The 57671-nt window shown below is 68.1% G+C and carries 49 protein-coding genes and 1 tRNA gene (1 of these 50 running past the window's edge); 15 read left to right on the top strand and 35 right to left on the bottom strand.

Annotated elements, in window-relative coordinates; genetic code table 11:
* Both ACFYNU_RS24970 and ACFYNU_RS24965 read right to left on the bottom strand, forming a co-directional pair.
* Nucleotides 1-77: the beginning of a RidA family protein gene (locus tag ACFYNU_RS24970; protein ID WP_356588837.1), read on the bottom strand. 394 nt of this gene lie to the left of the window's left edge; 77 of the gene's 471 nt are visible here — the first part of the coding sequence; its start codon is at nt 75-77; its stop codon lies beyond the left edge, outside the window.
* Entirely contained in the window at nt 74-235 is a 162-nt protein-coding gene (locus ACFYNU_RS24965; protein WP_023539689.1) for a DUF4177 domain-containing protein, read from the bottom strand. The genes ACFYNU_RS24970 and ACFYNU_RS24965 overlap by 4 nt, the downstream gene beginning before the upstream one ends.
* A gap of 140 nt (nt 236-375) precedes the next feature.
* Between ACFYNU_RS24965 and ACFYNU_RS24960 the strand changes: the two genes are divergently transcribed.
* Both ACFYNU_RS24960 and ACFYNU_RS24955 read left to right on the top strand, forming a co-directional pair.
* Nucleotides 376-1335 carry an ArsA-related P-loop ATPase gene (locus ACFYNU_RS24960; protein WP_356588839.1) on the top strand — a complete coding sequence of 320 codons (960 nt, stop codon included), beginning with the start codon at nt 376-378 and terminating at the stop codon, nt 1333-1335.
* Nucleotides 1335-2663, top strand: coding sequence for an ArsA family ATPase (locus ACFYNU_RS24955; protein ID WP_356588841.1), 1329 nt, complete (start codon nt 1335-1337; stop codon nt 2661-2663). The genes ACFYNU_RS24960 and ACFYNU_RS24955 overlap by 1 nt, the downstream gene beginning before the upstream one ends.
* Before the next feature lie 190 nt (nt 2664-2853).
* Here the strand turns inward: ACFYNU_RS24955 and ACFYNU_RS24950 are convergent, their stop codons facing one another.
* A complete protein-coding gene (locus tag ACFYNU_RS24950; RefSeq protein ID WP_356588843.1) occupies nt 2854-3231 on the bottom strand; it encodes a WhiB family transcriptional regulator in 378 nt (125 codons plus the stop codon).
* 397 nt (nt 3232-3628) lie between these two features.
* On the opposite strand from ACFYNU_RS24950, the gene ACFYNU_RS24945 reads away from it, so the two are divergent.
* A complete protein-coding gene (locus tag ACFYNU_RS24945) occupies nt 3629-5947 on the top strand; it encodes a transglycosylase domain-containing protein (protein WP_356588845.1) in 2319 nt (772 codons plus the stop codon).
* 94 nt (nt 5948-6041) lie between these two features.
* Here the strand turns inward: ACFYNU_RS24945 and ACFYNU_RS24940 are convergent, their stop codons facing one another.
* Nucleotides 6042-6506: a GatB/YqeY domain-containing protein gene (locus ACFYNU_RS24940; RefSeq protein WP_356588847.1), complete on the bottom strand. Its 465-nt coding sequence runs from the start codon at nt 6504-6506 to the stop codon at nt 6042-6044.
* A gap of 111 nt (nt 6507-6617) precedes the next feature.
* Between ACFYNU_RS24940 and ACFYNU_RS24935 the strand changes: the two genes are divergently transcribed.
* Both ACFYNU_RS24935 and ACFYNU_RS24930 read left to right on the top strand, forming a co-directional pair.
* Complete coding sequence (locus ACFYNU_RS24935; protein WP_356588848.1) at nt 6618-7556, top strand: metallophosphoesterase; 939 nt, start codon at nt 6618-6620, stop codon at nt 7554-7556.
* A gap of 85 nt (nt 7557-7641) precedes the next feature.
* A tRNA-Pro gene (locus ACFYNU_RS24930) sits at nt 7642-7715 on the top strand.
* Between the two features lie 95 nt (nt 7716-7810).
* Here the strand turns inward: ACFYNU_RS24930 and xerC are convergent.
* The 12 genes from xerC to ACFYNU_RS24870 all read right to left on the bottom strand — a co-directional run bounded on the left by xerC (nt 7811) and on the right by ACFYNU_RS24870 (nt 16396).
* On the bottom strand, nt 7811-8980 hold the full coding sequence (gene xerC, locus ACFYNU_RS24925; RefSeq protein ID WP_356588850.1) for a site-specific integrase: 1170 nt from the start codon (nt 8978-8980) through the stop codon (nt 7811-7813).
* Nucleotides 8980-9168: a helix-turn-helix domain-containing protein gene (locus ACFYNU_RS24920; protein WP_356588852.1), complete on the bottom strand. Its 189-nt coding sequence runs from the start codon at nt 9166-9168 to the stop codon at nt 8980-8982. Before ACFYNU_RS24920 ends, xerC begins: the two co-directional genes overlap by 1 nt.
* Entirely contained in the window at nt 9149-10480 is a 1332-nt protein-coding gene (locus ACFYNU_RS24915; protein ID WP_356588942.1) for a replication initiator, read from the bottom strand. The genes ACFYNU_RS24920 and ACFYNU_RS24915 overlap by 20 nt, the downstream gene beginning before the upstream one ends.
* Before the next feature lie 460 nt (nt 10481-10940).
* A complete protein-coding gene (locus ACFYNU_RS24910; protein WP_329077707.1) occupies nt 10941-11135 on the bottom strand; it encodes a hypothetical protein in 195 nt (64 codons plus the stop codon).
* Between the two features lie 12 nt (nt 11136-11147).
* Nucleotides 11148-11339 carry a mobile element transfer protein gene (locus ACFYNU_RS24905; RefSeq protein ID WP_356588854.1) on the bottom strand — a complete coding sequence of 64 codons (192 nt, stop codon included), beginning with the start codon at nt 11337-11339 and terminating at the stop codon, nt 11148-11150.
* On the bottom strand, nt 11339-11524 hold the full coding sequence (locus ACFYNU_RS24900; RefSeq protein ID WP_356588856.1) for a hypothetical protein: 186 nt from the start codon (nt 11522-11524) through the stop codon (nt 11339-11341). The genes ACFYNU_RS24905 and ACFYNU_RS24900 overlap by 1 nt, the downstream gene beginning before the upstream one ends.
* 17 nt (nt 11525-11541) lie before the next feature.
* Nucleotides 11542-12159 carry a DUF2637 domain-containing protein gene (locus ACFYNU_RS24895; RefSeq protein WP_356588858.1) on the bottom strand — a complete coding sequence of 206 codons (618 nt, stop codon included), beginning with the start codon at nt 12157-12159 and terminating at the stop codon, nt 11542-11544.
* Nucleotides 12160-12240: 81 nt separating this feature from the next.
* Entirely contained in the window at nt 12241-13614 is a 1374-nt protein-coding gene (locus ACFYNU_RS24890; protein ID WP_356588860.1) for an FtsK/SpoIIIE domain-containing protein, read from the bottom strand.
* A 5-nt stretch (nt 13615-13619) separates the two neighbouring features.
* Nucleotides 13620-13970: a hypothetical protein gene (locus tag ACFYNU_RS24885; RefSeq protein ID WP_356588862.1), complete on the bottom strand. Its 351-nt coding sequence runs from the start codon at nt 13968-13970 to the stop codon at nt 13620-13622.
* A 130-nt stretch (nt 13971-14100) separates the two neighbouring features.
* Nucleotides 14101-14829 carry a GntR family transcriptional regulator gene (locus ACFYNU_RS24880; protein WP_356588864.1) on the bottom strand — a complete coding sequence of 243 codons (729 nt, stop codon included), beginning with the start codon at nt 14827-14829 and terminating at the stop codon, nt 14101-14103.
* A gap of 92 nt (nt 14830-14921) precedes the next feature.
* Nucleotides 14922-15305 carry an ATP-binding protein gene (locus ACFYNU_RS24875; protein ID WP_356588944.1) on the bottom strand — a complete coding sequence of 128 codons (384 nt, stop codon included), beginning with the start codon at nt 15303-15305 and terminating at the stop codon, nt 14922-14924.
* Nucleotides 15306-15655: 350 nt separating this feature from the next.
* On the bottom strand, nt 15656-16396 hold the full coding sequence (locus ACFYNU_RS24870) for a GntR family transcriptional regulator (protein ID WP_356588866.1): 741 nt from the start codon (nt 16394-16396) through the stop codon (nt 15656-15658).
* Nucleotides 16397-16483: 87 nt separating this feature from the next.
* Between ACFYNU_RS24870 and ACFYNU_RS24865 the strand changes: the two genes are divergently transcribed.
* Nucleotides 16484-17578, top strand: coding sequence for a DUF1152 domain-containing protein (locus ACFYNU_RS24865; RefSeq protein ID WP_356588868.1), 1095 nt, complete (start codon nt 16484-16486; stop codon nt 17576-17578).
* A gap of 347 nt (nt 17579-17925) precedes the next feature.
* On the opposite strand, the gene ACFYNU_RS24860 is transcribed toward ACFYNU_RS24865, so the two are convergent.
* Both ACFYNU_RS24860 and ACFYNU_RS24855 read right to left on the bottom strand, forming a co-directional pair.
* Nucleotides 17926-20169, bottom strand: a complete 2244-nt coding sequence (locus ACFYNU_RS24860) for a S8 family peptidase (RefSeq protein WP_356588870.1) — start codon at nt 20167-20169, stop codon at nt 17926-17928.
* Nucleotides 20170-20387: 218 nt separating this feature from the next.
* Nucleotides 20388-21188, bottom strand: coding sequence for an ATP-binding protein (locus tag ACFYNU_RS24855; RefSeq protein WP_356588872.1), 801 nt, complete (start codon nt 21186-21188; stop codon nt 20388-20390).
* Nucleotides 21189-21952: 764 nt separating this feature from the next.
* Here ACFYNU_RS24855 and ACFYNU_RS24850 point away from each other — a divergent pair.
* The 3 genes from ACFYNU_RS24850 to ACFYNU_RS24840 all read left to right on the top strand — a co-directional run bounded on the left by ACFYNU_RS24850 (nt 21953) and on the right by ACFYNU_RS24840 (nt 27530).
* A complete protein-coding gene (locus ACFYNU_RS24850; protein ID WP_356588874.1) occupies nt 21953-22534 on the top strand; it encodes a hypothetical protein in 582 nt (193 codons plus the stop codon).
* Between the two features lie 1937 nt (nt 22535-24471).
* Nucleotides 24472-26481 (top strand): ATP-binding protein, encoded by a 2010-nt coding sequence (locus ACFYNU_RS24845; RefSeq protein ID WP_356588876.1) that lies wholly within the window; start codon nt 24472-24474, stop codon nt 26479-26481.
* Nucleotides 26482-26945: 464 nt separating this feature from the next.
* Complete coding sequence (locus tag ACFYNU_RS24840) at nt 26946-27530, top strand: histone deacetylase (RefSeq protein WP_356588878.1); 585 nt, start codon at nt 26946-26948, stop codon at nt 27528-27530.
* Nucleotides 27531-27563: 33 nt separating this feature from the next.
* Here the strand turns inward: ACFYNU_RS24840 and ACFYNU_RS24835 are convergent, their stop codons facing one another.
* From ACFYNU_RS24835 to ACFYNU_RS24825, 3 genes are read right to left on the bottom strand one after another with little or no spacing between them, the layout of a single operon-like run.
* Nucleotides 27564-28148 (bottom strand): GerMN domain-containing protein, encoded by a 585-nt coding sequence (locus tag ACFYNU_RS24835; protein ID WP_356588880.1) that lies wholly within the window; start codon nt 28146-28148, stop codon nt 27564-27566.
* Entirely contained in the window at nt 28145-29713 is a 1569-nt protein-coding gene (locus tag ACFYNU_RS24830) for a HAMP domain-containing sensor histidine kinase (protein WP_356588882.1), read from the bottom strand. Before ACFYNU_RS24830 ends, ACFYNU_RS24835 begins: the two co-directional genes overlap by 4 nt.
* Complete coding sequence (locus ACFYNU_RS24825; RefSeq protein ID WP_356588884.1) at nt 29710-30396, bottom strand: response regulator transcription factor; 687 nt, start codon at nt 30394-30396, stop codon at nt 29710-29712. Before ACFYNU_RS24825 ends, ACFYNU_RS24830 begins: the two co-directional genes overlap by 4 nt.
* Before the next feature lie 331 nt (nt 30397-30727).
* Between ACFYNU_RS24825 and ACFYNU_RS24820 the strand changes: the two genes are divergently transcribed.
* Entirely contained in the window at nt 30728-31567 is an 840-nt protein-coding gene (locus ACFYNU_RS24820; RefSeq protein ID WP_356588886.1) for a DUF3152 domain-containing protein, read from the top strand.
* Between the two features lie 50 nt (nt 31568-31617).
* Here the strand turns inward: ACFYNU_RS24820 and ACFYNU_RS24815 are convergent, their stop codons facing one another.
* From ACFYNU_RS24815 to ACFYNU_RS24795, 5 genes are all read right to left on the bottom strand, one after another.
* Complete coding sequence (locus tag ACFYNU_RS24815; RefSeq protein ID WP_356588888.1) at nt 31618-34755, bottom strand: hypothetical protein; 3138 nt, start codon at nt 34753-34755, stop codon at nt 31618-31620.
* The gene (locus ACFYNU_RS24810) at nt 34756-36630 is read right to left on the bottom strand and encodes an HSP90 family protein (RefSeq protein ID WP_356588890.1); all 1875 of its coding nucleotides are present in this window, start codon (nt 36628-36630) and stop codon (nt 34756-34758) included. It abuts the gene before it with no gap.
* A gap of 125 nt (nt 36631-36755) precedes the next feature.
* On the bottom strand, nt 36756-37676 hold the full coding sequence (locus ACFYNU_RS24805) for a hypothetical protein (protein ID WP_356588892.1): 921 nt from the start codon (nt 37674-37676) through the stop codon (nt 36756-36758).
* Nucleotides 37677-37943: 267 nt separating this feature from the next.
* Entirely contained in the window at nt 37944-39689 is a 1746-nt protein-coding gene (locus tag ACFYNU_RS24800) for an HNH endonuclease (protein ID WP_356588894.1), read from the bottom strand.
* 46 nt (nt 39690-39735) lie between these two features.
* Nucleotides 39736-40305, bottom strand: a complete 570-nt coding sequence (locus tag ACFYNU_RS24795; protein ID WP_356588896.1) for a flavoprotein — start codon at nt 40303-40305, stop codon at nt 39736-39738.
* 109 nt (nt 40306-40414) lie between these two features.
* Between ACFYNU_RS24795 and ACFYNU_RS24790 the strand changes: the two genes are divergently transcribed.
* Nucleotides 40415-40594 (top strand): hypothetical protein, encoded by a 180-nt coding sequence (locus ACFYNU_RS24790; RefSeq protein WP_031230301.1) that lies wholly within the window; start codon nt 40415-40417, stop codon nt 40592-40594.
* Nucleotides 40595-40601: 7 nt separating this feature from the next.
* On the opposite strand, the gene ACFYNU_RS24785 is transcribed toward ACFYNU_RS24790, so the two are convergent.
* The gene (locus tag ACFYNU_RS24785; RefSeq protein WP_356588898.1) at nt 40602-41780 is read right to left on the bottom strand and encodes a serine hydrolase domain-containing protein; all 1179 of its coding nucleotides are present in this window, start codon (nt 41778-41780) and stop codon (nt 40602-40604) included.
* Nucleotides 41781-41911: 131 nt separating this feature from the next.
* Entirely contained in the window at nt 41912-42697 is a 786-nt protein-coding gene (locus ACFYNU_RS24780) for an SDR family oxidoreductase (protein ID WP_356588900.1), read from the bottom strand.
* A gap of 144 nt (nt 42698-42841) precedes the next feature.
* Between ACFYNU_RS24780 and ACFYNU_RS24775 the strand changes: the two genes are divergently transcribed.
* Nucleotides 42842-43495, top strand: coding sequence for a TetR/AcrR family transcriptional regulator (locus tag ACFYNU_RS24775; protein WP_356588902.1), 654 nt, complete (start codon nt 42842-42844; stop codon nt 43493-43495).
* Here the strand turns inward: ACFYNU_RS24775 and ACFYNU_RS24770 are convergent.
* Entirely contained in the window at nt 43431-44342 is a 912-nt protein-coding gene (locus tag ACFYNU_RS24770; RefSeq protein ID WP_356588904.1) for an alpha/beta hydrolase, read from the bottom strand. The two genes, ACFYNU_RS24775 and ACFYNU_RS24770, sit on opposite strands and share 65 nt — an antisense overlap.
* 137 nt (nt 44343-44479) lie before the next feature.
* On the opposite strand from ACFYNU_RS24770, the gene ACFYNU_RS24765 reads away from it, so the two are divergent.
* The 3 genes from ACFYNU_RS24765 to ACFYNU_RS24755 all read left to right on the top strand — a co-directional run bounded on the left by ACFYNU_RS24765 (nt 44480) and on the right by ACFYNU_RS24755 (nt 48276).
* The gene (locus ACFYNU_RS24765) at nt 44480-45157 is read left to right on the top strand and encodes a TIGR03086 family metal-binding protein (RefSeq protein ID WP_356588906.1); all 678 of its coding nucleotides are present in this window, start codon (nt 44480-44482) and stop codon (nt 45155-45157) included.
* A gap of 49 nt (nt 45158-45206) precedes the next feature.
* Entirely contained in the window at nt 45207-47012 is a 1806-nt protein-coding gene (locus ACFYNU_RS24760) for a prolyl oligopeptidase family serine peptidase (protein ID WP_356588908.1), read from the top strand.
* 511 nt (nt 47013-47523) lie between these two features.
* Nucleotides 47524-48276: an SURF1 family protein gene (locus tag ACFYNU_RS24755; protein WP_356588910.1), complete on the top strand. Its 753-nt coding sequence runs from the start codon at nt 47524-47526 to the stop codon at nt 48274-48276.
* A gap of 64 nt (nt 48277-48340) precedes the next feature.
* Here ACFYNU_RS24755 and ACFYNU_RS24750 read toward each other — a convergent pair whose 3' ends face one another.
* The 6 genes from ACFYNU_RS24750 to ACFYNU_RS24725 all read right to left on the bottom strand — a co-directional run.
* Nucleotides 48341-49456 (bottom strand): DUF4232 domain-containing protein, encoded by a 1116-nt coding sequence (locus ACFYNU_RS24750; RefSeq protein ID WP_356588912.1) that lies wholly within the window; start codon nt 49454-49456, stop codon nt 48341-48343.
* 218 nt (nt 49457-49674) lie between these two features.
* The gene (locus ACFYNU_RS24745; RefSeq protein WP_356588914.1) at nt 49675-50337 is read right to left on the bottom strand and encodes a SigE family RNA polymerase sigma factor; all 663 of its coding nucleotides are present in this window, start codon (nt 50335-50337) and stop codon (nt 49675-49677) included.
* A 298-nt stretch (nt 50338-50635) separates the two neighbouring features.
* The gene (locus ACFYNU_RS24740) at nt 50636-51730 is read right to left on the bottom strand and encodes an aspartate-semialdehyde dehydrogenase (RefSeq protein ID WP_356588916.1); all 1095 of its coding nucleotides are present in this window, start codon (nt 51728-51730) and stop codon (nt 50636-50638) included.
* 25 nt (nt 51731-51755) lie between these two features.
* Entirely contained in the window at nt 51756-53027 is a 1272-nt protein-coding gene (locus ACFYNU_RS24735) for an aspartate kinase (protein ID WP_356588946.1), read from the bottom strand.
* A 241-nt stretch (nt 53028-53268) separates the two neighbouring features.
* On the bottom strand, nt 53269-53802 hold the full coding sequence (locus ACFYNU_RS24730; protein ID WP_356588918.1) for a hypothetical protein: 534 nt from the start codon (nt 53800-53802) through the stop codon (nt 53269-53271).
* Between the two features lie 44 nt (nt 53803-53846).
* Nucleotides 53847-57671, bottom strand: a 3825-nt coding sequence (locus ACFYNU_RS24725; protein ID WP_356588920.1) for an RHS repeat-associated core domain-containing protein, incomplete at its 5' end; no start/stop codon positions are given.

Raw genomic sequence — 57671 nt, 5'->3', positions numbered from 1 at the left:
TACGCCGCCAGAGGCGGTACGACCTGCGGAACCGTCAGCCCCAGTTCGGCGAGAGCCGCCTCGACCACGCCGCTCACGCGGACTTCTCTCGCTTCAGATAGGCCACCAGCTGCTCGGGGTTGTTCGGCCCCGGAATGACCTGGACCAGTTCCCAGCCGTCCTCGCCCCAGGTGTCCAGGATCTGCTTCGTCGCGTGCACGAGAAGAGGCACCGTCGCGTATTCCCACTTCGTCATGGGGCGACTGTATCGGCACCGCGCGACGACCTCGTACGGTGCCCGCGGACGATCTCGAACAGAGCGGGTGCGGGATCTCGTACGGAGCCCGTGGACCACCTCGTGCGTAGCCTGCGGCCCGACTGGTTAGGCTCGAATGCGTGAGCAGGCTCCAGGTCGTCAGCGGCAAGGGCGGCACCGGTAAGACCACGGTCGCCGCGGCCCTCGCGCTCGCCCTCGCGACGGAGGGCAAGCGCACCCTCCTTGTGGAGGTCGAGGGCAGACAGGGCATCGCACAGCTCTTCGAAACGGAGGCGCTTCCTTATGAGGAACGGAAGATCGCCGTCGCCCCCGGCGGCGGCGAGGTGCACGCGCTGGCCATAGACGCCGAGCGTGCCCTTCTGGACTACCTCCAGATGTTCTACAAGCTCGGCAGCGCGGGCCGCGCCCTCAAGAAGCTCGGCGCCATCGACTTCGCCACCACCATCGCGCCCGGCGTCCGGGACGTGCTGCTGACCGGCAAGGCGTGCGAGGCCGTGCGCCGCCGGGACAAGCAGGGCCGGTTCGCGTACGACTACGTCGTGATGGACGCCCCGCCCACCGGCCGCATCACGCGCTTCCTGAACGTGAACGACGAGGTGGCCGGTCTCGCCAAGATAGGGCCGATATACAACCAGGCTCAGGCGGTCATGCGGGTGCTCAAGTCGCCCGGCACCGCCGTCCATCTGGTGACCCTCCTTGAGGAGATGCCCGTCCAGGAGACCGCCGACGGCATCGGCGAGCTGCGCGCCGCCGAACTGCCCGTCGGCAAGGTGATCGTGAACATGGTGCGCCCGCACGTCCTCGACGAGGAGGCGGTCAACGGTGTGGCCGGCGACCGTCGTAAGGAGGTCACCAAGGCGCTCGCGGCGGCCGGGGTGAGCGCGCCCACGAAGCTCGTGGGACCACTCCTGGAACAGGCCGCCGAGCACGCCCAGCGGGTGGAGCTGGAGCGCGAGCAGCGCGCCGTCCTGGCGAAGCTCGGGCTGCCTACGTACGAACTCCCCCTGATCGGCGAGGGCATGGACCTCGCCGGTCTGTACCGCCTGGCGGGGGAGCTACGGAATCTTGGGGAGAGCTGATGACTCTGGACCCGGCGGCGGCCCCGCTCGAAGTCGATCCGCTGCTCGACGACCCGGAGACGCGCATCATCGTGTGCTGCGGTTCCGGCGGCGTCGGCAAGACGACGACGGCGGCGGCCCTCGGCGTACGGGCGGCGGAGCGTGGCCGCAAGGTCGTTGTGCTGACCATCGACCCGGCCCGCAGGCTCGCCCAGTCCATGGGCATCGACTCGCTCGACAACACCCCCCGGCAGGTCAAGGGCATCGAGGGCCCCGGTGAACTGCACGCGATGATGCTCGACATGAAGCGCACCTTCGACGAGATCGTCGAGGCGCACGCGGACCAGGACCGGGCCCGCGCCATCCTGGAGAACCCCTTCTACCAGTCCCTGTCGGCCGGTTTCGCGGGCACGCAGGAGTACATGGCGATGGAGAAGCTGGGGCAGCTGCGGGCCCGCGAGGAGTGGGACCTGATCGTCGTCGACACCCCGCCGTCACGCTCCGCGCTGGACTTCCTGGACGCGCCGAAACGGCTGGGCTCGTTCCTGGACGGCAAGTTCATCCGGCTGCTGATGGCCCCGGCGAAGATGGGCGGCCGGGCCGGGATGAAGTTCCTGAACGTCGGGATGTCGATGATGACCGGCACGCTCGGGAAGCTGCTCGGCGGCCAATTCCTGCGCGATGTACAGACGTTCGTGGCGGCCATGGACACGATGTTCGGCGGTTTCCGTACGCGCGCGGACGCGACGTACCGGCTGCTCCAGGCGCCCGGCACGGCGTTCCTGGTGGTCGCGGCGCCGGAGCGGGACGCGCTGCGCGAGGCGGCGTACTTCGTGGAGCGGCTGGCCGCCGAGGGGATGCCGCTGGCCGGCCTGGTCCTCAACCGCGTGCACGGCAGCGGCGCCGCCCGGCTGTCGGCCGAGCGGGCGCGGGCCGCCGCGGAAAATCTTGAAGAGGGTCGCATTGTGGATCAGGGCCACGGGAAGAATGGTGTGCGTGAGGCCGCTTCCCCCGCGGGCTCCTCTCCCGACACCCAGGACCCAGGACCCGGCCAACTCCCGCACGAGGCCCCGGAATCACAGACAGAAGCGCAGACGGAGTCACAGACACCCGAACAGCCCGAACAGCCGTCGGTGAACCAGCTGACGGCCGGTCTGCTGCGCCTGCATGCCGAGCGTATGCAGGTACTCAAGCGCGAGCAGCGCACCCGCGACCGCTTCACGGCACTGCACCCCGAGGTGCCGGTGGCCGAGGTGGCGGCGCTGCCCGGCGATGTGCACGACCTCGCCGGACTCCGGGCCATCGGCGACCGCCTCGCGGGCGGGAGCCCGGCGACCGGAGCCGCGTAACCGGAGCCGCGCGATCGACGGAGCGCGCTCAGCAAGCACCGCTGAGCGCGTGCTGCGTGCTGCGTGCTGCGTGCTGCGTGCTGCGACCGGCCTACATGGCTGCGTACAAGCCGGCGTGCATGCCTACGCACAGGCCGGCGTGCGTGCCCGCGGGCTCGACAACCCCGCCTGCTCGCTGCCGTACGGAGCCCTACCCCACCGCCGCCCACGACTCGTCGATGACGTCGACGTAGTGGCGCGAGCCGTACGTCTCGTCGTCGTCCTCAAGGCCGGCGGGCAGAATGCCCGCGCTGCGCTCGTACTCGGTGCGTGCGGTTTCGAGCAGCCGTCGCCAAGAGGTGACAGTGGGGCGCCTGCGCAGCAATGCGCGTCGCTCCCGCTCGGTCATTCCGCCCCACACGCCGAATTCGACGCGGTTGTCCAGCGCGTCGGCCAGGCACTCCGTCCGCACCGGGCATCCGGTGCACACCGCCTTGGCCCTGTTCTGCGCTGCGCCTTGTACGAACAATTCATCCGGATCGGTAGTGCGGCATGCTGCCTGCGCACTCCAGTCGGTTACCCAGCCCATCCCGGCGCCGTCCTCTCCCGAATCGAGGCTCCCCCACGGCGGAAGCGGCATATTCACCGCTGCCAGTTGAGGACGTTACGGAAGGTGGGCACAGCGCAACACCCCCTTCGGGCCCAATCTTGAATGGCCCGAACGGACTATGCGTACGCGGCAGATCACCCAGGGGAGTGACCGAGGGACATGCGCGACGAACCCGACAAGTCGGGATGATTCTATTGAGCCACAACGGGATTCAAGCGACGTACAACTCGAAAACGGACAGGGCTTTCGTCGTTTCGCGGTGCGCCAGACGTTCACTTCGCGACCTTGATGCGAAACCGCACTGCTGTGACAGTTGAGTTCAGCTTAGGCCAGAGCCTTTATGTGTGTCCGGCGAATGACAACGTAGGCTGCTGCCATGCCAAAGAAGCGCTCCGGCGGCGGTCTGACCGGGACCCAGCAGGCCGCCAAGTTCCTCGGTGTCAGTGTGCTCGCGGGAGCGGTGCTGGCGGGAATCGCCTTGCCCGCCTTCGGAGTTCTGGGCCTGGCGGCCAAGGGGACGGTCGAGGGATTCGACGAGATCCCGGCCAATCTCAAGACCCCGCCGCTCAGTCAGCGCACCACGATCCTCGACAAGGACGGCGGCCCGATCGCCACCGTCTACTCGCGTGATCGCACCGTGGTCCCGCTCACCGACATCTCGCCGTACATGCAGAAGGCGATCGTCGCGATCGAGGACTCGCGCTTCTACGAGCACGGGGCGGTCGACCTCAAGGGCGTTCTGCGCGCGGCCAATCGCAACGCCCAGTCGGGCGGGGTCTCGCAGGGCGCGTCGACGCTCACGCAGCAGTACGTGAAGAACGTCTTCGTGGAGGAGGCCGGCGACGACCCCGACAAGGTCGCCCAGGCCACCCAGCAGACCATCGGCCGCAAGATCCGCGAGCTGAAGTTCGCGATCCAGGTCGAGGAGGAGCTGGGCAAGAAGAAGATCCTTGAGAACTACCTGAACATCACCTTCTTCGGACAGCAGGCGTACGGCATCGAGGCCGCCTCGCACCGGTACTTCTCCAAGTCGGCGAAGGACCTGAAGCTGGAGGAGGCGGCGCTGCTGGCGGGCATCGTCCAGTCGCCGAGCCGGTACGACCCGGTGAACGACACGGAGGAGGCGACCAAGCGTCGTAACACCGTGATCCAGCGCATGGCCGATGTGAAGGACATCTCGCAGGCCGAGGCGGACAAGGCGAAGAAGAGCGAGATCGACCTGAAGGTGAGCCGTCCCAAGAACGGCTGCATCACGGCGGTCAAGGGCGCGGGCTTCTTCTGCGACTACGTACGGAAGGTGTTCCTCACCGACCCCGCCTTCGGCAAGACGCAGGAGGACCGGGCCAAGGTCTGGAACCAAGGCGGACTGACCGTACGGACGACGCTCGACCCGCAGGCGCAGGAGTCGGCGCAGGAGTCGATCAAGAACCACGTCTACAAGACGGACGAGGTCGCCACCGCCCTGTCGATCGTCGAGCCCGGCTCCGGCAAGATCCTGGCGATGGGGCAGTCGCGGCCGTACGGCGGCGGCAAGAACGAGACGTACATGAACCTGTCCGTCGACGAGGACATGGGCGGCGGCGCCGGCTACCAGCCGGGCTCGACCTTCAAGCCGATCGTCGCGGCGGCGGCCCTGGAGCAGGGCATCCAGCCGACGCAGTCGTACCCCTCGCCGTACCAGATGGACTATCCGAGCCCGGTGCAGACCTGCAAGGGTCCGTGGACGGACAAGGGCGTCCCGGTCGAGAACGAGAACGAGTCCGAGGTCGGGCCGTACGGCATGGAGGAAGCGACCGCCAAGTCGGTCAACACCTACTACGTACAGCTGATCAGTCAGATCGGCGTCTGCCCGGTGACCGAGCTGGCCAGGAAGATGGGCGTCGAGCGGGCCAACGGCCAGCCGATCCAGCAGGTGCCGTCGATCACGCTGGGCACGCAGGAGATGTCGCCGCTGACCATGGCGTCCGGCTACGCGACGTTCGCCAACCGCGGCACGTACTGCACCCCGATCGCCATCGAGTCGATCACCGGCCCGAACGGCAAGGAGATGGACGTCCCGAAGACGGACTGCTCGCGGGCGATGTCGGAGAAGACGGCCGACACCATCAACACCCTGCTGGAGGGCGTGGTCGAGGACGGTACGGGCCAGGAGGCCGGCCTCGGCAGCAGGCCGAGCGCGGGCAAGACCGGTACGACCGACTTCCGGCTCGCCGCCTGGTTCGTGGGCTACACGCCGAACATGGCGGGCGCGGTGTGGGTCGGTGACCCGGCGCACAAGAAGAAGATGGTGGACATCACCATCGGCGGCCAGTACCACGACAAGGTCTTCGGTGGCGCCGTACCCGGACCGATCTGGCGCGACGCGATGGGCGGGGCGCTGGACGGCAAGGAAGCGCCCAGGTTCAACACCATCGACATCCCGAATCCGGACAAGGACAAGGGACGTGACCGTGATCGCGACCGCGACCGCCCGGGGAACAACGGCGGGAACGACAACGGCGGAAACAACAACGGTGGTGGCGACAACGGCGGGAATGGGAACAACGGCGGGAACAACGGCGGGAACGGCGGCGAAGGGGACGGGAACAACGGCGACGCCAACCCCGACCCGGATCCCGGGACCGGTCCCGGTGGATGGACGGGTGACCCGGGCGGCGAGGACAACGGGGGCGGCACGTTCCCGGACTTCCCGTAGCCGTTAGTACATAGACAGAGAAGGAGGGGCTCCCGGGCGCGACTGCGCCGGGAGCCCCTCCTCTTGTGCCGGCCTTTGTTATGTCCGCCCGTGCCTACTGGGCGAGGCTCCGCTTGACGGCGGCGGCGACGCGCCCGCCGTCGGCGCGGCCCGCGACCTTCGGACCGACGATCTTCATGACGGCGCCCATCGCACGCGGCCCCTCGGCACCGGCGGCCTTCGCCTCGCCGACGGCCTGAGCGACGATCGCGCCCAGCTCGTCGTCGCTCAGCTGCTGCGGCAGATACGCGTCGAGCAGCACACCCTCCGCCTTCTCCCGCTCGGCCTGCTCGGCCCGGCCGCCCTGCGCGAAGGCCTCGGCCGCCTCACGGCGCTTCTTGGCCTCCTTGGCGATCACCTTCTGCACCTCGTCGTCGGACAGCTCGCGCGCCGACTTGCCGGAGACCTCTTCCTTGGAGATCGCGGCGAGGGTCAGCCGGAGGGTGGCGGAGCGCAGCTCGTCGCGTGCCCTGATCGCGGCGATGAGGTCGTCGTGCAGCTTGGACTTGAGCGTGGTCATGCGGACAGTGTGTCAGGTACGCCCCAGGGACCGCCGTTCAGTTTCGCGCGGCCTCCCCGGCCCACTCGGGGTGCGACCGGGCGGACCGCTCAAGTCTGCGACGATAAGAACATGCGCGCACGCTACGGAATCCCCCTGAAAGTCACCGCAGGAATCGCGGCCGTCGGCGCGGCCGGCATCGCCTACGCCGCCGGATTCGAGGCCCGCTCCTTCCGGCTGCGACGGATCGCCGTACCCGTACTCCCGGAAGGTATGCGCCCGTTGCGCGTCCTCCACGTCTCGGACATCCACATGGTCCGCGGCCAGCGCAAGAAGCAGCGCTGGCTCCAGTCCCTGGCCGGCCTGCGCCCGGACTTCGTGGTGAACACCGGCGACAACCTCTCCGACCCGGAGGGCGTACCGGAGGTACTGGACGCGCTGGGCCCGCTGATGGAGCTCCCCGGGGTGTACGTCTTCGGCTCCAACGACTACTACGGCCCCGCGCTGCGCAACCCGGCCCGCTACATCTTCGAGAAGGCCCAGGGCAAGCACGGCCTGAACGGCAACGCACCGGCCGTGAACGTCGTCCACAACCCGTGGGAGCCGATGCGCGACGCCTTCGACGAGGCGGGCTGGGTGGACCTCACCAACACCCGCGGCCGGCTCAAGATCGACGGCCAGGAGATCGCCTTCACCGGCGTCGACGACCCGCACATCAAGCGCGACCGCTACGCCCAGGTCTCGGGCGGCCCCGACCAGGACGCGGACCTCTCGATCGCCGTGGTCCACGCCCCGTACCTGCGCGTACTGGAGGCGTTCACGTCGGACGGCTACCCCCTGATCCTGGGCGGCCACACCCACGGCGGCCAGCTCCGCATCCCGCTCTACGGCGCCCTGGTCACCAACTGCGACCTGGACACGGCCCGCGCGAGGGGCCTGTCCACATACGACGCCGGGGGCCACACCTCGTACCTCCACGTCTCGGCGGGCTGCGGCACGAACCGCTACACCCCGGTCCGCTTCGCCTGCCCCCCGGAGGCCACACTCCTGACCCTCACCCCCCGCCGCTGAGCCCTGCTACGCCGCCCTAAACCGGATTTCGCCTGCGGGCGCCGGTGGGCTAAAGTAATCGATGTCGCAGCGACACGGGCGACATCGGGGTGTAGCGCAGCTTGGCAGCGCGCTTCGTTCGGGACGAAGAGGTCGTGGGTTCAAATCCCGCCACCCCGACAGCCAAATAGCAGGTCAGAGGGCCCTTACCGAATCGGTAAGGGCCCTCTGCCGTTGGTGCGTGTATATCTGCGTGACTATCGATTCGTGAGTGCCTACGGCTTCCGTCGATCCGCCCCGAAGATGCCGTCCATGACCACGGCGCCGGTCTGGATCACGGGCCGGATCTGCTTCCGGTACACCTCCTCGGTGACGGCCGTCCCGGAGTGCCCGACGAGCCGGGAGATCTCCTCCAGGGGCACGCCCCGGTCGGAGAGCAGCGACACGAAGCTGTGCCGCAGTTCCCGAGGCGTCCACTGAGCGGCGTCGACCCCGTCGACGTCTTTGAGCGCCTGGCGGAAGGCGCGGCGGACGTTGGCCGCGTCGAGCGGCTTACCGACGGCTGAGGAGAAGACGAGTCCGTTCTCCTCCCACTGGTCATCGGCCGCGAGCCGGTCCCACCCCTGATCCTCGAACTGCTGCCAGAGCGCTTCGACGCAGCGCACCGGCAGGGCAAGCGTGCGCCGGGACTTCCGGGTCTTGGTGTCCCCGCTCCGCCGGACCGACCGCCAGACAGCGATGTGAGGAGGCTGGGGCGGGTCGTAGTCCGGCCGCCCCCTCAGGAAGACGTGATCCCAGGTGAGGGCCCGCAGTTCCTCCGTACGTGCGCCGGTCAGCAACGCGACAACGATGTACGCGTGCATGGAGGTCCCTGCGGCCCCTTTCAGCACCGCCTCAGCCTGAGCGAAGGTGAGCGCTTTGGACGGCCGCCCCGCTTGCCCTTGAGGCACCGAGCACAGCCCGACAACGTTCCGCTTCACCTTGTCTCGCGCCATGGCTCGCTTCACCGAGCGGTTCAGGCAGGAATGAAGACCCTGGAGCGTGCGTGTGCTGAGCGTCTTCGCCTTGGCTGCCAGCCAGCGATCAACGTCCTCCGCGCTGAGGTCACGGAGCTTGCGAGCGCCCAGCGACGGGATGACGTGCTTCTCGCTCAGGAGCGTGGTGGTCTCGACGGTGCGAGGGTCGAGGCCGGCCAGCCCGTAGGCGAGCCAGTCCGTGACCGCGTCCTTGACCGTGTAGTTGGTGGGCGCGATAGCGAGGCCGTCCTCATGGTCCCGCAGCACCTCTTTGAGTTTGTTCTTCGCCTCCGTCTTGGTCCTGCCACTCCCCCGCTTCACGATCCGCTTCCCGCTCGGATCAAAGCCGAGGTTCGCCGTGGCGATCCAGCGCTGTCGCTTCTCGTCCCAATGCAGACCGCCGTCACCACGGCTTCGGCGCTTGGTCATCAGGCAGCCCCCGCCAACTGGCCCTGGATGAAGTCGCGTACAGCCTCGGCCGGTATACGGCGAGCACCATCGATCTTGATGGAGACAAGCCGCCGCGTGCGGATCAGGTCGTAGACCTTCGAGCGGCCGACTTTGAGCTGTGCCATGACGTCAGGCACGGTCAGAAGCTCACTGGTGGCTCTGGTCATGCTGCGGCTCCTTCCGGGACGTGCTCATGCGGTCTGCGTGGAGTTCGTGGGTGAGCCAGGCTTCGCCTCTGGTGAGTCCGGTTCCGGCGTAGTCCCAGCGGGAGAGGACGAGGGTGGTGGGCGCGGGTGCGTGGGCGTCTTCGCCGCGTGTGAGTGCGGTTTGGAGGCGTTGCCATTGGGCGCGGGCCTGGCGGAGGGTGGAGAGGGTGGTGGAGTAGCGGCGGGTTTTGGTGGAGAAGTGGCCCCGGAAGCCGAGCATGTGGGCCCAGGCGCGGAGGCGGAGGTGTGCGAGGTCGGGGCGGGCGCCGAGGTCCCAGCAGGTGCGGACGAGGCGCCGGGCGTGGTCGGTGAGGTCGGTGTGGGCGAGTTCGGCCAGGAGCCGGATGCGGTGGTCAAGGGTGCCGGTCGCTGTCTCGGCGCCCTTGGTGGCGTACTTGGCGATGTAGCCGGCCACGGCGCGGTCCGTGAGTTCGGTGCCGTCCGCGAAGTCGACGGAGCGGATGACGCGTACGTCGAGCTGGCGGCCGAAGGTGAACCGGTGTGAGTGGCCGTCGAGGGTCGGGCCCGTGACGGCGGCGGCCCGGGTGGCGGATTCGATGGCGTCGGTGAGGAGTTCCGGGGTGGCCCATGCCGGGGGTGGGGTGTTGCCGCCGTCGTGGCCGTCGAGTCGGATGACGGCGTGGAAGTGGACGGCGCCGCGTCGTTGGTACTCGGCGACTTTGGCGAAGGAGACTCGGGCGTGCTGGCGGAAGGCGCGTTGGGTGAGTCCGGCGCGCTTGGCGATCTCCCGGCGGAGGTAGATGGAGAAGCGCCGCCACAGAGCCCCGGCGTGGGCGTTCCAGAGCACCGCGGCTTCGTAGTCGTAGGAGTCGGGGTTAAGCGGTGTCCCGAGGGCGGGATCGTCGGCGGGGTGGGCCGTGCCGCATCGGCAGGCGGGTCGGCCAGTGGGGCGGTTGTGGACCCGGCCGAAGCTCGGGGCTGTGAACGTCGCGAAGACGCGTGGGTGCGTGGCGACCTGTTCGTCCGTGCCCTTGCCGCCGCGCAGTCCGGCGGTGATCAGGTGGTAGGTGTCGCGGCGGTATGTCTCCGCGCAGGTGGCGCAGCGACTGACGCGGCGGTTGTTGCACCGTACGAGGAGCTGCCCGGCCGGGAGGGCGGTCGAGTCGAGGTGGTGAAGGACGGCGCCGATCTCGCCGGTCCGGGTGTCGACGTGGTGTTCCGTGCGGTGTCCGGTCAGGCGGATGGGACGGACGCAGCCGCCGAGGGTGGAGAGCTGCCGCAGGAGTCCGGGCAGTTGCCCGTACGTGGCCAGGCGGCGCAGTTCGGTGCGTACGGGTGCGGTATCGCGGGCGATGATGGTGCTTCTCCTTTGTCTGACATCTGTGTCCGGTCGAAGGGGAAGGGCCTGCCGGGGCGGTGGATGCTTGGCGGTATCGAGGCCGCCCCGGCAGGCCGGTCAGCGCGTGGGAGCGCCGTTGAGCAGGGAGCGCAGCACCAGGGCCGCGATGGAGACGGAGACGGCCGTGACCGCGACGGTGGCCAGGAGCGCCGTCAGCACCACGCCGACGACGAGCACGGCGGCGACGGCCCCGACTCCGAGCCCGACGTACGGGGCGACGGAACGGCCGGCGGAGGACGCCGGAGCGTGCGGGCACGAGCAGTTCGCAGGAACGTGATGAGGCCGAGAGGTAACGGCCGATGTGATCACGTGTGTTGTGGGAGTGGGCGCGACGTCGGGCAGTTTCGGGCGGAGCAGCATGGCGGTTGTCCTCTCAGTCGTTGGTGTCGTTGACGACGTCGACGCCGGTGCGTGTGCCGGACTCGATCGCCGGGGCGAGGAAGGTTTCCGAGAGCCAGAAGCCGAAGAGCGCGATGACGACGGCCACCCAGAGGCGGATGCCGAGGAACTTGATCGCGGCCCAGGCGACGACGCCCAGAACGAACACGAGGGGCAGGGAAACGTTCACGATCGGCTCCTGTCAGCGGACGGAACAGCGGTGCGTGCGGGCGGCCAGTTCGGCGGCACTGCGCGCGTCGTACTCCGTGGAGAAGCCGCAGCGCGGAGCAGTACAGGCGACGGTGTGCTTCTCGCGGCCCCGGTCGTCGTAGTACGTGGCGACCTGGACGAGCCCGATACGGGTCACACGGCGGAAGCGCGGTTGCGCGGGCATCAGGTGGTCTCCTTCTCTCCGGTGAAGTCGGCGGTGTGCTCGATGAGCCAGCGGCGGATCTCGGCGCCCTCCTGGTCGTCGGCGGTGAGAATCACCGGCTCGGCGACGAGCAGGGCCTCGGTGAAGTGGTTGTGGCGGGTCAGTTCGGCAGCGCGCTGGAGGGCGCGGAGGGTGGACGGTCGCAAGGGGCTTTCCTTGTCGGTCAGTTGAGGCGGGAGGCGATGGCGGCGGCGAGCGGTGCCGGGACGCCGAGGCGGGCGCGGAGGGTGTCGGTGTCGATGGGTGTTCCGGTGCGGGTGTGGTGTTCCGAGGCGACCTTTCGGGCGTGGTCGACCAGGGCGGCCGGGACGCGGTCGGCAGGCTGGGCAGGGAGCTCAGGGGCCTGATCGAGGGCGGGTGGCTGCTCAGGCGCCTTGTCCGCCGGGGTTTCGTCCGGAGCGGCTTCCGCGGGCGCCGTAGCCGGGCCGTGGGCGAGCAGCGTGCCGCCGAGGAAGGCGACTGCCGGCCAACCGGCCACGGTGATGCGGAGCCAGGCCGGGACGTTGTCGAGGTCGAGCAGTCCGGCGGTGGCGACGTTCGCGCCGAGACTGGCGGCGAGCGCGATGAGGAACCAGGACCACCCGGCGGCTTTGGACTGTCCGGAGCGCAATCGCTTCCAGGCCGCCACCAAGAGGAGGTCGACGCTGATCGGGTAGGCCCAGGCTTTCCAGCCGTCCTGTCCGGCGGCCACCGCCAGGTCATGAAGGTGAGCGAAAGACAGGGCGGCGGCGATGACCGCTTGGATCAGTACGGCGTCTACACGGATCGGCAGTGCGCGCACGGCTCGGCTCCTCCCGTTTTGGGCATGGGCGGGGTAGGGACGGGGCGCGATGCGGTCGCGCCAGCCGGTGGACGGGAGCTGTCAGCCGGTAGCCGGACGAGGCTGGCCCAGCGGAACTGGTGTCGCGACAGGCGAGGATGGTATGTGCGGCTGGAAGGGCTTCAACGCCGATACGTCGGGGGCCAGTTCGGCCGTGGCACGGCAGAGAGCCGCAGCGTCGGAGAGCGACAGGTACGGGGTCCGGATGCGGGTCCAGCCGCCGGAGGAGTCGCCGACGACGGCGAGACCGGGCAAGTCAGGAGCGATGGCAGCCGCAACGTAGACCGCTTCAGGAGCGATGTCGCCGAGGGCCATTTTGGCGGACGCCTCGTCGTTGACCCGGTGGCAGACGCGGCCGGTCAACTGGGCCCGGAGCATGGTCGCGCCCTTACCCAGTTCGGCGCCGAAGCGCTGCCCGCAGACCTCCAGATAGATGCCGGCCGCCCGGCCGAGCTGTGCGAGCCGGATCAACTGGGTCACCATCTCGTCGCGACGGTCTTCGTCCTTGCGCGTGGCAACGAGGAACAGCTCGGCGACCTCGTCCACGAACAGCACGATCGGAGCCGGGCGTACGGCTTCCGGCAGACCCCAGATGTCCGAGGTGATCTCTGCGTCCGGGGCACCAGGACTGCCCTCTTGATGGGACTTGATCAGGTCGTATCGGTCCTCCATCTCCTTGACGAGTACCGGCAGCAGAGCCGCCGCCTCGCTCGGCTCGGTGGCCAGGGCCGAAAGCCGCGGAGCGAACGGAGCCAGCTCCACACCGCGCTTGCAGTCGATGCCGACGATGGCGACAGGCTGGGCCGCCAGGCCCGTCAGCAGGTTGCGCAGGAACATGGACTTGCCCGACAGCGTTGCGCCGAGCACCAGTTGGTGAGGCACGGCCCGGTAGTCCCGAACGAACGCGGTCGCATCCTCGCGAAGCGCCACCGGAACGGCCAGGAGGTCACGCTCGACCCGGCGCGGCATTCTCACGCTCCGCAGCACGTCGAAGCCGACCAGCCTCAGCTCGACCACACCGGGCTTGACGCTCACGACGTGCACCGCGTGAACACCCCAGGCATGCCGCAGCCGTTCCGATGCGGCAGCAACGTCTGCCGGTTCCTGACCGGGAGCGAGCCGAAGCCGGACCCGCAGCCCCGTGGAGGTCGGTCGCAGCAGACCTCGACGGGGAGGCACCGGGCGCACTTCTCGCCGCGTCATGGTCCTCACGGCTACGGCACGGAGCCGAGACGGCTGAACGGTCAACCCACAGGCATCCATGGTCGAGCCGTACGAGGCCATCAGCCGGACCACCGACAGCGGCATCCCGATGACGACCCAGTACACCGCCGGGTACGCCTTCCTGGCGTAGAGCACCCCGGCTATGACAGCGAGCACCCCGCCCAGTTCGACCACGGTTATGACCTCGGACACGGAGATCAGCTCTCCCGCCCGGCCGGGAAGGCACCCGGTGTCACAGCAGCCGCGCGGTAGGCGATGCCATGACGCGCCTGACCGTTGAAGACGCTCTCCCACGGCCGCGCAACCAACCCAGGAAGAGCGACTGGTGCACCGATCATCAGGCCGTCAATCACGCCGCTCTCCGGGACAGTCACGGCGATGAGCGAGGACTCCCCCTCATCGATGTAGACGACGCCGACCTTCATCAGCGCCTCACCACTGACCGCGTCCTTGGCGATCTCCCCCGTCTGCCGGTCCTTGACCTTCGGCTCAGGAGCTTCGGTCATCAAGATGGTCGCGGACGAGGTCTCGACTCGGATCACACGCACAGAACTTCTCCTTCGTTGAGTACCCGCCAGACTTCCTGACAGGTTGACTTAGCAAGTTCGAAGTTAGAGATGACAGGTTGACTTGTCAAGTGGTTCACGCGGGGAGTGACCACGGCAGGCGAGGGTCGAACTAGCCGAGGCGGTAGGTATCTTCGAGTTCCTGACGGTCAGCAGGCAGCACCACATCCGTGACCTGCAAAGCTTGTCCTGACACGTCACAAGCGACGACGAGCACACTGAGTACCGGGTCCGCCGTGGACGCGCCTAGGTACTCCGCTTCCTCCGCACTGGGCAACCGCGCGGATACGCGCTCGGTCACGTGGTCGAACCGGACCTTCTTCCGGGCTTCCAGATGCGCCCGAAGGCTTCCGTCGAGCGGCGCCGAGTCGCCGAGATCCGTGCCGTCCACCAGGCCGGCGGGGAAGTACGACGAGGAGAGTTCGACAGCCTCTCCCCCGTCCTCGATCAGCAGCCGCCGCACAAGGACCTTGGCCCGCTTGGGCACCCCGAGAATCGAGGCGACGCGTGGTGGTACGGACACCTGCCCTACATGGACCAGCCGACCGGACGCACGCGATTCGTCGCGCTCCAGCGCCTCACGGCCGCGTTGGTCTTTCTGCTCGACCGCTTCCGGGCGCCCGCGGACGATCGTGCCGTACCCCTGCCGGGACTCCAGCCAGCCATCCCGCTTGAGGAGTTCCAGAGCGCGGACAACAGTCGGTCGGGACATACCGAAAGCTTGGACCAGCTGATTCTCACTGGGCAGGAGCGTGCCGGGCGGATACGTGCCGTCCTTGATCCGACCCTGGAGCGTCTGCGCTAGCCGCACGTACTTCGGTGCGGCCACTTCGTACGCCATAGCCCCGCCTAGTCGCCATCCGCTAAGTCAACCTGTCAACATCCATACTAGTAGGAGCTTGAAACGCACAACAGTTGTGGCGAGCAGCCCCATTACAGCTTCCAGGCTCCCTCGATCACGAACGACACCGTCGTGCCGCCGAACCGGCTCGGGCCAGCGCTCCACGAGTCCGACAGCGCGTCGACCAGGAGGAGACCTCGCCCGTGCGCGTCATTGGCCTCGGGTCGTCTTATCCTGACCTGGGCCGGAAACCCTGGGTTGTGCACGTCCACGCGAAGAGACTCCCCCACCCGCCACCACTCGACGCGCACTCGCCAGGATTCCTCAGCCTCCCCGTACAAAACCGCGTTCGTGACGAGTTCAGAGATCATCAGCACGCAGTCATCGACCGAGCAGGCCGGCGCGTAGGGGCTGATGAACTTCCGGAACCAACGGCGAGCGCGTGCCACCGACTCAGGCACCGGGTACAGCGTCATACTCCCGACCAGCGCCCACTCCTCGGCACTCCCCTCAGGGCCACCTACCGCCTCGTTCACTCGCACCCCTCCTCTCTGCCGGTGCCACCGCAATCCAGGCAGCGCCGTTTGGATGTGGCACGGGCGCGAGCGTCAGCGGCAGAAAGCGCCAACGAGGCACGCGAGCCGACGCGCTTCCAGCCCCGACCTCTGCACGCACAGCACGCTGCCTCTTCCGTTACGTGCCGTGGCTCCGCATGTCCCTGACTCACGAGCCGCGCCCCCTTCAGTAAGTGGCCTTAGCCACTTACTGGATAGTGGCATTAGCCACTTGGGGTCGCAAGCGTTTCACACGAAGAGACACCACCCAACTACACGATCGGGTAACCCTGTTCGAAGGCCCAACGCTCCGGCGGGTACGTAGCTTCGGCGAACTCCAGCGGCCGATCTTGCAGGTCATAGACGACGTGATGGACGATCAGCACGGCTGCACCGGGCGCGAGTTCAAGATCAGCAGCTTCGTCTTCCGTAGAAGAACGCGCGCACATCCGATCCTCGGCGTAGCTGCCTTGCCGACCGGTCACGCTCTCCACGTACATGAGCGTGCCCTCCCGAATCCGGTCAGGGTCCCGGAGCTTCGGCGCCCGCTCGCCAACTTCGGGCCCGAACCACGAGGTGGAGAGAGTGATTGGCCCCGTGTCGTTGTTGGTCACACGCCGGCGGTGAACAGCACGGGCACCCACCGCCAGCCCCAGGGCCTCAGCCACGTAATCGGGCGCCTCCAGCCAGCCGGCCGACGTGATCACCGCGTACTCACCGGGCGTGTAGATCTTGCCCGTCTGCTTGGCTCGGCCGTACAACTCACGGGCGCGACGGTTCACTTCCAGGCTGCGGACGTACGTGCCCGACCCCTGCCGCTTCTCGACCAACCCTTGATGACTCAGGGCCTCCAGCGAACGCGCGGCCGTCGGCCGGGACACCTTCCAGGAGGCCGCGAGTTGGCGCTCCGACGGAACCTCATCACCAGGCCGCAAGTCACCCCGCAGGATCTGATCACGGATGTGGTGCGCGATCTGCAAGTACTTGGGCTGGGCTTCCTCAATCTTCGGCATGCGACCCCCTCCCCGCTCTCCAGGTGGCTATTACCAGTGGCCACTATAGAGTGAGTGGCTAGCCCTGTTCCCCGTACGCTGGCGCGCGTGACCCGCTTGATCGTGGCAGCAGGAGGAGGGGGCGACGCAGTCGCCGCCTCAATGATCGACGCCGCTCGCTACGGCGATGCAGACCCGGCAGTGATCCTCACGTACGCGTGGGACCGCCTCCTGATCGATCCGGTACCAGGACCACGAGAGTCGGCCGATTTCACCGGGCTCCGCCCCCTCACCAGAAGCGTCCAGGCTGTGCCCGCAGGCGCGAGGCCAGTAGCCCCCGCAGGCTCGACACTCCCCCGGCTGGCGGCCGAACTTCCCCAGACACTCGCCCTGATCGCCCCACACCGCGGCGTCGAGGGCATCACGCGCCAGCTCGAAGAACTCATCGAGCACCTTGCCCCTGAGTCGATCGATCTCTTGGACGTCGGCGGAGACATCCTTGCCCACGGCGACGAGCCCACACTCCGCAGCCCTTTGGCCGACGCGCTCACCCTCGCGGCCTGCTGCCGAGTCAACGCACCTGTAAGGCTTCTGGTCGCCGGCCCCGGCCTGGATGGCGAACTCCCCGCCGACCTCCTGCACGACCGCATGGGCCCAACCGTCCTCACCCTCACCGCCGAACACGTCGAGCCCATCAGCTCCGTACTGGAATGGCACCCCTCCGAAGCAACGGGGATGCTCGCAGCCACAGCACGAGGGCTCCGCGGCCTGTGCGAAGTCCGAGATGCGGGCCTGCCGATCGCTCTGACGGACGAGGGCCCCACGGTCCACGAGGCCGACCTGGACGACACCCTCAACCGCAACCAGCTCGCCCGAGCCATCCTCGCCACACAGACCCTTGAAGAGGCAGAGCAGCACAGCCGAGAAATCTGCGGCTACTCCGAAATCGACTACGAACGCAACAAAGCCAGTTGGCTCGGCACACGGCAGGAGCGAAAGCTCGACCCGAAGACGACGCTCCACCAACTCGACCAGTTCGAGGCCAAGGCCCGCAGCCGCGGCATCACCCACACCACGTTCCGCCACCTCACAGAAGCCCTCGACCTGCACGGCAATCAGCGCCAGGACCTCAGGAACCTCCTGCTCAACAACCGCCCAGAGCAGTACCAGCCCCCGCTCTGGCGCATCCGCCCAGAAGCCTGAGTAACAACTTTCTCTACGGTTTCAAGGCGCCTCGCTCCGCTCGCCGCGCGCTCCCCGGCGTCACCGCCGGGCCCCGCCGCTCCTGTCTCCGCCCCGCCCCGGGCCCCGGCTACGCCGGTCGCGCAACAGAAGAGCGAACGCCGGTGGTGGGCAGAAACCCTCTGTGGCTGAGGCGGCCGGCTCCACGGCTTTAGGCAGCCCCCATGGGGCGAGCCTCTAAGATCGGGACCCCCATCGGGCTTTTGCGGGCAGGTCCAGAGACTGCCCGATTCGCGGCCAGCGTACGGGCCCCGATCTCTCGCCCCATGGCTGCTCCCGCCCAAAGCCGCTCCACCGGCCTTGGGGTACTAAACACGCACTTGGGCACGGGCCGCGGCCTGGGCCCTCATGGTTCGGATTTTCGTGCGAAGGTCGGTATATATGGGTGGCAAGTCATCACTCACCCACAGCCGCACGGCGACAGCATAAGGCTGCTTACTAGTCGGGGAATCCCATCGGTTCACGTTCTGCACGGCAAGAACAAACTCTGAAGAGTTTTCGTTGAACATCTTCAATCCAGACCGCCAGACGAATTTTCCAACCTGATTGGCCCCCGCAGACCTTGCTGTCCGACTCGGCTTCATAGGAATTCTCTGTTTGCCAGGAAGGCTAGACAGCGTCGGCAAGCGTTGCCCCAGTTGATTTCTCGCCTTCCTCGCCTGCTTCTCTTCTGCTAGCAACAGGTCGATCGTAGCTTCAGGGCTGACTCCGCGCAGCAGCTCAAACCGCATACGTGATCCCATGTAATCCATGCGCCGAGCCCGAACGGGCGGGTCGTAACACAGAGAAATCGTAATACCTCGCTCTACACGACCGGGCACTAGAAATGAATCTGGTACCGGAATCGTATAAAGGTGAACAGAATCCAGCGCAATCTGCTCTTCAGCGAAGAGCACAGTATCCCTGTCACCACTCAGAACACTGCGCTGCTCCGAGACTTTACCGTAGCCAGTCAGACGTAGCGTTTCGCTCTCCCTCACACCATCGGTCATATCCTGCGCGCCCTGCAACGGCGAATTCCCATCCGTCACGGATTGCAAAACCAGGGCCCGGATCAGATTCGATGATGCCTTGGGGTAAGCGTCCTGAACGACGGCGCATGCGCGCGCAACGTGCGGTGCTGCGAGGCTGGTGCCCACGTCATAGGAGACCACAGCGGGCCCCTCAACGCGTCCGTCAGCAACGGCAACCATGAAGGCATCTTCATACTGCGGCCCGTCGGCATCGATTCCTTGGCCCAGCGTTCCGGCCGACGCATTGACCTCGGGCTTGATTGCCCCATTAATCCCTGGTCCAAGACGTGAAAAGGGTGACGGCCAACCCGGTTTGCCGATCGGAACCGTCCCCAGTGCTGCCGACCTGAGAGCGGGAACTGTGCCTCCGACGGTAAGGGACAGCGCAGATGGAGCGGGGTCTATGAGACCGCTAACAGCACTTTCAAGCATGCGATACGGATAATCACTGCGGAAGTTCTCGTCCATCTGCCCCGAGTACTGTGCTGGTATTACGTTGCCTGTCGGCACAACGAAAACGACACCGAACTTTCGCGCCAAACTGTCTAGAACCGCCGCAAGAGTTGGCGCGCGGTTACCTACCATCACCACATCTTCATCACCAAGGCTTAGGTTGATCACCTTGACACCCCGGGATGAAAGATACCTAACCGCGTCCGTGATTTCAGACTGGGGCAGCCTGCTGTGAGGGATTCGATTCTCTCCGTCCAGCACACGTACTGAGAGAACCCGGCAGGGTGGTGTTTCCCATTCTCCGGACGCTAGCTGACTCTCAATGGATCCACGAAGCAGAATGCTGGCAACACCGGTGCCATGTCCATGCCTGTCAGCTCCATCACTAAGTGAACTGCTGACCGTTGTCGCCTCTACAATGCATCCCCGCAAAAGAGGATGCTCAGCTTGCACACCACTATCAATGAGTCCCACGATTGGGGCGTCAGCCGCCGCGATTGGTAGATCCGCGACCTGTTCCAGAGTGACATCACTCGGATTCAAATGATCCGTGGTTCCAGCAGCCAGCGTTTCGACCTTGGCGATTAGATCGACGTCCAACAGTTGGGAGATGATGTTGACAGTGGCAGTAACTCGCATGAGGGAAACGCCGGCGGCGGGGCTCGAAAATGAGTCGTGCACCTCGGCACCAGAGTTTTCGAGAGCGTCATTGATCGCCGTCAGCCAACCATCGGCCTTTTCCTGTTCCCCCGGGTGCCATACCTCAATATCAATCGCGAGCTCTTTAGGCCGCGCCTTGCTTGCTTGCGTGAGCTGAGCAGCGAGCGACGCACCGATCCTATCGCCCCGGCCGTACGGACGCACACTTGCTATGTTGTCAAAGAAGGCCTCATAAGTTGCTGTCTTGTTGCCTTTTTGAGGGCCTTTTGAGTATATATCAAGACGGCGCATAAATTCCGTCATTTGGGGGTCGTCACTAAAGGCGACTACGCGGCTAGCTTCTCTTGCCTCCACAACACGAAGCCCCGACCGACTCCAGTCCGCTTCATCCGACGGGCCGACTGTTTCAGCGCCGATCTCAACCACGAGAATGAGCCTGGGATCGATGCCCAATACGGGCTTACGTTGACCTAGTTCATCGAATGCGAAGTCGAGATCATCGTGAATGTCATCGCCGTGTTTCTTGCGATCGCCAAACCGACGTCCGGAACCACGCCCCGACGTCTTGCGCCTGGCGCCTTCAATAGCAGTCCGGTCGATCCCTATGTGCGGAAGGGGCGCGGAGTCAAATATCGGGAGGGGAATTAATCCTGAGATTTCCCTGCCTCCTTGTATCTCTTCTTTCGAGAGGCGGCACTATCCAATATGTCCGCTGAGGAGATATTCTTCGCGCCAGAAAGGACTGACTTGCGCATGACGTCCAGGCATACCGCTTCAATATCTGCATGACTCATCCCAGAAAGAGCTCGGGATGTCTGCTCTTTATTTATCTTGTGACTAAACTTTCGCAACTTAATCTCTAGGAGCTTGCCGATCTGCACCTGCGTTGGGTGACGGTAAGTCAGCACTTCATCGAATCGTCGCCACATTGCAGAATCGAGCGAACTGCCATGATTCGTAGTCGCGATAACCAGATTGTCAGCCCGATAATCCTCTAGCTGCTGAAGAAGAACCGTGGAGACGCGCCGCATCTCACCATGGTCGGAATCTTCACGCTCTCCCGCAAACATATCAATCTCGTCGAAGCTTACAACCCATCGTCCACTCTCGGCATATTCGAGGATTCTTTCCAAGTGGCGAGCAGTCTGCCCGAGATAAGACGAGACGACAGCAGAGAGCCGCACCCTTACCAGTGGTATTCCGAGAGCGTAAGCAAGGGCCTCAGCAGTGCGAGTTTTTCCGGTTCCGCTAGGGCCAGTCAGTAGCAATTTAGTTCTAGGGCGCAAACCGTAAGCAGCGAGTCTGCTGACGTGGCGTTGCTCGTTGAGGATTTCCCTCAAAGCGGTGACAGTCTGTGGGGTGAGAACAAGATCGTCCAAGGAGACGAGCGGTTCACTCACAGTAACAAGTGGCACGTCCTCATCACTCAGAGGAACAGGTGTCATGCTGTTGACTGTCATGGGCCTACGCCGCCCACGGGCACCCGCAGCCCGCTCCAGACGACCAGCAAGACCGGGACCTTGAGGGCGGTTCTCGTGGAGGCCCGACCGAACGACGTCCGCCAGCGTGCTCTCTTCGTCCCTCCACAGCGTCTCAGCCTGGTCGCTGGTAGCCACTTAGTTCCTCCCAGGGCCTAGCAATGATGTCCCTGGAGACACCTTCCCGGCGCTACCATACCCAACACTCGGCCGGTTCCACACAGTTGAACCGTAAGAGATGTGGACAAATGAACTTGGCCCGCGGGGGTATCAATGATGACAGGCAGCTCTGTTGGCTACTCGCAAATAGACTCTTCCGAATTGTCAACTGCTATCAGGAATGGGCTGTTTAAGAAGGCTTCAGCCGGCGGCATCCTCAGTCTCAGTGGAGAGTGCCCTCGTTGTGGACACGATTTCTCCTGCAGCCTTCCCGTGAAGCCCATGGTAGTTACGCCTGGCTCTTATGTGACTGGCCAGTCTGCTGCCGGTTCTCTGACGGCAAATCCGCAAGAGCACACCATCTTTTGCTCATGCACCTACGAGCATGAAGGCCGGCCCGCAGACGAGGTCGGTTGTGGCGCCATGACAAGGCTCCTACTCCGGAAGGTGCAGCCGTGAGTCCAGCGCGGGAGAATGGACCCGACCTCGACCTGAGTGACGTTCCGGTTGACCAACTAGAGTTTCTACCTTCTCCTAACCTAGCAACTTCTGAGGATATTCGTTGGGCTAGAATGGCTGACGAAGCCCGATTCAATGGCCTTCCGGATATTCAGCGCTCGGCCGAGCGCTGGGGGGCCACGATCCTAGTAATCACAGGCCTGCTGACGACCCTTACGGTTGTTCGAGGGGCCTCGGACCTGGCCGCCCTACAGGATTTGTGGCCAAACAAACTCCTTGTAGGCGTGCTGGCCGGGACTTCTCTGTTGCTCGCAGTCTCCAGCGTCGTCTGGGCAGCAATGGCGGCTCAAGGCCAGCCCGTCAGTATTGTTGTTAGCGGGCCGAGGTATGCAGAAGAAACGGGCAAGGCTACAAGAGTAGCCGGTAGCCGCCTCAAGACGAGTCGCCGCCTGGCACTTGCAATCGTCCCCTTCTACATGGCCACGCTGGGTTTCATGGCATACGCGCCTCAGAAAAGTGACGCGCCCTCAAAGATCAGCGTCACCGACAACGTGGGTGGCAGTTACTGTGGTCTCTCAGCAAAACAAGAGAAAGGCGCACTAGTGATTGTGGGCGAGAAAGGAGTGGTCGCGAGGCTGCCGATTTCCAGCGTCACCAAACTGACTTCCGTAGCTGATTGCAAAAAGAAGAAATAGCGATAGAGCCGCGCCTGTTGAGTGGGTGCGCTTGCCAGTTACCAACTTGATAGTTCTTAGCCTGGAAATTCCTTCAGCGAATCTAAAATAGGACGGCTGAACCGGCGGCTCCGGGTATCCGGCTTCGCAAGACATCAGCCGCGGACGGTGCTACCCCTCGACGGAGACTGGATCGATCCAGGGCGCCTCCTTGAGCGCTGACCATGCTGTGCTGCGTACTCTGCACCAGACAAGATTTAAGTTGATCAAACTCCTAGAGGGGTGCTCCCCACTCGTGCCCGATCCGTGCCCGACAGGTCGGTAAACCAGGGTCAACAGCGAGTGTCTGGAAGGGCCCGAGAGTCGGCCCTGGCACCTGTGCACGCAGGTCAGGCCGCAGCCGCGGCCCAAAGTGCGGTGATTCCCAAGCTCAGAGCTTCCGCCACCCGATACGCGGTGGTCACCTGACGCGTGGTTCTGTAGCTTGTCCCCATGATCAACAATCAAAGGGGCAATGCCGCGTAGGCGCCCGTCAGTCCTGCGGGACGACCTCCCTCTCTTCCCTCCGAGACGGCGACGGTACCCGTTCATCGATCGCCTTTCAGGATCCTGCACAGCTGACCTGCGTCGGCTGGAGCGGACCCGCTTCTGGCCCGAAGCCACAGAAAAAGCGTTTTGGCACTGGCAGGCCTATGCCCATGGGCCCGTCAGACAACTGGTAGACCCACTCGCAGGTCCCGACTGCGGCCTCCCTGAGTGCGGGTGTTACGGCGCCGGCTTCCGCGAGCACCTCGAAACGGTGCTTCACGCACTGCCCAGGAAGAGCGCGCGTGAGCTGCGCCCCCTCGTGCGGGCCCTCGACGGGAAGATTCTGGCAAGAGCCAAGGTCATCCCGGCTGACAACCTGGACGTGCCATGGTGGCGAGGTCAGCTCTAGGGCCACGGGCGGCCGTCTCAGTTTCCGTCTCATTCAGCCCCGTTCACGGCCGTTCAGGCGAGATCCGAAGCCGTCCCTGCACCGGCGGACAGCCGCGAATGAACGCAGGTGAACTCCCCTGCACCCTCGCTGGTACCGCACCACCACAGTTGGAAAGCGTGCACTTCGAAGAGCGCGCCCGATGTGCTAACACGCGTGCGCCCGGATCGCCCAATGCCGCCGGCCGTGCGCCCTGCTGTGTGTGAGCGCGGTGTCCCAGGCTGGATGCCCCGAGGCGAGGCGGACCAACGGAAGGGGGCGGGACCGTGAGTGAGTGGAAGCAGGGGAAGTGCGGTTGGCCGACGGACCGAGGGAGTTGTCGCAACAAGACGATGAAAGGCACGTCGCGTTGCTACCTCCACCAAGGTGGCTGGACGAAGCGCGGCCAGGCCGAAGTGAAGAAGCGGGCGAGCAAGCGCCGCAAGAAGTAGGCCGGAGGCGCGGGGTGAGTGTCTAACTGCGTGACAACGCCGGCGAACAGCGACGGACGAGCGCGAACGTCTACGGACCGTCAGCGCAGGTGAGAGCCACACCAGCCCAAGCCACCACCCCCGCCCAAGTTGCTTCGGGACGAAGAGGTCGTGGATTCAAATCCCGCCACCCCGACAGTGAAATACCAGGTCAGGGGCCTGATCCGCATCGCGGATCGGGTCCCTGAGTGGTTCGGAAGGCATCTTGGGACAAATCTGGGAGAAGGTCTTGAAATCCCTCACCCGGACGACACTCGCCGGCGCTGGCGGCATGCCCGCACCGAACTGCCGACCCGCCCCTTCCCTAGCCGACGGTGGCCCTCGGCTCGGAGCCAAGACGGTTAGCACCAACTTCCAGCGCGATCGAACCTTTCCTACGCCATCAGAGCTCACCCCACTCGCCAGCCCCCTGGCTGACAGCGCTCATTGATCATCATCAAGCCGACCGCCACAGACACCCAACAACAGCAGAACCCTGGGCTCTCAGCACGGCTCGCCCGTAAAGTGTGATCATGCCTACTGAGAAGCGCGAACGGGACTTCAAAATCACCGTCCTCGGTCGGACCTTGGAGCACCTCGGCACACAGATGTACAAGCGGCGTGACGTCGCCATCGCCGAACTGGTCGCCAACTGCTGGGACGCGGGGGCGACTCGCGTCGACGTCGAAGTGCCGATCGAGCAGGCATACTCTCCCCAGTCGAGCGTTCTGACGGTCACCGATAACGGGGCTGGAATGAGCGATGACGAGGTCGAGCGCAACTATTTGGTGATCGGTAGGAATCGACGCTCGGCGGGGCAGTCCCCGAACAAAGGGCGCCCCGTAATGGGCAGAAAGGGAGTCGGCAAGCTAGCCGGTTTCGGGCTTGCCCGAAATATGACCATCACCACTTGGCAAGACTCTCAGGCTTGCACCCTCACGCTCGACTCCAACACACTAAAGACAGATTCCGATCACGCCGAGCGAGTAGCCATCCCCGGATTTGTCGAGCCTAAAAGTGATGAGCTGCCCTATTCCAGCGGCACTCGCATTATTATGCAGAATCTTAAGCATAAGACACCAGTAAACATTGCAGGCCTTAATCGAGCACTCGCCCGCCGATTTAGCTCCAGCGTGCGCGGAGCGATGGAAATCTACCTCAACGGAGAGCGAGTTTCTGACCCGATGATCGACTTCGACATGCGCGAACCGGCGACAGGGGAAGGGAGTGTCGAGCTCGCCACCGGGCAATCCATCAAGTGGTGGGCTGGTTTCAGCAGTGTCGTCCTGCCGAAGGAACTACAGGGTTTCACGGTCATCGTGAACGGAAAAACCGCTCAAGCCCCTCCGTATTTCTTCGACGTCGAAGGCACAGCCAGCGGTCAGCACGGCACTAAATATCTCACCGGCGTCATTGAGGCAGACTACTTGGATTCCGGCACCGATGACGACAGCGACCGCGTTTCAACTGACAGACAAGAAATCGATTGGGACGACGAGTTGGCGGCGCCACTGAAGGCCTGGGGTGATGCTTTGACTCGACGACTTCTGCGCGAACGAACCGAACAACGAGGGGAAAAGGTAAAGAAGGAGATCCACGCCAATTCGGAGTTTTCCACAAGGATGGCCCGACTGGACCGACCGTCAGCCAATCAGATGGATAAATTCCTAGTCCTCCTCGGAAAAGCTGGAACTGAGAACGAGAGGGTAACCCCCCTGGCAGACACAATCCTGCGCGCGTTCGAATATCGACAGTTTCACGACTTTATATCGGAGCTCGACGTTGCAGCGGCCGACCCTGAAACATTTCAGCAGGCTGTCGAGTACATGCGTGACTGGAAGCTTCTGGAAAGTCGAGCCGTACTTGAGGTAGTCAAAGGAAGATTGGATATTATCGATAAGTTCTACGACTTGCTCGTGAACGACGCACCTGAAACGGCTCCGAAGAAAGGGAAGGAGAATCTGCACGACCTGATTGCCGACTACCCGTGGCTGATCAACCCTGAATGGCAAGTTTTCTCGGAAGAAAAGAGGATCACCAAGACGCTAAGAGAATGGGGTCAAGAAAATATCGATGACCCTGAATATGCAGGAAGGTATGACTTCCTCGCGCTTTCCGGGAACGATGAACTAATCGTTATCGAAATTAAGCGGGCGGGTCACTCCGTAAACATGCAGGACCTGCACAATCTTGAGGAGTACGCCGGGCGCCTCGAAGCGGCACAGAAGGTTGGATTCATGGCCTTCATCTCCAGCGAGAAGTACGAGATCCCCGATCGGCTACGGAAGGTATGGGACGAGCGCGAAGATGGTGCTCTCCTCACTTGGCAAGGAATTCAGACAAGAGCCCGCATCTACTACGATCATTACCGAGCAATCCTCGAAGGCGACGTCCAGCATGCCCAGTTCGGCAAGAAGGAACAAGAGGTGGCCAGAACACGCGACGTCCTAGCGAACGGCGCTTATAGAGGCGTGGAGCGACGCCAAGAAGGCGTAGGCCCCCAAGATGTCGAATATGAGTCTCCAGAAAACACCACAGAATAGGAGTTCGTCGAGGTCGCGGGTTAAATCCTGCCACCCCAAAAACATAATGGCCCAGCCTGCTCACGTAATTAGGCTGGGCCATTATGCCATACGCTCCTTTGTGCAAAATCTTAGATTTCTCTCCCCGACAACACCTACCGATGCGCTCTGAACCGCTCCTGCAAGAGGGCGTTGAGCACCGCCACCGGGGACGTGTGGCACATCGCTGGCCGGGCATCGAGCGCGGCTTCCCACTCGGCAGGGGCCGCGGAGGTTGCCGGGTTGTGCTTGGGCTTGGGTGGGGGCGGCCGTGGTTGTTGGGGCGGTGGGGGATCGTGTGGGGGTGGGTGGCTCTGGATGGGATGCTGGGTAGGGCGGATCGAGTTGCTGGGAGTGGGTGCGTGGGAGTTTTGCGGCACATCGGTCCGGGCTTGCCGGGTGAGCTCAATCCTGAGCTTGTCTGGTATACGTCGTATGGGTCCAACATGGATTTGGATCGGCTCGGGTACTACATCCGAGGTGGTCGGCCGCCTGGTGCTGCGAGGGCCTGGCCCGGGTGCAGAGATGTGCGGATGCCCGGTCGGTCCATTCCGGTTGAGCTGCGGGGTGTCCTGTACTTCGCGACCGAGTCGCCGGTGTGGGGAGGCGGCAGGGCGTTCTACGATCCGGCGGGGGGAGGTCGGGTGCTGGGGCGGGCGCATCTGGTGACGGCTGGTCAGTTCTCAGATATCGCGGCTCAGGAGATGTACAGGGAGCCGGGCTCGGACATCGATCTCGCGGAGGTGCTGACCCGAGGGAGAGCGGCCTTGGGTGAGGGGCGATACGAGACGTTGGTGTGCGCCGGGCAGGTGGACGGGGTGCCGGTGTTGACGTTCACGGCGCCTTGGGGGTGGAAGGACGTCCGGTGGAATCCGCCGTCTTCTGCGTACGTGCGTTACTTGGCCGCGGGGCTGCTCGCCGCGGGCGCGTGGGACGTCGGGACAGTCGCTTCGTACGTTGCCGGTTGCCCAGGCGCGGCGGGTCACTGGTCGGAAGAGGCGCTCGTCGATCTTGTCGATCAGGCCGGATGAGTGAGCACCCGCCGCGCAGCGGCAAGACAGCCCTTAGGGGCAGGTGTTCATCGGTGGTGCGGGTTGGGCGGTTGTGCCCTGCACTGTGATGTGGATCGTGGTGCGGGCCTGTTGGGGAGCGCCGCCCGAGGTGGTGCCCGTGGAGGGGGCACTTGGGGGGCGGGCGGTGTGGGTGGTGCGGGTGGCCAGGGTGGTGGTGCAGGTGAGTTGGTGGAGGGCGGCCGGGGTGAGTCGAGGGGTGCCCTCGGGGAAACGGATCAGGACCGATTCCGTGCCGACAGTGATGTCCGGTGCGGGGAGGTTCGGGGGGAGAGCGGTGGTGAGGTACTCCGATTCGGCGGGGGTCGGGCCGGCGAGGAGTTCTCGTACGGCCGCAGCCACCGGGTCCACGTCGGGGATCCCGGGGCGGGCCACCGCGTGCAGATACGTACCGTCGGCCGGGTCCGCGGAACCGGGGTCGGCTGTGCGGTCGAGGAAGTAGACCGCCTTCGAGAGGGTCATGCCCGTGGCCGGTTCGCCGACCTCGATGACGCCCGAGGGTGGTACGCCGCAGCCCGACGACAGGCACAGAACCGCCGCCGTCACCGCGAGGGCCGCCGCTCCTTGTCCCAGTCTCATGCGGGCTCTTCCTTTCCGGGGCCGGGGGGTCGCAGGGGCAGTTCCACGGTGAACACCGCTCCCCCACCCGGGCGGTTCGCGGCGTGGATGCGGCCACCGTGCAGATGGACGTTCTCCGCGGTGATCGCGAGGCCGAGGCCGCTGCTCTCGCTGCGGCTGCGTGCCGGGCCGGCCTTGTAGAAGCGCTCGAAGAGGTGCGGAAGCGCCGGCTCCGGGATGCCGGGGCCGTGGTCGGACACCTCGATCAGCACGCCGGGCCCGTCCGGTACCCGGCGCAGGGTCAGGGTCACGGGCCGTCCTCCGTGTCGCAGCGCGTTGCCCACGAGGTTGGCGACCACGACGTCGAGGCGGCGGGGATCGACCCGTGCCCGTATGCCGTCCGGCAGGTCGGTGCGCACGTCGTCGGGCCAGCCCCGGATGGCGAGTGTGCGCCGCAGGGACTCGGCCAGATCCAGGTCGTCGAGGTTCAGTTCGGCCGCGTGGGCGTCGAAGCGGGAGATCTCCATGAGGTCGTCCACGAGCCGTGCGAGCCGCAGCGTCTCCTCGGTGATGAGGTGTACGGCGTCGGCCGTGTCGCCGACGAGACCCGGCGTCTCCTCGGCGAGTACGTCGGTGACCGCCGTCATGGCGGCCAGCGGGGTGCGCAGTTCGTGCGAGATGTCGGCCGCGAAGCGGCGTGCTCCCGCCTCCATGCGCCGCAGTTCGGTGATGGACTCCTCCAGCGCGGCGGCGGTGTCGTTGAACGCCTTGGCGAGGTCGGCGAGTTCGTCGGAGCCTTTGACGTCGAGCCGGGTGTCGAAGTGGCCGTCGGCCATTCTTCGGGTCGCCTTGCTCAGCGCCCGTACGGGCCGAAGGACGCCGCGCGCGAGCAGCAGCGCCAGCAGGGCGGCGAGGCCGAGGGCGGGCAGGGTGGCCCGTTCGACGGCGGTGACCAGTGCGTCCACGTACGCCTGCTCCGTCTTCTGCGGGACGATCAGATAGAGCGTGAGCCCCGACAACGTACGTGAGGTGGAACGGTCCTCGGAGTACGTGACGGGCAGGCCGACGACGAGGGACGAGTGGTTCCCCGTGCGTACGCGTTGGAAGACCGCGACCGCCCGCGACTCAACCGACGCGCGCAGCGCGGGCGTCAGTCCGTCCAGGGCGGCCGGGCCGGACGAGGCCGCGCGCAGCTCGCCGTACGTGGCGAGGACCCTCCACTGCTGTGTCTGGTGTTCGCGCGCGAGCCGCGAGACGAGGCTGTCGAGCTCGTCCTGGCCGGGGGCGGAGGACAGTTGGGGGACCGTGGCGTCGACGCTCTGCCTGAACTGGTTGACGACCGTGTCCTGGCTCTGCTGGAGGACTCCGGTACGCGCCTGCTGGAAGGTGAGCGCACCGGTGCCGAGCGCGCTGAGGGCGGCGACGAGGACGAAGGCGAAGAGGAGCCGGGCGCGCAGACCGCCCAGGCCGACCGCCGAGCGGGGGTGGGGGCGTCGGTGGGGGCGTCGGCTTCGTTCCTCCGGGGGCGGGGGCGGGGGCGTATCCGGTGCCTCCGGTGTTTGCGGTGTTTGCGGTGGAGAGTTCATGCGCGGAAGCGGTAACCGAAGCCGCGTACGGTCTCGATGCAGCCGGACTCCCGGCCCGCCTCGCCGAGCTTTCCGCGCAGGCGCTTCACGCACGCGTCGACGAGCCGGATGTCGCCGTGGTAGCTGTGCTCCCACACCATTTCGAGGAGTTGCTGGCGGCTGAGCACCCGCCCCGGGGCCGCCGACAGGGTCATCAGCAGGCGCAGTTCGGAGGCGGCGAGCAGGACCCGTTCGCCGTGGTGGGTCACCACGAGGCCGGCGCGGTCGATGGTCAGCGGGCCGTGGGACTCGGGCCGGGGCCGCGCGTGGTCCGGGGCCGGTCCGTCGAGGCGGCGCAGGACGGCTCGTATCCGGGCGTCGAGGACACGGGCCTGGACAGGTTTGACGACGTAGTCGTCGGCGCCCGCCTCCAGTCCGACGACCACGTCCACGTCGTCGCCCTTGGCGGTCACGATGATGATCGGCACCTGATCGCGATCACGGACCCGGCGGCACACGTCGAGGCCGCCCATACCGGGCAGCATCAGGTCGAGCACCACGACATCGGGCCGGGCCGAAGCCAGCCGGTCGAGTCCTTCTTCTCCGGTCGCCACCGCGTGGACGTCGTGCCCCTGGCGCCTGAGCCCCAGGTCGACGGCCCGGCGGACGGCGTCGTCATCCTCGATGAGCAGCACGCGGGACATCCGCCCAGTATGCGTCGGCGCGGGGGAATGTCTGTGCGATCCCGGTCTCACCGGCAGGGCTGTTACGCGATGGTCTTATGCCTCGTACGCGGCGAGGGCGACCGAACAGACCGTTATCCTCTCGTGATCTTCTGCGCCAAGGCCGGTCACTTGAGATTCGCAGCCTGGGTCCGCCCCCGACCGAATCGGGGTGGACCAACGGCCCGCTCGCGCTGGGCCGTCGACGACGGGATCTCGCCGCCTCATGCGCCACGCCAACAACCGACGTGACCGACGTGACCGCCGCGCAGGACGTGCAGGAAGTGCAGGACGTACCGGACGGGCCGCTCACGTGGCCCGTCTTCCTCGCCGGACGGCCGTCCGCAAGCGGGCCGCCCGGCGCCGGCGCCTGCTGGGTGTCGCGGCGTTGGCCGCCCTGACCCTGGCTGTTCTCGGCGCCGTCCGCTGGCAGGGTGGTGGCTCGTCCTCCTCGGCGGCCGGGCAGGGCGCCCTCCCGTCGCCGATCCTGTCGCCTTCTCCTTCGGCCTCTCCTTCGCCCTCGGCTTCCCCGTCCGCGTCCCCGTCCGCATCCGAGAAGGCGTCCAAGGAGGTGTCCACCGACCGCGTGGCCAAGAGCGGGACAGGGGAGTTCAGTACGGCTGCCGCCGACGGCGGTCCCGTCGGTACGGGAGCCATCCGCCGCTACTCCGTCCAGGTCGAAGGCGGGACCGGGGTCCAGGCCGGCGACGCGGCGAAGGAGATAGCAGGCGTCCTCGGCGACCGGCGCGGCTGGACGGCCAACGGCCGGGACGGCTTCCAGCTGGTCTCCTCGGGGCCCCGCGACTTCGAGGTGAAGATCGCGACCCCGGACACGGTGGACCGGCTCTGCGGCGCCGCGGGTCTGCACACCCGGGGCGAGGTCAACTGCAACGTGGGCAACCAGGTGATCGTCAACCTCAAGCGCTGGCTGACCGGTTCGCCCCAGTTCCCTGGCCCCCTGCACGAGTACCGCGCCCTGATCATCAATCATGAGGTCGGCCACCGCATCGGTTACGGGCACGAGGGCTGTCCGGGCCCCGGCCGCCCGGCCCCGGCGATGATGCAGCAGATAGACGGCCTGCACGGGTGCGAGGCCAACGCCTGGCCGTACAGCAAGGATGGCGTCTATCTCCGGGGGCCCGGCGTGCCGTAGCAGCCGGGGCCGGGGGAGCAGCAGGACGCCGGCCCCTCCCCCGGACCCGGTCAGCTCGCGCGCTGCGCCGCGAGATCCGCCCGAAGGCCGGACAGGATCTGGGCCGCGTGCTGGAGGCCCGCGCTCTCGCAGCGGCCGATCGCCGTGTCGAGCCTGGATATCGCCGCTTGGGGGGAGTTGAGGCCGTTGGCCTCGATCAGCGCGGCGACGCGGGTCGCCTCCGCGCGGGGTGTCTCGCCCTGCTCGCCGCCCTCCTCGTACGCGGTGATGGCACGCTCCATCTCGGCCAGTGCCTCGCTGAAGCGTTCGGCCACGGCGAGTGCGCGGGCGCGTTGGTACGCGGTGGCCCCGGCCTCGTACCAGTGGACGAAGTCCTCGGCGTCCTTGGCGACGGCGGTGCGGATCTCGTCGGCCTCGGTGAGATGCGCGAGGGCCGTCTCGATGCCGTCCGAGCCTTCGGCCGCCATGGTCAGTGCCGCGAACTCCCGCGCCATTTCGCCCATCAGACCCGCCTGACCCGCCTGGCCCGCCTGACCTGCCTGGCCCGCCTGACCTGCCTGGCCCGCCTGACCCGCCTGGCCCGGGGGACGGGTGTCGCGGTGTGCGATCAGGGCGCGTTCGTACGCCGCGCGGGCGGCGTCCCAGCGGTCCGCCCGTGCCAGCGCGATGGCGGATTCGGCTGTGACCAGCGTGTACGTGGTGCGGTCGTCCCAGTCCGCGACCGTCTCCGCCAGCCGTACGAACTGCTCGGCCGATGCCTGGTGCTCCTCCAACTCCCGTAGCCCGCGCGCCAGGTTGAGCCGGATCTGGGCCAGCAGCCGCTCGTCGAGCGACGCCGAGGCCTCGTCCAGGACCAGGGATTCCAGCACGGCGACGGCGTCGGCCGACTGCCCGGACCGGCCGAGGACGTCGGCGAGTTGGAGCCGGGCCTCCGCCGCCGCGTTGTCGTCGCCGTCCCTGTCGAACCGCCCCGCCGCCTCGGACAGGTGCCGCACCGCGCCGGGCAGGTCACCGGCGTGCGAACAGGCGTGGCCCAGCAGCAGATGGCTGAACGCCACGGGGAACGACGTGTCGTCGTACCGGGCGGCCCCCGCCAGGGCCTGCCGCAGCGCGCCCGCCGCTTCCTCCGGCTTGTCCTGCTGGAGCAGGATCTGGCCCAGCTGGGCCTCCAGCCTCGGTGCCCGCCACGGTCTGCCGCTCGTCTCAAGGATGTCCAGGGCGGTACGCAGCTCGGCGACCGCCTCGTCCGGCCGGCCGGCGCGGGAGGCGAGGTCGGCGGTGTATCTGCGTACGCCGACGGCCAGGTACGGCATCTTGAACCGGGCCGCCTCGGACAGCACGGCGTCCGTCGCGGCGTCGAAACGTGCGCGGGTCGCCGCGGAGACGTCGGGCGCCTCTGCGGCGGCCTCCGCGTGGGCGGCGAAGGCCCGGCAGTGGAGCACGGTCAGATACTTCTCCGGGGTGTCGTCGTCCTTCGGAGCGAGGTCCGCCGCACCCGCCGCGCCCGCCGCACCCTTAGTACCGACGTCCGCCGCATCCCCCGCACGAGCGCCCGCCGCACGAGCGTCCGCCGCGTCCGCCGCGTCCCCCGCATCCGCCCCATCCGCCCCGTCCGCCCCCAGCAGCTCCCGCGCTTCGCGCAGCAGGTCGTCCAGCACCGTCCACGACGGGAAGCCGCCCGCCTCCCGCTCCCCCGCGTCACCCCACGCGAACGAGCTGACGCGCGCCCGCGCCGCCAGTGCGTGCCACGGCAGGCCGGCCTCCCGCTCGTACAGATCGGCCGCCTCCGTCATGGTGGCGTTGGCCTCCTCCCAGCGCTCGTTCTCGTACGCGGTGAAGCCCCGCTGCTCGACCAGTTCGGCCCGCAGCCGGGCCTCCGCGCCCAGCGCCGGATCGTGTACGTGGCCGTCGGCGGCCACGCGTTCGGCTATCCGCTCCCACAGCGCGGTGTCCCCCGGGTGCCCGTCGGCCGCCATCTCTCGGGCGCGGGTGACCAGTGCCACGAAGTCGTCCGGTATGTCCCGCGAGGAGACCGGCGACGCCGGAACGGTCTCGGGCCGCGCCGTACGCAGGCCCAGCGCCAGCGGCTCGGCCAGCAGCGCCGGCCGCGCCACCCGCTCGCGCCGCCGGTCGCCGACCGTCGTGGTCCCGTTGCGCGCGTCGAACGCCGCCACCAGCGCGTCCGCCTCACCGCTCACATGGGCCAGCAGGCTCTCCGCCGTCCAGCTCCGCCCGAGCGGCCCGGCGACGGTCGTCGTCGCGTACCCGTCCGCGACCAGGCGCGTCAGCAGCACCTCCACGCCGGTGAGGAAACCGAGCAGGGAGAGCGGGGCGCCCGTGGTCTCGAAGAGGGCCCTGTTCTCGGCGAGGATCTCCAGCCCCCGGCCCTCGTTGCGCGACAGCGCGCTGAACTCGATGTGCAGGCCCACCTCTTCGGCCAGGCCGGTCTTGCCGCGGGCGTACCGGTAGCCGCTCAGATGGTGCGACCGCGCCTCGTCGACACGGCCCAGACTCAGCAGCGGCAGCAGCGCGTGCGCCTGGCTGACGTACGGCTCCTCCGCACACGTCTGGCCGCCGTCGAAGACCGGCCGCCAGATGTCGAGCGCGCGCCGTTCGTCGCCGGAGCGTACGTGGTGGATCGCCCGGTGCCGGGTCTCGCACGCCTCGCAGTCGCTCATCGGCTCGCGGGGCCGGGTCACCCACAGGTCGTACGCCGAGCGCTCCGCGTCGCCGGATCCGACGTGCGCGGCGATGCGGTGGCGCATGGCGGCCACCGGCTGCATCCCGTGTCCCGCCTCGCGGTAGCGGTCGCGCATCTGGTCGGTCCAGCCGCGGATCGCGGCGAGCGGGACCTCGGGCACCTGGAGCAGGGACGTCGTGACCCACTTGAAGCGCCAGAGGACCTGGCTCGCCTCCCAGTCACTGAACGCGCCGGGCTTGTCGTCCTTCAGCTTCAGGACGCGGGCGAAGACGACCGGTGCCTTGCGGTGTTCGCCGGTGTACTCGTACGCGGACATCAGCTCCAGCAGCGCCGTCGCCAGCAGCTCCGGCTCCTCGAACTGCTCGGCCGCGTCGACCAGTTCCTCGGCGGTCACGGTGCGGTGGAGTCCGTAGGGGCGTTCGTTGTTCTCGCGCAGCGCGTCGAGAACGGCCTCCGGGGTCTCCAACCCCTTCGGGCTCTCCAACATCTACCGCTCCTTCCGGGGCTCGGACGCGGGGCCTTGGCCCGGCCCGGTGCTCTCGTCGTGCATGGCGTGGCTGAGCAGGCCGATGAAGGCCCGGTTGAGCAGCGCGCTCTCGGCGGCGCGGAGGGGGCGGCGGGTCATCAGCAGGGCCTGCCCGTACAGCGCCTCGACCGTCGTGACGGCCAGCCCCCGCTCGTGGATCGTCGCGGCGCGGCGCACCAGCGGGTTGAGGTGGTTGAGGACCAGCTGCGCGCGAGGGGTCTCGGTCCGCAGCGAACCGAGGATCTCGGCCCACAGCCCGTCGCTGCCCTCGGCGAGAGAGGCCCGGGTGCGTTCGTGGCGGGCGTCGCGGTTGTCCAGCAGCAGGGCGGGCGCGGTGACGGGGTGGAAGCTGCGCAGGACGACGTCGCAGTCGTACGCGCCGATCACCTCGCGCGCGACGGTGAGGAACGCGGCGGCGGCCAGTTCGGCGGACGGGTCGACCGAGTCCAGGTGCGCGGTGACCGTCGCGGGGTCCAGATCGGTGACGGCGGTGCCGGGCCGGATCTCGGGCAGCCGGTGCACCAGGTCGCGGTCGTAGGTGTAGCCGCCGTTGACGACACCCAGGCCCGCCGCGGCGGCGATGGGCGCGACCTGCCGGAACTCCTCGACGCTGCGCGCGACCAGGATCGTGGGGTGGGCGCGGGCGAACTCCTCCAGCGTGACATTGCCGTCGGTGGTCTCGAACGGCAGCCAGGGCAGCAGCATCCGCAGCAGCTCGTCGTCGTAGCGTGCGAGCGCTTTGACGGCGAGGTGGTGGGTGTCGATGAACCGGTGCAGGAGCGTCGGATCGCTCGCCGCCAGCCCGGTGAGCCAGTCGCGGATACGGGCGCCGAGCGCGTCCCGTACGGCGGCCAGCGTCCCGTCCTCGTACAGCGCCTCGCGGGAGGCGGTGGGGCGCAGGCTGGTGGTGTCCACGACGCAGCGGACGAAGAAGGCCCATTCCGGGAGCAGTTCGGTCGCCCGGTCGGAGAGCAGCATGCCCTTGAGGTGGACACGGTGGCCCGCGCGCTCGGAGGGGCTGACGGCCGTGGGCAGTACGTACGCGACTCCGCGCAGGCCCGCCGCCGGCAGGTCGAGGTCGATGGTGTCGAGCGGGGCGAAACCGAAGGTCGTACGGCAGTGCTCGGCCAGCGCGTCGCGGCGGGCGAGCGGGGATCCGTGCCGGCGCTCCCAGGGCGGGGTGTCGTTGATCCGGTCGGCGGAGCCGCCGGGGGCGACGACGGTGACCTCGTACGGCAGCAGGCCGCCGTAATGCCGTGCCAGCGCGGTCACTTGGTCGGGGCGGGTCCACTCGGTGCCGTCCGCGCGGGGCGTCAGCCGTACGGTCGTGCCGGGCTCCGGGTGCTCGTGCGACGGCAGCGTACGGATGGTGTACCGGCCGTCCGAGTGGCCGCGCCACTCCACGACCGGGGCGTCGGGGTGGGCGGCGGACCGGCTGACCACGGTGATCTCGTCGGCGACGACGAAACAGGCGAGCAGCCCGATCCCGAACTGGCCGATGAAGTCACCACGCGCCGCTTCGAGTTCACCTTCGGCGGCGCGCTTGGAGCTGCGCCCGATGGTCGCCAGGAAGGTGTGCACGTCGGCCTCGGTCAGCCCGATGCCGGTGTCGGTGACGGTGAGGGTGTCGCCGGTGCGGACGGTGATGGTGGTGGGGGCGCCGGGGAAACGGGCCTGGCGGGCGGTGATCGCGTCGGTGGCGTTCTGGAGCAGTTCGCGGAGGTAGACGCGGGGGCTGGAGTAGAGGTGATGGGACAGCAGGTCGACCAGGCCGCGGAGGTCGACCTGGAAGGTGTGGGACGTGTGCGGGGTGTGGGACGTTTCGGAACTGGGCACCTGGGAGGCTTCCTTGGCGGTGTGAACGTCGGGAGGTGTGTGCGAGGGGTGGCCGAGGCGGGCTCGGCGGGCACGGCGCGGTTGGGCTCAGCGGGAGAAGCGGACAGGGGGACGGGCGGACGGGCTCAGCCGCCGGCCTTGTCGCGCCACTTGCCGAAAACCTTCGTCGCGTCGTTGCCGAGGTACTGCCAGGGGAACTCCGTGACGCGCCCCTCGATGGCGTGGAAAAGTTCCGCCGCCGCCTTCTTCTCACCGGCCAGCGAGAAGGCCATGGCGAAGGAGTTGTACGTGTGGAGCCAGCCGCGCGGGCGGCCGTGGGCGGGATGCCGTACGGACCGGTCGGCGGCCTCGTGCAGTTCGGCGACGACATCGGGGCGACGGATGTACGCGGTGTCCGCACCGTCTTCGAGTTCGAGCCAGTGCTCCAGGTGCGCGAGGGCGACGAGTTCGCCGAGGGGACCGCCCTCGGAGCCCTTCAGCATCGCCGTACGGGCGAAGCCGTGCGCCTCCTCGTGCGAACCGCCCCACTTGGCGCACATCTGCTGCAACTGCTGCTGGTGGGCGCCCATGTGCTCGGGACAGCGGCCGACGGCCGCCTCGAAACGGAGCCGGGCGGTCTCCTGCCCGACCTGGAGCCCGCGCCCGGACATCTGGAGGAAGTACCACGGCGCGACCCAGCCCGGCTCGCGCTCGGCCACCTCGTACAACTCCTCCTCGGCGACGCGCAACCGCTCGTGGAAGGTCTGGAACTGCTCCCGCGACACATGCTCCGCCCGCGCGGCGGTCCGCGCCTCCCACGCCCAACTGACCCTGCGGGCACCCGACACGAGCAGCGCGAGCGCCGAGTCCGGCTCTGCCTCGATCACCGCCGGAATCCACCGCTCGATCCCGTCGACACCCGCGACCCGCCCCAACAGCCAGCTGCGCTCCTGCCCGTCGGGTATCTTCCCCAACCGCCCCCGCAGATCCGCCCAGTCCCGCCGCACGGCGGCGACCCGCATCCCCGCCAGATCCGGATCCCAACTGTCCGCGTCCACACGCGGCACGGGTCTCCCAAAACGCCCGAACAACCCCACAACGACCCCCTCATGCCTGATCCGACGCGCCCCCCTGGGCAACGAACGCGGATCGCTTTCCCCAGGGAATTGACTATCACGTCCCACTGACAGAGCACCACGAACTATCCGGTTCGGGTGCATGCATGACCATGACCGCACTCTTGAGGCACGGAAGGGGTGTGGAAGCCTGTGTGAAGGGGCTCGGTGCGCCGCGTCCGACGTACATGTGTCAGCGTTGAGCCACTTTCCGCCAGATCAGTCGTCCCTGCCGCACAGCGCACGGTGGTAGCGAAGGTGAGCTTCGCGGATGCGGTGGGCCGGGTGCCGTCGGAGATCGCCCACCTGTCTGTCGTCACTGGTCAGGCGAACCGTTCCGTCACGCCGGATGTAGATCGCGAGACGATCGAACTGGACATGATGGTTCGGGCACAGGACCAGCAGGTTCTCCAACTCGTCGGGGCCGTTGTGCGGGCGGCCGAGGCCACGAATATGCGCGGCCTCGCTGTAGTTGGCGAATCGGATCGGCAATATCAGGCCGCAGACCTGGCAGCAGTGGCCGTGCAATGACTTCACCTCGGCCACCAGTCGCGCGTCACGAACCACGCGAGCAATGTTGGCATTGCGCCGTGAGGCGGGGTTCGAATTCTCCGCCTCGTCACCTTCCTGGTCTTCCACCTCGTCCAGGCAGCCACTCGCAGTCTCGTAACCGGCCAGCCCGAGGCGTTCCATCAGGTCTCGTGGGTCGACATCGGCAAGATATCCGTCCCGCAGTATTGCGATCGCCTGAGACCGCACAAAAGGGTCGACCAGGAGCCGACTTGCCTGCTCGGTCATTCCTCCCTCGGGATTGATCCGGTCGAACGTCGCCGCATGGGGCTTGACGGACCCGTCGGACGGAACACCGTCCACGTCCCACAGCCGGCTTGTTCGCAGATGCCAGAACGGATACTCAGGTGTCACGGATGAATTGGGGTGCCCGAACTCCGCCAGCAATCCACCCGCCTCGTCCCGAAATTGCCGCCACGATGCAAGACGAGGCTTTCCGGCCGCGACCCTGGAGATACCCCACAGCAGGGCCAGGGGCTTGTGTCTGCTGGCCTGACCGTTCTTGCTGTGGACCCTGAGGCTCCTGAGGCGGCTCATGAGCTCGCTCTCCGTCAAGTCGCCCAACCCGCCGGGAGGGGGAAGTGCCGGCGTATCCCTCGAACGGCGAGGAGCAGGGAGAAGACCCGGGTCCCCGTCAGGACGGTGCGTCCGTCGTCGCCGCACCTCGGGCAGCACCGCGTGTCCGTGGTCCACCCATCGACGCCAGGATCGCGGAGCGTACTCCAGCGCGTCGGTTGCCGTGAGATCCGGGTTGCCTCGGGCCTCGATCCAGGCCCAGTCGACCTGATCGTCCTCCGGGCTCAGATCCAGGACGCCGAGATCGTAACGATAGTTGGGGAAGGGCCTTCCCTGGACTTCCTGCTCGATCACCTCGGCGTGCTCGATCACGCCCAAGCCACAGAATTGGACATACCCCTTGGGCGTCTTGTTACGGGTGACGCTCGCGAAGAGAAGGAGCGGCACAGCAAGCACGCGCTGCTCCGCACTCGATGCCTGATGGCCTTCCACTGCGTCCAGCAACAGCGTGTTTCCCTGAGTCTTTCCCACCGGGACTTCGTGGTCCACACGGTGGTCCCCGAAGTAGCGCACGTGACCGTTGTCCAGGTCGAAGACATCGTGCCAGGGCGTTTCGTCCGTTCCGGCCTTCCACGGACTGGAGCGGATCAGAATCGCCGGGCGACGTAGGGCGTCCGGGGCCCTGACCTTGGCCATGGGGTTGATGCCCTTGCTCAACTGGATCTGGGCAAGATGCTGAGAAGCCGTCACGTGGTGAATGTTCCGGTACCCCTCGATGACCGGTTCGTCGGGATCCGTGTTCCGACCGGACCGCAGCACCTCACCGACACGCAACTGGCCTCCCATCGATCGAGCCTCCTTCGATACGTTGCCGTTCATCCCAGATCCTGCCAGGCGGGTCGGACAAAGGCCCTCGCGAATGACGTCAGCTCGTCGCGCCGTCCACCGCCCGGAGGATCGCCTCCCACGGGGGTTCGCGGGGCGGCGGGGTCGCCTGGGGTTCGTCGAGGGGCCAGACGTCGGGGCCCTGGATGAGGTGGGCGCCTGAGTGGTGGAGGTTGGTGAGGTGGGTGGGCCAGGACGGGTGGCGGGCGTGGGACGCGTTGATGTGGGGGAAGACGATCACCGGGAGGGCCGGGGTGCCCAGGGCTTCCGTGAGTTGGGTGAGGGCCTGGTTGTCGGCGATGCCCAGGGCGAGTTTGGCCACCGTGTTGGCCGTTGCCGGGGCCGCCACGTAGCAGGTCGCCGGGGGGTGGGGGCGGGGGTCCGACGGGAGGCGGGGGTGGTCGCGGACCGGGAGGCCCGTCAGGGTTTCGAGGCGGGCCCATTCGCCGCTCGCCCGGAGCCAGCGGCCCGCCGTCGGGGTCAGGGTGACCGCCACCCGCCAGCCGCGGGCCAGTGCCGGTTCGACGAGGCCGGTGCGGAGCGATTCCACTCCGCCGGCCGCCGACGCCACCACTCCCAGGACACCGCGGGGCGTACGCGCTTGGCTCATCTCCACAGTCTCGCAGGACTGGCGGCGCCCTTCCGGGGCACACGGTCGGCAACGTCACAACCGCCGTCATTCCGGACGGGGTTGGCCGTCCATCGGCAGGAGAGAGCAAATGCTCGCAATAGCGGCGGCTGTGGTCTTTTTCATCGCGTTCATCCTCAACGCCACCAAGACGTCGACCGAGGTCATCTTCGGTACGACGAGTCTCACGCTCGTCGGACTCACCCTCGCCGCCCTGCATCTGGCCGGCGTCGGGGCCGCCGTGCAGGCACGGCGTGGGCGGCGGCGCTGACCGGGAGTTACGCCGCCGCGTACCGCCAGAAGTCGCGGAGCAGGGTGGACGGGACGGGGCCCTGCGCCTCCAACTGCGTGAGCAGGATGGTCACCAGGCCCGTGGACGGGACGATGTGGGCCGCCGTCCCCGTACCGCCGACCCAGCCGTAGCGGCCGGGGACGTTCCACGGGTCGAGGTCCCGGACATCCACCGAGCCGCCGAAGCCCCAGCCCTGCCCCTCCAGGAACAGCGTCCCCGCGTCGCGCTGGGGCTGGGTGAGGTGGTCCGTCGTCAGCTGTCCGACGGACGCGGGGGAGAGCAGCGCTCTGCCGTTCGCCTCGCCGTCCGCGAGGAGCATCCGGGCGAAGGCGTACCAGTCGTCGACGGTTGAGACGAGGCCGCCGGCGCCGGACGGGAACGGCGGCACCGTGCTCCACTGGCCGTCGGGGCCGTCGATCAGTTCGAGGCCGCCCGCGTCACTCTGCCGGTAGTAGGACGGCACCCGGTCGCGTTTGCCGGCCGGCACCTCGAAGGCCGTGTCGACCATGCCGAGCGGTTCGAACACCCGCTCCGCCAGGAACTCCGGCAGCGTCCGGCCGCTGACCCGCGCGATCAGCACGCCCTGGATGTCGGATCCGATGTTGTACAGCCAGGCGTCGCCCGGCTGGTGCAGCAGCGGGATACGGGCCAGCGCCGCCATCCACGCGTCCGGCGCGGGGACGTGCTGCGGCTGCGGCGGTCCTTGTTTCAGCTCGCTGAACAGGGGAGCCACCGCGGGCAGCGAGAAGTCGGACGGGAAGCCGTGCCCGGAGCGGAAGGTCAGCAGGTCGAGGACCGTGATCGGCCGGACGGCCGGGACCACGTCGTCCACGGGCGCGCCGGGAGTCCGTACGACCATCGGTGACGCCAGCTCGGGCAGCCACGCGTCGACCGGATCGTCCAGTGCGACCCGGCCTTCCTCGACCAGCATCATGACGGCCGCGGCGACGACCGGCTTGGTGATCGAGGCGATACGGAAGATCGAGTCCCTGGTCAGGGGTGTGGTGCCGGCGGCGTCGGCCGAACCGACCTCCGCCACCTCGATCCGGTCGCCCCGGGCCACCAGGGCGACGGCGCCCGGCAGCGGGCCCTCGCTCACCTGCGCCTGGAGCACCCCGCGCAGATCGCGCCGGTCCTGCGGAGGGGTCGCGTCGCTCGCCGCCATGGGGGCACTCCGTCTTTATCAGGGGTCGGGCCTTATCGGGGGCCGGGTCTTATCGGGGGCCGGGTCTTATCGGGGGTCGGGCCTTACCGGGGGTCGGGGCGTCCGCTTCGACCCCGGCTCGGGTCGGTGTCTCAGCGCTTGCGCAGGCGCAGCGACGTCCAGCTCGCGTCGGCCGTCCAGCCGCCGTCCACCGGCAGCGCCGTACCGTTCACGAAGCCGCTCCGTGCCGGGTCCGCCAGGAACGCTACCGCCTGGGCTATGTCGTCCGGCGCGGCGAACCGCCCCATCGGCACCCGGTCCACGATGTCCTCGTCCGTGTAGCCCCCGGACGCCTGGTCGGCGGCGTCCATCTCCGTCTTCACCCAGCCGGGGCAGACCGCGTTGACCCGTACGCCCCTACCTCCCCACTCCCCCGCCAGCGTGCGCGTGAGACCGATCAGCCCGTGCTTGCTCGCGTTGTACGCCGCGCGGTCGGAGACGCCGTGCAGTCCGGCGATCGACGCGATGTTGACGATCGAGCCGCCGCCCGCGTCGAGCATCAGCCGGCCCACGGCGCGGGACAGCAGGAACGGTCCGGTGAGATTGACGTCCAGCACCCGCCGCCACTGGCCGGCCGTGGTCTCCTCCGCCGGGACGAGCAGGGAGACACCCGCGTTGTTGACGAGCACGTCGACCCGGCCGAAACGCTCGCGCACCTGGTCGGCCAGCCCGTTCACGTACGCCTCCGACGCGACGTCCCCCACCACGGTCAGGGCCTCCGCTCCGGCCGCGCGGACGGCGGCGAGGGTGTCGGCCGGGTCCACGATGTCGGCCAGGACCAGCACATACCCCTCCGCGGCCAGGACCTCCGCCACCCGCCGGCCGATCCCCTGCGCCACACCCGTCACCACCGCGACGCGGTTCATGTCGTCACCCATCCCCGTCACCCCGTCGCCCCCGTCTTCCGAACCACACTCCGTGCTCCATACGCGGAGCCGTACCCAGAGTCTGCACCCCGCCACTGACAATCGACCTCGTCGCGATCAATGACCGCACGGTCGTTCGGTTAGTACACTGGAGGCGTGACAGCTACGAGCACCGACGGACGCGTCGCGCGCGGGAACCAGACCCGCCAACTGATCCTGAAGCACACCGTCCGGATCGCCTCGGTCGAAGGTCTCGGCGGCCTGTCGCTCGGCCGGCTGGCCGGGGAGCTTGAACTGAGCAAGAGCGGGGTGTTCGCGCTCTTCGGCTCCAAGGAGGAGCTTCAGCTCGCCACGGTGCGCGCCGCCGCCAAGGTGTACGTCGACCATGTCGTCCGGCCCGTTCAGGACATGCCCGCCGGCGTCGCCCGGATCCGGAGCCTGTGCGACGCGTGGCTCACCTACTCCGAGAGCCGGGTCTTCCCCGGCGGCTGCTTCTTCTACTCGGTCTCGGCGGAGTACGACGCACGCGAGGGCAAGGTGCACGACGCCGTGGCGCAGGCACGGCTCGACTGGGTCGCGTTCGTGAACCGGACGATCGAGGAGGCCAGACAGGCGGGCGAGGTGGCGGACGACACCGACGTCCCCCAGCTCACCTTCGAGATCGTGTCGCTCCTCGAAGGCGCCAACGCCGAGTCCGTCCTGCACGACGACTTCAGCTGCTACGCCAGGGCCGCCACCGGAATCCTCAGCCGGCTGCGGGCTGTGGCGACGGATCCGGCCGGGCCGGCGCTCGCGCCGCCCGCTCCCTGACCACGAAGTCCCTTACGGACGCGGCGACTTGCGCGTCGCCGATGATCCGCCGATGGCCGAGCCCCCAGGTGACGACCAGCTCGGCCCGGTCCCCCAGCGCCTCGGCGAGCGCGCGCGAGCAGGCCGGATCGACCATGTCGTCGTCCTCGTCGTGGACGACCAGCACCGGCAGCGGTCGCCCCACCTCGGCGGGGGTGCGCGGGACCGCGAACCGCGCCCAGACGTCCCCCTCGCCGGGGAACAACTCCCGCTCGACACGTCTCCGAAGCTCCGCGTTCAGCCGCGCCCGCAGCCCCAGCCGTACGCAGAACCCGTCCACCAGATACGCGAAGTCGGGCACCCCGCTGATCGCCACGATCCGCTCCGTCCGCAGCCCGCACTCCCGGGCGGCGACGAACGTCGCGGTGACCCCGAGGGAGTGCGCCACGACCATCTCGAACGGTCCGTGTTCCTCGTCCAGCGCCATGATGATGTCGCGCAGATCGAGGATCGTCATGGTCTCGCCGGTGGCGTCGCCATGGCCCGGCGCGTCGAAGGTGACCGGGCTGAGGCCGAGGTCCAGCAGCTCGGAGACCAGCGCGGCGAAGCGCGAGCCGCGGGACTCCCAGCCGTGGACCAGCAGCACCGGGCGCCGCCCCGTACCCCACCGGTAACTGACGGCCTTCCCGCCGCCGACGACGATCTCGCCCACCTCGGCCCGGTGCGTCAACGGGCGCTCGTCGGGCCGCAGACGGCTGCGACCGCGCGGCTTGCGGAAGAGGCGGAAGGCGGCGTGGCCGGCGAGGCAGGGTGAGACGTAGGAGGCGCTGTTCAGGGTGGTGCGGACGGCTGCCGTCGCGAGGTCCATGCCACGTTCTCCTTGGGTCGGGTTGGGTCGGGCGTGGGTGGGTGACGAGACATTAGCACGATCGTTCGGCTAGTTTTCTGGTGAAACTGAACGTACGGTCGTGCTGACGACGACCTCGACGGGAAGGTGGCGGACGCATGGGTCCGAACCAGGAGTTCAAGAACGAGCTGGACCGTCTCATCGACCGGCAACTCCTCCCCGAGGAACGTGACTTCGTCCGGGCTTACGACCGGGCCGTGCTGCTGGAATCCGTACGCGTCCTGGAACACGCCGGCCCGTCCGACTGGGAGCGCCCGACCCCCTGCGCCGACTGGGACCTGCGGGCGCTCGTGGCCCACATGGCCGGGCAGCACCACGGCTTCGCCGCGGCGGCGGACGGTGCGGGCGCCGACCTCTCCCACTGGCAGCCGCTGCCGCTCGGCGACGATCCGCTCGGCGACGATCCCTTCGATGTCTACCGCGCCGCCGTCACGCGCGTCGTCGAGTCCTTCGCCCGGCCCGGCGTGGCGGAGCGCCGGTTCGACCTCCCCGAGATCAGCACCACCCGGAGCTTCCCCGCCCGCGTCGCCGTCGAGTTCCACTTCCTGGACTACGCCGTCCACACCTGGGACGTGGCCAAGTCGATCGGGCTCGACTGGGAGCCGGACGACGACATCGCGGAGGCGGCCCTCGCGGTCGCGCTGCGCGTGCCCGACGACGAGCGGCGGCTCGCTCCGGGCGCCGCCTTCGGCCCCGCGCGGACGCCGGCCCGCGACGGCCGGCCGTTCGACCTCGTACTGGCCACGCTCGGCCGGTCCCCTGCCTGGACGCCCTGAACGACCGGACGCCCTGAACCGCGGCGCCACAAGCAGCAGAATGGAGCGCATGACTGAGAAGAACGATCACGCGTCGCACAACGCCCAGGCACCCGACTGGGAGAAGCGTTTCCGGGCGCCCCGCGTCTCACTGCCCGAGTGGGCCGAGGACGCGCCCGACCGGTCGCTGTTCGTGTCCAACGCGACCGGTACGTACGAGCTGTACGCGTGGGACCGCGCCACCGACGCCCAACGCCAGGTGACCGACCGCCCCAACGGCACCACGGACGGCGTGCTGACCCCGGACGGCCGGTGGATCTGGTGGTTCAGCGACACCGACGGCGACGAGTTCGGCGTCTGGAAGCGCCAGCCGTTCGGCGGCGGGGCCGACGAGGACGCGACGCCCGGTATCGAGGCCGCGTACCCCAGCGGCCTCGCCCTCGGTCGTGACGGGACGGCGGTCGTCGGTTGCTCGACCGACGAGGACGGCTCCACGATCCATGTGCTGCCGCCGGGCGGCACCCCCGTCGAGATCTACCGGCACCGCGAGTCGGCCGGTGTCGGCGACCTGTCGCACGACGGGACGCTCATCGCCGTCGAGCACACCGAGCACGGCGACGCGATGCACTCCGCGCTGCGCGTGGTCCGCCTCGACGGCACGACGGTCGCCGAGCTGGACGACACCAAGGGCGGCGCGCTCGAACTCGGCCTGTCCGTACTCGGGTTCGCGCCCGTCGACGGCGACACCCGGCTTCTCGTCGGGCACCAGCGGCGCGGTCGCTGGGAGCCGATCGTGTGGGACGTGGCGTCCGGCGAGGAGACCGATCTGGCGATCGAGCTGCCCGGCGACGTATCGGCGGAGTGGTATCCGGACGGGTCCGCGCTGCTGATCGTGCACAGCTTCGACGCGCGCAGCGAACTGTGGCGGTACGACTTCGCGCGGCGTGAGCTGACCGGGGTCGAGATGCCCGCCGGGACGGTGTCGGGGGCGACGGCCAGGCCGGACGGCTCGGTGGAGTACCTGTGGTCGTCGGCTGCCCACCCGCCCGTGGTGCGCTCCACGTCGGGCGGCGTGGTGCTCGACCCGCCGGGGGCCAAGGCGCCGGGGTCCGTGCCGGTGACGGACGCGTGGGTGGAGGGGCCGGGCGGACGGATCCACGCGCTGGTGCAGCGGCCCGCGGGCGAGGGCCCGTTCCCGACGGTCTTCGAGATCCACGGCGGCCCGACCGCGCACGACCGGGACTCCTTCACGGCGGGGCCGGCGGCGTGGGTGGACCACGGCTTCGCGGTCGTACGGGTCAACTACCGCGGCTCCACCGGCTACGGCCGCGAGTGGACGGACGCGCTCAAGCACCGCGTCGGCCTGATCGAACTGGAGGACATCGCGGCCGTACGCGAATGGGCGGTGACGTCTGGCCTCGCGGACCCGGCGAAGCTGGTGCTCTCGGGCGGTTCGTGGGGCGGCTATCTGACCCTGCTGGGCCTCGGCACCCAGCCGGACGCGTGGGCGGTGGGCCTGGCGGCCGTACCGGTGGCGGACTACGTCACCGCGTACCACGACGAGATGGAAGCCCTGAAGTCCATGGACCGCACGCTGCTCGGCGGCACCCCGGAGGAGGTCCCGGAGCGGTACGAGGCGTCGTCCCCGCTGACGTACGTCGACGAGGTACGCGCCCCGGTCTACATCTCGGCGGGCCTGAACGACCCGCGCTGCCCGATCCAGCAGGTGGAGAACTACGTGAACCGCCTGGCGGCCCGCGGCGCGACGCACGAGGTGTACCGGTACGACGCCGGCCACGGCTCACTGGTGGTCGAGGAGCGCATCAAGCAGGTCGCCCTGGAACTGGACTTCGCCCGGCGCCACCTGAGCGACTAGTCCGCGGCCGGGCCTCTCCCTCGTCGGCGACGGGAGATGCCCCCGGTGCGGGCGGCCGACGCCACTCGCCGGACACGCCCCAGGCCACGGGCTCGCGGCGGGGCGGCCCGCGCCGGGCCCTGGCCGCTGCGCCCGCCTGCCTCTTTACGGAGGCGCACCGGCTCGTCCCGCCCGAAGGGCTACCGGGGAGAGCCAACGCGACGAGCTCGCGGCGGGGCGCCCGGCGCAGCGGCGGGGCCCGGCGCGGTGCGGTGCGCCTCAGCGGCGCATCAGGCCGGCCAGGCGGCGTTCGCCCCCGCCCGGCGGACGACCGCCCGCCTCTGTACGGAGGCGTACCGGCTCGTCCCCTCCCGTCCCGCCCGTTCCGCCCGAAGGGCTACGGGGCGGGAGCCGGTGCCAGGCGTCGCCCACCGGGCTGGGCGCCGGGCCCCGGCCCGCACCGCATGAGGTCGCCGGCCCCCGATCCGCCCCCGCTCCCCGTCCCCCCAGACGCGCTGCGTACCGTAGAGGGGTGTACCGGTTCCTGCTGACGCCCCGGTGGTGGGGCATCAATGTCTTCGTGTTGCTGGCCATTCCCTTCTGCATCTTCATGGGGACCTGGCAGCTCGGCCGTTTCGAGGACCGTGTCGATTCGCATCGGAGCGCCGAGGCCGCGCCCGATCCGGGGAAGCGTGCCGCCGTGCCCCTCGCGGAGCTGCTGCCCGTCGATCAGGAGACCTCCGGTCGGCACGCCACGGCCAGTGGTACGTACGCCGACCAACTCCTCGTACCGAACCGGGAGTTGGACGACAAGTCCGGCTCGTACGTCCTGGCGCTGCTGCGGACCGGTGACGGCAGGGCGCTACCCGTCGTGCGCGGCTGGCTGCCGGCCGGTCAGGCCGTGCCCCCCGCGCCGAAGGGCGAGGTCAGCGTGACCGGCGCGCTTCAGGCGCCGGAGAATTCGGGTACCGACGGCGCCGACTCCCGCGGCGGGCTGCCGAGCGGGCAGGTCGGCATCATCAGCGGGGCTTCGCTGGTCAACCTCGTGCCGTACCAGGTGTACGACGCCTGGATCACGGTCACCGAGCCCGAGGTCGGGCTGACGCCCGTACCGGCGCGGGCGCCGCAGGGCAGCGGGCTGGACCTGAAGGCGTTCCAGAACCTCGGGTACACGGGCGAGTGGTTCGTCTTCGTCGCCTTCGTGCTCTTCATGTGGTTCCGGCTGTTCCGGCGTGAGACCGAGGCCGTCAGGGACCGGGCACTGGGCCTGGAGACCGCCGCGTAGCCACGGCGCGCACGACACCCGCCCGCGCACGACATCCGCCCGCGCACGGCACCCGCCCGCGTGGCTACGTCGCTTCCAGCACACCCGTCCGGTAGATCGTGCCCGCGCAGGCGTTGTCGATCGTCGCCGCCGCCGGTGACTCCGAGCCGGCCTCCGGGGTGTGTACGACATCGATGCTGCCGTCCTCCACGGGGCCCTCGTCCCGGCCGAGCTGCGGCGCCGTCTCGATCGGCGTCGACCCGGTGCCGTTCGTCGCACCGCCCGAGTCGCCCTCCGTGGGCGAGGGGTCCGGTGACGGCTCGCCCTTCGGACAGGTGTCGGTCGGCACCCAGGCGAACATCACCTCGTACGCCCCCGAGGGCGGTAGCACCAGGGTGCTCGTCTCCAGCGAGGGGTCGGGCAGACCGCTCGCGGGGTCGCCCGGGGTGTGGTCCACCACTTCGATCTTGTTCGGGTCGGCGGCGCCCGTCGCCTGGAAGCCGACGGAACCGTGGCCGCTGACCGAGCAGTTGGTGCCGGAGTTGTTGGAGACGCGGAATTTGCCGTACACCGTGCCGTCGGCCTGCGGTTCGCCCGCCTCGGAGGCGGTGACGACCAGCTGGCTCGCGGCGCACGTGGCGGCGGCGCTGGTGAAGCTGCTCTCCGGGTCGTGGCCGTCGCCACCGGACGTACCGCCCGTGCTTCCGCCGTCGCTCGTCTCGGGCTTGTCCTTGCCGCCCGTTCCGCCCTGTCCGTCGTCCGTCGTGTCCGACGGTCCCGCGCCGTCCTTCTCAGGGTCTTTCGGGCCGCCGTCGGAGCCGGTGCCGCCGTGGACCTGCTCCCCGTGGCCCACGTTGAAAGACTTGTCGTCCGAGGAACTGCTGGTGTTCGCGACGTGTACGAAAGCGGGCACCGCCGTACTGATCAGCAGCGCGGCAGCCGCGACGCCGACGAAGGCCTGGCGCTTGCGCGCGCGCCGCGCGGGCACCGCCCTGCGCAGATGGTCGAGGGCTCCGGGGGAGGGCTCGATCTCCTGGACGGCGCCGTGCAGCAGCCTGCGCAGCGCCAGTTCGTCGGCGCCACCGCCGTACGCCGCACCGCCGTCTCCAGTCGACGCGCCGCTGCCGTCACCGTCACTCGCCGCGCCGCCGCCGGCGCCACGGCCGCCGAACAACGCCGCGAGCGGCTGCGGCTGAGTCACATCTGCTTGGGGATCACTTTGGGGGTCACTCTTGGGATCACTTTGGGGGGCACCGTCGGCGGCGCCGTCCGCGCCCCGCGTGCCGTCGGCCACACCGTGGAGGTCTCCGCCCGGTTCTTCTTCCGGCCCGTTGTTCACAGTTCCATTTCCAGTCGACTCAGCTGTCGGACCGTCCGGCCCCTCCGGCCTTTCGTGGTCCTGATCGTGCTCGCGCCCGTTCATGCCGTGGCCTCCATGGCGATACGCAGCGCCGCGATGCCTCGCGAGCCGTACGCCTTCACCGAGCCCAGGGATATGCCGAGCGTCTCGGAGACCTGGGCCTCCGTCATGTCGGCGAAGTAGCGCAGCACCAGCACCTCACGCTGCCGGCGCTGGAGGCCGCGCATCGCCTTGATCAGGGCGTCACGCTCCAGCAGGTCGTACGCGCCCTCCTCGGCACTCGCCATGTCGGGCATCGGCTTCGACAGCAGCTTGAGCCCGAGGATGCGGCGGCGCAGCGCGGAGCGCGACAGGTTGACGACCGTCTGGCGCAGATACGCCAGGGTCTTCTCCGGTTCGCGTACCCGGTTGCGCGCCGAGTGCACACGGATGAACGCCTCCTGTACGACGTCCTCGCAGGAGGCCGTGTCGTCCAGGAGCAGGGCCGCGAGGCCGAGCAGCGAACGGTAGTGCTGCCGGTAGGTCTCGGTCAGGTGGTCGACGGTGGTACCTGTTGCCATCGCTTCGTCAGCGCCCTCGCGCCGGTCCGGAATACCGGCCGGGCGCGCCGCTGGCATGGGGGCGATCACCGGCATACCGCCGGGCCTGCGGGGTCGACGGGTCGGCCGCACCGAAGTGCCGCGAACCGGGACGACCGCTGTGAAATCGAGAACCTCTGCCACGCCTGTTGGACACGCTTGCCCCGCCCAGGGTTGTACGTGTTCGTCGCCACATTTGACGATGCACCAATTGCCCTCATGCGTAACCGATCTCCCCCACATGCCCCATTTGCCCACGGCACCACGTAGGGGCGACCGCATAGACGCTTCCGGTCAACCAGCGGTTGCAGAAAGTCGAATGAGCATCGTCCGCCACCGGAACACCCCAGTTCAAGTGGCACAGACCAGCGATTTGCTCACAGGGCGTTCACAGATTCTACAAAGTGTCGGACGCCTGTCCCGGACGCCTCCCACCCCCCGGCTAAGCCCCGGTGGACTTCCCAGTCGCCTTCCCGGTCGCCTTCCCGGTGAACTCTCCGGCGACGGCCTCCGCGATCTGCGCGCTGTTGAGGGCCGCGCCCTTACGGAGGTTGTCACCGCACACGAACAGCTCCAGCGCCCGCTCGTCGTCCAGCGACCGCCGTACCCGCCCCACCCACGTCGGGTCGGTCCCCACCACGTCCGCCGGCGTCGGGAAGTCCCCCGCCGCCGGATTGTCGAACAGCACCACGCCCGGCGACGTCGCCAGGATCTCGTGCGCCCGGTCGACCGTGACCGGACCCTCGAAGCGGGCGTGCACGGCGAGCGAGTGCGCGGTGATCACGGGCACGTGCACGCATGTCACCGCGACCTTCAGATCGGGCAGGTCGAGGATCTTGCGGGTCTCCTCGCGGATCGCCATCTCCTCGGACGACCAGCCGTCCGCCATGAGCGACCCCGCCCACGGCACGACGTTGAGCGCCAGCGGCCCGCCGAACGGCCCGGTGATGTCGCCGACCGCGCGCCGTACATCCCCGGGGTTCGTCCCCAGCTCCGTACCGGCCACGACCGACAACTGCCGCCGCAGCGCCGAGACGCCGTCCTGTCCGGCGGCGCTGACGGCCTGGTACGAGGAGACGACCAGCTCGCGCACCCCGAACTCGGCGTGCAGCGAGCCGACCGCCACGATCATCGAGAGCGTGGCGCAGCCCGGACTCGCGACGATGCCGCGCGGGCGGAGCCGTACGGCGTGCGGATTCAGCTCGGGGACGACGAGCGGTACGTCGGGATCCATCCGGAACGCGGCGGAGGCGTCGACCACGACGGCGCCCCGCGACACCGCGATGGGTGCCCACTGGGCGGACACGGCGTCCGGTACGAGGAACAGCGCGACGTCCACGCCGGCGAGCGCGGCCTCGCTGAGCGGCACGACCTCGGTCTGCTCACCCCGTACGGCCAGCTTGCGGCCGGCCGCGCGGGGTGAGGCGAGAAGGCGGATCTCGCCCCAGACGTCGGCGTGCTGCGACAGGATCTGGAGCATGACGGCGCCGACGCCCCCGGTCGCGCCTACGACCGCGAGCGTCGGCCGGCCGTTCATCGGCCCGCGCTTCCGCGACTTCTGATCATCGTCCGGTGCCTCCGTAGACCACGGCCTCGTCGGTTTCGGTGTCGAGGCCGAAGGCGGTGTGCACGGCGCGTACGGCTTCGTTCACGTCGTCGGCGCGGGTGACGACCGAGATACGGATCTCGGAGGTCGAGATCAGCTCGATGTTGACGCCCGCGTCGGACAGCGCCTCGAAGAATCCGGCCGTGACGCCCGGATTCGTCTTCATGCCCGCGCCGACGAGCGAGATCTTGCCGATCTGGTCGTCGTAGCGCAGCGAGTCGAAGCCGATGGTGCCCTTCGCGCGCTCCAGGGCGTCGATGGCCTTGCGGCCCTCGGTCTTGGGGAGGGTGAAGGAGATGTCGGTCAGCCCGGTGGACGCGGCGGACACGTTCTGCACCACCATGTCGATGTTGATCTCGGCGTTCGCGATCGTACGGAAGATCGCCGCGGCCTCGCCCGGCTTGTCGGGGACGCCGACGACGGTGATCTTGGCCTCGGAGACGTCGTGGGCGACTCCGGAGATGATGGCGTGCTCCACCTGCTGGTCCCCTTGCGGCTCGTTGCTGACCCAGGTGCCGCGCAGTCCGGAGAAGGACGAGCGGACATGGATCGGGATGTTGTATCGGCGTGCGTACTCGACGCAGCGGTGCAGCAGCACCTTGGAGCCGGACGCGGCCAGCTCCAGCATGTCCTCGATGGAGATCCAGTCGATCTTCCGGGCCTTCGGGACGACGCGGGGGTCGGCGGTGAAGACCCCGTCGACGTCCGTGTAGATCTCACAGACCTCGGCGTCCAGCGCGGCGGCGAGGGCGACGGCCGTGGTGTCCGAACCGCCCCTGCCGAGCGTGGTGATGTCCTTCTTGTCCTGGGACACACCCTGGAATCCGGCGACGATCGCGATGTTGCCCTCGTCCAGCGCCGTACGGATACGGCCGGGCGTGACATCGATGATGCGCGCCTTGTTGTGGACCGAGTCGGTGATGACGCCGGCCTGGCTGCCGGTGAAGGACTGGGCCTCGTGGCCCAGGCTTTTGATCGCCATGGCCAGCAGCGCCATGGAGATGCGCTCTCCCGAGGTCAACAGCATGTCCAGTTCCCGACCCGCGGGGATCGGGGACACCTGCTCGGCGAGGTCGGTCAGCTCGTCCGTCGTGTCGCCCATCGCGGATACCACGACGACCACTTGGTGGCCGTTCTTCTTGGCATCGACGATTCGTTTGGCAACGCGCTTGATGCCTTCGGCATCGGCAACGGAGGAGCCTCCGTACTTCTGCACGACAAGGCCCACGTGCGCTCCTCGATCAGTCATGCCGCAGTCGTTCATCACTGCGGTCGGCTCAGTCTAACGAGCAGCCGCATTCCGCTTCGTATATATCGCATCGTGAGATGTCCGGCTCACGCCTTGATCACCGAGGAAGCGGTGCGGCTGCCCGGTGGACATCCATGCCCGGTCTGGCGGGGACCACGCGGAACGTGGGCCGGGTCACACCCGGATCACACCCGCATCACGCCCGGTTGGTGGAGGGCGCCTACCGAGGGGGGCCTTCGAAGGACAGCGAGGTGACAAGGACGTAGTCGAAGTAGAGGGGATGGCCTTCGTCGTCCGTCGGATATTCGAAACTGCTGTGATTGGTGAGAATCATCTTGAGTTCGGGCAGGGTGTCGTAGCCGAGATCGTTCTCCTCGACGGTGTGGCCCCTCTCGGCGAGCTGCCGCAACAGTTCGGGGCTCGGGGTGCGGAAGACATCGAGCCCGTCGAGGACGACCCGCACGTCCGCGTCCTCCTCGCGGAACCGCCACACCTCGATGTCGGTCAGCGAACCCTTGGTGAACCCGAGCGTGAATTCCATGTCGTATCCGGCGTGCTCAAGGAAAACCTGTCCCGGCCCGTTCCCGCCGGCGCCGCTGTCCCCGCCGTCCCCGCCGTTCGTGTCGCCCACGTCGCCCACGTCGTCCACGTCGGGCAGGAATCCCATGGCCCGCCCGGCCTGTACGGCTTCGCGGACCGACATGCCGAGCCGGATCGACGCGACCCCGGTGTCCGGCAGCAGTTCCAGATCCATCGCCACTTCTCCCTCTGCCCCACGGATCGCACGCCGCGTCGCGGCTATGCCAGCAGGGCAGTCTCGTTGACCGTCCACCCTCGTTTGGTGAGCATCGCCTGGAAGTTCTTGTTGTCCTTCAGGCTCTCCACCATTTCCTTGATCTGGTCATCGTACTTTCCGGGGAACTTCCGTTTGATGTCGTCGATGTCCATGCGCATGGCCTGGGTGAGATTCCCCTGACTGATCAGTTCACGCTGCCATGTCTGCCATGCCGTCGAGAACCGGCTGGACCCCGTGCTGTTCAGTCTCTTGTGGTCACTGCGCTCCATTCGAATGGCCGGACCGTTGTTCACGTCCTGGTCCTTGTGCGGCTTGTTCGCGATGTAGAACCCGGGCTCGATGACGTCCTTCCACGAGGCCTTGGACGGGACGTGGTTGATCTCCATCTTGACGGGATAGGGCTGCCCGTTCGCCTGTTCGTTCGCCGGTTTCAGCCCTCCGTACCAGCCGGCCTCCTGGGTGCACCCCTTGGCGACCAGCCCCTGCGGGTCCATCCAGGTGTACGGGTTGCCGACATAGGCGGCCGGATTGGCGGCGGGCGCGAGGCCGAGCGGATCCGCGGAGACGTACCGCGCCGTCTCCGGGTCGTAGTGCCGGTGGACGTTGTAGTGGAGGCCGGTCTCCGGATCGTCGTACTGGCCGGGGAAGCGCAACGGGGTGTAGGCGTCGGCCTCCCGGTTCCAGGAGGTGAGACCCCAGACGGTGGAGCGGTTGTACCAGGCGATCCCGCCCCGCTCGTCTACGAGTTCCGTCGGGGTGCCGACGAGATCGCTGACGATGGCGAAGAACCGGCTGTCGACGTCCTGTTGCGGGGACTCCGTGGCGGCGGCGCGGCGTTCCAGCTGGGATATCGGGCGATGGCCTTCGTGGTCCCAGGTCAGCGTGACGCCGGTGGCGGTGTCCGTCTGTTCGGCCAGCCGGGTGTCGTCCCAGCTGAAGTGGACCGAGGCCGCGATCGTGGTGCCGTCCGCCGCCATGCGGTGTTTGGCGGTGCGGCGGCCGAACGGGTCGTAGGTGTAGCGCCACACCGTGCCGTCGGGCGTGGTGCAGGCGATCAGCCGGTCCTCGGCGTCCCAGGTGTAGCGCCAGGTGTCGGGTTTACGGGACAGCCGCCGCTTCTGCCGCAGGACGACCCGCCCGGCGGCGTCGTACTCGTAGCGCAGTCCGCCCGCCGAGACCAGCCGCGTGCCGTCGTACACCCGCTCGCCGCGGCTCTCCGTGTGCCGGGCCCGGTCCGGCCACCGGGCGGCGGTCTGGTTCCCGGCGCTGTCGTAGGAGTAGTCCTCCGACCACACACCGGCCGTCAGCCCGAGCGGCCGGCCCACACTGTCGAGTTCGAGGCGGGTGCTCAGGCCGGCCAGCCGGTCGGTCGTCGTGGTGAGGAAGCCGTCGGCGCGGTAGCCGAAGTCCCTGGAGCGGATCGTGCGCCGGTCCGTGGACACCGTCTGGGAGGTCAGCCGGCCGATCACGTCCCAGGTGGAGGCGAGCGTGACCGGTGCCTCGGCCGGCCCGAACACGCGCGTCAGTTCCTGGCCCAGCTCGTCGCGGCCGAAGGCGAGAGCGTGCCCCGAGTTCTCGACGCGCACCCGGTTCCCGCCTTCGTCGTAGGTGTACGAGGTGACGGCCCCGGTCGGTGTGGTGCGCGAGATCAGCTCACCGTGGGTGCTGTAGCCGTACCGTGTCGTGCGCCCGTCGATGCTCTCCGCCAGCAGCCTGCCCACCTCGTCGCGCTCCAGGGTGAGCGTGGAGCCCGGCGCCTGGGCGCGGGTCAGCCGGTCGGCGTCGTCGTAGGTGTAGCGGGTGAGCGAACCCTCGGCGTCCTTCGTCAGGACGTTGCCGAGAGCGTCGTGGGTCAGGGTGACGCGGTGGCCGAGCGGAGTCGTCCTCGCGACGAGACGCCCGGCGGCGTCGTGCTCGTAGACGCTGGTGCGGCCGTCGAAGTCCGTCTCCGAGCGCGTGAGACCGGTGGGGCCGTAGAGGTAACTCCAGCGCCTTCCGGCCGGGTTGAGCACCCCGGTGAGCCGCAGTTCGCTGTCGTACGTGAACTCGTGGCGCGCCCCGTCCAGATCCGTGCGGGCGCTGAGCAGGTCGAACCAGGTGTACTCGAAGCGGACCGTGCCGCCCATGGCGTTCGTGTACGAGAGGCAGTTGCCCTCCTCGTCGTACGTCCACGACTCACTCGTGCCGTCGGGTGCCGTGCTCCGGGTCAGCCAGCCGTCCGCCGTCCATACGAGGCGGGTGACCGCGCCGGTCGGGCCGGCCGAGTCGACAGGACGCCCGAAGGCGTCACGGGTGATCGTGTAGGTGGCACCCTGCGGGTCGGTGGCCGACAGCGGGAGCCCCGCGGGGTCGTTGACGCGGCGCTCGGTCGCGCCGCTGGGCAGGGTCATCGTGGCGGTGGCGCCCGCCGTGTCGTAGGTGAAGACCGTCGACAGCCCGTCCGGCGCCGTCACCGATGTCCGGTTCCCCCGCCCGTCGAAGGACTGCCGCCAGACCGTGCCGTCCGGGCCGGTGATCGACACCGGCAGATGCCGGTCGTCGTAGTCGACCGATGCCCGTCGTCCGTCCGGGTAGCGCACCTCGCTGAGGTTGGCGTGCTCGTCGTACCCGAAGTGGGCGGTGTTGCCCAGCTCGTCGGTGCGCGAGAGCAGATTGTCGAAGCGGTCCCAGGTGAAGAGGACGGTGCCGCCGAGCGGATCCGTCTCGGCGACGGTCTGGCCGAGTTCGTTGAGGCGGGTGACCGTCACCGCCCCCGTGGAGTCCGTGAACCGGGTGATCCGGCGGTCGAGGTCGTAGGAGAAGCGTGCGGAGAGCGCCCCGCCGGGCCCGTTCGTCTCCACCACACGGCCCGCCGTGTCGTACACATAGGTGTAGGTGTGGCCGTTGCGGTCGGTCCACGACGTGATCCGGTCCTCCTCGTCGTAGCCGAACCGCAGAGGCACACCCGACGAGCCGGCGACCGCGTCCAGATTCCGCCGGGCGTCGTAGCCGAAGGACGCGACCCGTACCGGACCCTCGGGCGTCCGCACCTCCAGGGCGGTGACCCGGCCCAGGTCCGGGTCGGTCTCGACGCGGACGTGGTAGCCGCCGTCGTGGCGCACCGCGGTCGGCAGGCCGTCCGCGCCGCGCTGCACGCGGACGGTGTTCCCGTTGCCGTCCTCGATCTCGGCCAGCCAGTAGAGCCCGCCCGCGCGGTACGGGCTGCCGGTGAACCGCCTTGTCAGCAGCGCCCGGTCGTCGGTCACGGCGTAGGTGACATCGCCCAGCTCGCTCCGCCCGACGACGGTCAGCGGCAGCCGGTCCCCCTCCAGGGGGAGTACTTCCTGGCCCTCCTCGGCCGGCAGCGCCGGATACACGAGCACGGACCCGTCCTCGCGGGCCCACAGCGCGCCGGCGCCGGCCGGCTCCAGCCGCTCGTCGAAGGTGGAGGCCCAGCTCACGCCGTAGCAGTGGCCGTACGCGTAGCCGGATATGTGCGTACGCCGGAGCACCAGCGGGAGGACGCCGGGCAGGGCGAGATCGGTCTGGGACATGACCATCTCCCCGCTGGCCACATCCACCGGGTCCGTCTTGCAGCGCCGGTTCGCCAGGGACCTGGCCAGCTCGCGCGCCCGCGCGACCGCGTTCACCATCGTCCTCGGGACGCGGCGCGCGGCCCCCGAGGACGGCTTGAGGCCGTCGAGCCCCCCGCCGTCGCGGCGGTCGCCGCCCTTGACACCCTTGACGCGTTGCTCGATGTCCAGGTCGGTGTTCTTGTGGGTCTTGGAACTGAGGCCGATGGCGTCGGGCAGTTCCTTCCCGAGGTGCTTGCCGATGTGGTTGTGGCC

The sequence above is a fragment of the Streptomyces sp. NPDC006643 genome, from assembly GCF_042870175.1.
GTDB lineage: Bacteria > Actinomycetota > Actinomycetes > Streptomycetales > Streptomycetaceae > Streptomyces.
Note: the sequence above shows the minus strand (reverse complement) of the source record. Positions and strands in the feature narration are given on the sequence as shown.

Excerpts from the sequence above, each read along its gene's own strand:
- ACFYNU_RS24965 (WP_023539689.1), bottom strand. The coding sequence starts at position 235 with ATGACGAAGTGGGAATACGCGACGGTGCCTCTTCTCGTGCACGCGACG.
- ACFYNU_RS24955 (WP_356588841.1), top strand. The coding sequence starts at position 1,335 with ATGACTCTGGACCCGGCGGCGGCCCCGCTCGAAGTCGATCCGCTGCTC.
- ACFYNU_RS24950 (WP_356588843.1), bottom strand. The coding sequence starts at position 3,231 with ATGGGCTGGGTAACCGACTGGAGTGCGCAGGCAGCATGCCGCACTACC.
- ACFYNU_RS24945 (WP_356588845.1), top strand. The coding sequence starts at position 3,629 with ATGCCAAAGAAGCGCTCCGGCGGCGGTCTGACCGGGACCCAGCAGGCC.
- ACFYNU_RS24940 (WP_356588847.1), bottom strand. The coding sequence starts at position 6,506 with ATGACCACGCTCAAGTCCAAGCTGCACGACGACCTCATCGCCGCGATC.
- ACFYNU_RS24935 (WP_356588848.1), top strand. The coding sequence starts at position 6,618 with ATGCGCGCACGCTACGGAATCCCCCTGAAAGTCACCGCAGGAATCGCG.
- xerC (WP_356588850.1), bottom strand. The coding sequence starts at position 8,980 with ATGACCAAGCGCCGAAGCCGTGGTGACGGCGGTCTGCATTGGGACGAG.
- ACFYNU_RS24920 (WP_356588852.1), bottom strand. The coding sequence starts at position 9,168 with ATGACCAGAGCCACCAGTGAGCTTCTGACCGTGCCTGACGTCATGGCA.
- ACFYNU_RS24905 (WP_356588854.1), bottom strand. The coding sequence starts at position 11,339 with ATGCCCGCGCAACCGCGCTTCCGCCGTGTGACCCGTATCGGGCTCGTC.
- ACFYNU_RS24880 (WP_356588864.1), bottom strand. The coding sequence starts at position 14,829 with ATGGCGTACGAAGTGGCCGCACCGAAGTACGTGCGGCTAGCGCAGACG.
- ACFYNU_RS24875 (WP_356588944.1), bottom strand. The coding sequence starts at position 15,305 with ATGACGCTGTACCCGGTGCCTGAGTCGGTGGCACGCGCTCGCCGTTGG.
- ACFYNU_RS24870 (WP_356588866.1), bottom strand. The coding sequence starts at position 16,396 with ATGCCGAAGATTGAGGAAGCCCAGCCCAAGTACTTGCAGATCGCGCAC.
- ACFYNU_RS24855 (WP_356588872.1), bottom strand. The coding sequence starts at position 21,188 with ATGACACCTGTTCCTCTGAGTGATGAGGACGTGCCACTTGTTACTGTG.
- ACFYNU_RS24850 (WP_356588874.1), top strand. The coding sequence starts at position 21,953 with ATGGCTGACGAAGCCCGATTCAATGGCCTTCCGGATATTCAGCGCTCG.
- ACFYNU_RS24845 (WP_356588876.1), top strand. The coding sequence starts at position 24,472 with ATGCCTACTGAGAAGCGCGAACGGGACTTCAAAATCACCGTCCTCGGT.
- ACFYNU_RS24840 (WP_356588878.1), top strand. The coding sequence starts at position 26,946 with ATGGATTTGGATCGGCTCGGGTACTACATCCGAGGTGGTCGGCCGCCT.
- ACFYNU_RS24835 (WP_356588880.1), bottom strand. The coding sequence starts at position 28,148 with ATGAGACTGGGACAAGGAGCGGCGGCCCTCGCGGTGACGGCGGCGGTT.
- ACFYNU_RS24830 (WP_356588882.1), bottom strand. The coding sequence starts at position 29,713 with ATGAACTCTCCACCGCAAACACCGCAAACACCGGAGGCACCGGATACG.
- ACFYNU_RS24825 (WP_356588884.1), bottom strand. The coding sequence starts at position 30,396 with ATGTCCCGCGTGCTGCTCATCGAGGATGACGACGCCGTCCGCCGGGCC.
- ACFYNU_RS24815 (WP_356588888.1), bottom strand. The coding sequence starts at position 34,755 with ATGTTGGAGAGCCCGAAGGGGTTGGAGACCCCGGAGGCCGTTCTCGAC.
- ACFYNU_RS24800 (WP_356588894.1), bottom strand. The coding sequence starts at position 39,689 with ATGAACGGCAACGTATCGAAGGAGGCTCGATCGATGGGAGGCCAGTTG.
- ACFYNU_RS24795 (WP_356588896.1), bottom strand. The coding sequence starts at position 40,305 with ATGAGCCAAGCGCGTACGCCCCGCGGTGTCCTGGGAGTGGTGGCGTCG.
- ACFYNU_RS24790 (WP_031230301.1), top strand. The coding sequence starts at position 40,415 with ATGCTCGCAATAGCGGCGGCTGTGGTCTTTTTCATCGCGTTCATCCTC.
- ACFYNU_RS24785 (WP_356588898.1), bottom strand. The coding sequence starts at position 41,780 with ATGGCGGCGAGCGACGCGACCCCTCCGCAGGACCGGCGCGATCTGCGC.
- ACFYNU_RS24780 (WP_356588900.1), bottom strand. The coding sequence starts at position 42,697 with ATGGGTGACGACATGAACCGCGTCGCGGTGGTGACGGGTGTGGCGCAG.
- ACFYNU_RS24770 (WP_356588904.1), bottom strand. The coding sequence starts at position 44,342 with ATGGACCTCGCGACGGCAGCCGTCCGCACCACCCTGAACAGCGCCTCC.
- ACFYNU_RS24765 (WP_356588906.1), top strand. The coding sequence starts at position 44,480 with ATGGGTCCGAACCAGGAGTTCAAGAACGAGCTGGACCGTCTCATCGAC.
- ACFYNU_RS24760 (WP_356588908.1), top strand. The coding sequence starts at position 45,207 with ATGACTGAGAAGAACGATCACGCGTCGCACAACGCCCAGGCACCCGAC.
- ACFYNU_RS24740 (WP_356588916.1), bottom strand. The coding sequence starts at position 51,730 with ATGAACGGCCGGCCGACGCTCGCGGTCGTAGGCGCGACCGGGGGCGTC.
- ACFYNU_RS24730 (WP_356588918.1), bottom strand. The coding sequence starts at position 53,802 with ATGGATCTGGAACTGCTGCCGGACACCGGGGTCGCGTCGATCCGGCTC.